The sequence below is a fragment of the Corynebacterium sp. SCR221107 genome, from assembly GCF_027886475.1.
In the GTDB taxonomy this organism is placed as follows: Bacteria; Actinomycetota; Actinomycetes; order Mycobacteriales; family Mycobacteriaceae; genus Corynebacterium.
In genome coordinates, this window is record NZ_CP115670.1 from 2,303,380 (window position 1) to 2,361,050 (window position 57,671).

Below are 57,671 nucleotides of genomic sequence, written 5' to 3' on the forward strand. Positions count from 1 at the left end.
ATCGCAGATGTAGACCCCGCCACCGGCGATGAGTTTTTTCACCTGCTTCTGGCTCTTTCCACAGAAGGAGCATTTCAGCAGATCAGCGCTTTCTTGCATGCGTGCCATAAAGGATGACTCGTCACTTTCTCTTCGTCTTCAGCCAGCGGAAATACAGGTGCTTTCCACTTTAGTCGCATCAGAGCCCGCCTTCTTCAAGCAGGGCGCAAAACAGCAACCATACACCTTCATGTTTAAAACTCTATTAGAATCGCGGCCATGATTATTGCCGCCGCCACATTCAACCAGGTGCCCGAGATCGTCGAGCTGTGGCGCACCTGCGACCTTGTCCGCCCGTGGAACGACCCGGTCATCGACGCCGAAACGGCCATCGACGCACCCATGGCCATGCTCATCGTCGCCGAGGAGGACGCCCAGGTCATCGGCACCACGATGGTCGGCTATGACGGGCACCGCGGCTGGATCTACTACGTGGCGGTCGGCCCTGAGCGCCGCGGCCGCGGCATCGCGCGGGAGATGATCCAGGTGGCCGAGGATTGGCTCGCCGACCGCGGGGCGCCCAAGGTGCAGCTCATGGTTCGCGGCGACAACCTCGATGTCGCGGACTACTACCGGCGCCTCGGCTACGAGGACTCCGACTGCGTCGTGCTCGGCAAGCGCCTGGGCTAGCATCGTTTGCGTGCCGACGCCCACCGCGCCACACCCAAAAAGGCCTCCTTCCCCACCGCGTTATTCGTTGTGGGAAAGGAGGCCGCCCGGCTTTTATCTTTTAGCCGTTGAGCTTGCGGTACTCGAAAACCTGGTCGACGATGCCGTACTCCAGGGCCTCCTGCGCGGTCAAGATCTTATCGCGGTCGGTGTCCTCGCGAACCTGCTGCGGGGTCTTGCCGGTGTGGCGGGCCAGGGTCTCGTCCATGAGGGTGCGCATGCGCTCGATCTCGCGGGCCTGGATCTCCAGGTCGGAAACCTGTCCGCGGGCACCCTCGGTGGCCGGCTGGTGGATGAGCACGCGCGCGTTCGGCAGCATGGCGCGCTTGCCGGGGGCGCCGGCGGCCAGCAGCACGGCGGCGGCGGAGGCTGCCTGGCCGAGGCAGACGGTGCGCACATCGGGGCGCACGTACTGCATCGTGTCGTAGATAGCCATCAGGGAGGTAAACGAGCCGCCGGGCGAGTTGATGTACATGGTGATCTCGCGGTCGGGATCGAGCCCCTCGAGCACGAGCAGCTGCGCCATGATGTCGTTGGCGGTCACGTCGTCGACCTGGTTGGCCAGGAAGATGATGCGCTCCTCGAACAGCTTGTTGTACGGGTCGGTGGTTTTGGTGCCATAGGCGGACTGCTCGACGAACTGTGGCAGCACGTAACGAGCAGAAGGCATAACCATTCCGTTGTCAGTCATTGGTGGGATACTCCTTGTGTTCTAGTTACGTGGCTTAGTTCGCGATGGGACCGTCGGCAAGCGAAATGACGTGGTCGACCAGGCCGTACTCCTTGGCCTGCTGGGCGGTGAACCAGCGGTCACGGTCGGAGTCCTTGGTGATCTGCTCGAAGGTCTGTCCGGTGTGCTCGGCGATCAGCTCGGCCATCTCACGCTTGGTCTGCGCGAACTGCTCGGCCTGGATGGCGATGTCAGCGGCGGTGCCACCGACGCCAGCAGAAGGCTGGTGCATCATGATGCGGGCGTGCGGCAGGGCGTAGCGCTTGCCCTTCGTGCCGCCGGAGAGCAGGAACTGCCCCATGGAGGCGGCCAGGCCCATGCCGTAGGTGGCGATGTCGCACGGCGAGTACTTCATGGTGTCATAAATGGCCATGCCCGCGGTGACGGAACCGCCGGGGGAATTGATGTACAAGGAGATATCGCGCGTGGGATCCTCGGCAGACAGCAGCAAGATCTGGGCGCAGAGCTTATTGGCGATCTCATCGTCTACCTGGGTGCCCAGGAAGATAATGCGTTCGCGCAGCAGACGCTCGTAGACGCTATCGCTAAGATTCATGCCGCTTCCGGCCGCCATGCGGGCGAGATCACTCATGAAAAATCTCCTTCGGTGTTTCTACTAGTAATTGTTGGCGCATACGTTTGTTTACAACGCACCGCAGCGCCTAATGTTCCCCACGATACCGTGCAATCCCGGCGAATCGGGCCGTGTTCGCTATGAGCGTTGCGCAACCGAGAACCAACCGCTGGGCGTCGGCACGCACAATGCAAGAAACCTGGCCACCCCACACACATGTGGGGTGGCCAGGTGACTAATACGAGCAGCTATTTAGGCCTCGGTGGCCTCAGTAGCCTCAGAATTCTCAGCCGACTCGTCCTCTTCCGAGCCGAAGTACTCTGCCGCGTCGACGACGTTGCCGTCGTGGTCCTTGACGGTAGCGCGCACGATGGCCGCTGCCAGGGCCTTGCCACGGCGGACGTCGCTAAACAGCTGTGCGATCTGGCCGGACTGCTGCAGCTGGGCGATGAACTGGTTCGGGTCCATGCCGTAGGAGGAAGCGGTGAACAGGATGTGGTCGGTCAGCTCCTGCTGGGAGACCTCCGGGTCCTCCTGCTCGGCGAGCACGTCGAGGAACAGCTGGGTGCGCACGGCCTCTTCGGCTGCCTCGCGGGTGTTCTTGTCGTACTCCTCGCGGGTGGTGCCCTGAGCCTCGAGCAGGGAGTTCAGAGCCTCCTCGTCGTGGGCGAGCTGGCCCAGAATCTGGTGCTGCTGTGCGTGAACCTGCTCGTCGACAACGCCCTGCGGCAGCTCGAACTCGGTCTGCGCGAGCGCGGCCTTGAGGACCTCGTCGCGGATCTGAGCGGCCTGGTTGTTCTTGGCGGTGGCCTCGACCTGCTCGGCCATGGACTCGCGCAGCTCCTCGACGGTGTCGAACTCGGAAGCCATCTGGACGAACTCCTCGTCCAGCTCCGGCAGCTTGCGCTCCTTGGTCTGGGCGACGGTCACGGTGACGGTGGCCTCTTCGCCGGCGTGATCGCCGTTTTGCAGCTTGGTGGTGAACTCGGCCGACTCGCCGGTCTTCAGGCCGCGCAGCGCGGTGTCCAGGCCGTCGATGAGGTCGCCAGCGCCTACCTTGTAGGACAGACCCTCAGCCTTGGCCTCCTCGATCTCCTTGCCATCAACGGTGGCAGACAGGTCGATGACGGCGAAGTCGCCGGTCTTCAGCTTGCGCTTGGTGTCCTTGAGCTCGCCGAAGCGCTCGCGCAGGCGGTCGATCGCGGCGTCGATGGCCTCGTCGTCGGCCTTGAGGGCGTCAACGGTGACCTCGATGGCGGAGAAGTCCGGAACGGTAATCTCCGGGCGGACGTCTACCTCAGCGGTGAACTCGACGACGTCGCCGTCCTCGAGCTTGGTGATGTCGATGGCGGGCTGGCCGAGCACGGTCAGCTCGTGCTCCTCGACGGCCTGACCGTAGCGGGTCGGCAGCATGTCGTTGACAACCTGCTCCAGAACCGGGCCGCGGCCGATGCGAGCGTCGATGAGCTGACGCGGTGCCTTGCCCTTACGGAAACCAGGAATGGTTACCTGCTGTGCCAAAGCCTTGTAAGCCTGGTCGATCTCACCCTTGAGCTCCTCGAAGGGAACTTCGACAGTGAGCTTAACGCGGGTCGCGCTCAGCTTATCGACGGAAGTCTTCAACTTCAGTCACTCTCCTGATCATTACTTGTTTCAAAAACCGGACTAGATAAAACTAACACCCCCACCCAAAGACTATTGGATGAGGGTGTTAATTCTGGTCGGGACGACAGGATTTGAACCTGCGACCCCCTGCTCCCAAAGCAGGTGCGCTACCAAACTGCGCCACGTCCCGGAAAATTTGTACCCGCAACTGAAACACTCAACCGCGCCACCGCCACACGTGCGGGGTACGCTCAGATACTGTATCCGCCGCGCCACGATTCGACAAATCCACTGCGTATCTTCACTTTTCCCATCACCCTGGGGCGCCTGGGGCGCCTGCGGCGTTGAACCGCAGGTCCATGTGCCATGCTGGAGGTGTTTGATTCCTCACGATCGCGCTTTTACGGAAGGACCCATTCCCGTGGCACAAGCCCCCGCTTGGGATAACACGCCCCGCACTAGGCTCTTCCCGGCCTCCGTGTGGGCGCTGGCGGCTGTATTCGCCCTCGTTTCGGCATGGAGCAGCGCCCGCACCGGCCAACCCGACGACCTCGCCGCCTGGTGGATCGGCGCCCGTCTGGTGGCGGAGGGGCAAGCCAATAGCCTCTATGCGGTTGATCCGGTCGACTTTTCCTCCCATACCGGCCCGCAATGGGCACAGCAGGCGCAGCTGGTCGCGGAACTCGCACCCTTCGCACACCCCTATGTCCACATCCCCCTGCTCGCTTATGTGCTGGCACCGCTGTCCGCGGTGACCACCTTCGAGTCTTTTGCCGCCGCGGTAGCCCTCATCAACGGCGCGTCCATGACACTGCTCGTGGCCGCCGCCATCTCTTTGTGGACCCGCCGCCCAGCGCCCGCTCACCTCGTGGTCATAGGTACCAGCCTGGTATGGGTGAGTACCGCGGGGAAGTCTGCGCTGTTTTTGGGCCAATCCACCCCGATGATCCTCGCGGCCATCGCCATGGCCTTAGCCTTGTCGCGCACGCGGCCGGTGGTCGCTGGCGTCCTTCTGGCCGGGGCCACGCTCATCAAGGTGACCCCGGTGGTGCTTGTGGCGGGGATGCTCCTTTTTGCTTCTCGACGCCGAGCCGGCCTCGTCGCCGCCATCCTCAGCGTCGCGGGCCTCGTGTTGAGCACCCTCTTGGCAGGGGTGTCTGTGACGAAGGAATGGATCGCGACCGTTCGCGCGATGGGATCAAAATCCCTGGTGGGGCCGATGAACTCCAGCCTAGACTCGCTGTTTGGCAAACGCACCGATCCCCTCCTCCCAATCCAAACGATGGACGGCTCCTCGTCCGCGGCGCTGGCGGTCAAGATCGCGATCGTGGTTGTCGTACTTGTCCTACTGTTCGTGCTGTGCGGCACGCGCTCAGATCACATCTTTGAGATCGCCAGCGTCACTGTGTTGCTCACCGCCATGGCATTGTCCGGCGTGGTGTGGGTGCATTACGGGATCGTGGCTACCCTCGCGATCACCGGCGTTCTCCTTCTACACCGCAACTGGTTGGGTGCATTCGCCCTGCTCTTCGCCTTCGCGCCACTCGGCGAAATCTACGACTCCGCAGAGACCACCCCCGCGGCCCTTCCCTGGGCTACGCTCGCGCTCATCCTGGTGCCGATGCTCGCGCTCATCCTCGGCGAGGTCTACGCTCACCGGCCCGCGAGCATCAGGAGCATCTGGGCTGGCGTGCTGCGCGAACTCGCGGGCTAAGTAGCAAAATGTGTGTCTAAATAGGTCTAAAAATCGTTGTCTATCTCGGCAAATACTGGTGTTGTCCCCTTGTGTGGAGGGGTGCGGCCTTAAATGGCCTTGCTTCCACAATCTGCGGACAGTTATGTGCTACGACCAATCCAGCGAAAGCCTTACTTTAGGGAAAGGCTCAGAGATGTCATCGCCATAACCACGGCGTCCATCGTGCACAGCTCTAATGAGAAGACGCCTCCCCAGGTCGTACTATCCAGCGCGGGCACCGATAACCGGCTATGCCACTACATCCAGCCAGTCCTCCTACCTCATCGTCTATGGCGGAAGCAGGAGGCAACGATCGAGCGACGGCTCAACCAAGTCGTGGGAAAATCTCACACCTACAGTTGTGGTGCCGAAACCAAATTTCATCACTTCACTGGAGCGCAAAATGGCCAGGTAGAACAATCAAACCCACCCCCAGACACACAAAATGCTACTTACGGCGACACGCCGCGCAGACACACATTTTGCTACTTAACCCCCTCAGCTTCTCCGGACAGCCCGGGGCGCATATGCAAAAACGCCACCCTGAGCGCTCATTTCAAGCTTTCAAGGTGGCGTTTTACTGGAGGGAACGACGGGAATCGAACCCGCGTTATCAGTTTGGAAGACTGAAGTATTAACCACTATACGACGTTCCCCTTGCGCACTCACACCATAGCGCACGCCCCAACAATCTCACAAATTCCTCTGCTCACACCCCTCCCGGCGTCTAAGATTTCTCTTATGGATCCGCGAATCATCGACGCCGACACAGGACATCAGCTTTGGACCGCCAGCGAATGCGCCGAGTTCTCCGGCACCGCCCGCGGCACGTTTACCAGCTACGCAGGGCGCGGGCGCGCACCGAAGCCGGTGACCAAGCTGCACGGGCTCACCCTGTGGGACTCGCACGAGGTCCGGGAGTGGATCGACGCGCGCACCGCGCGGCAGGGTGCCGATACCGAATAGGCGGGAACTTCCGCCGGGAAAACCACGTTAATGAGGGCAGATGTGCCCGATAAAGAACAGTTGAAGAAAGTGGTTTCTGAGGAAAATGGGATTGATTCTGGTCGCCGTCGTCGTGATCGGCCTTGTGTGGGTTGTATCCAACGCCGGTAAGAAGAACAGCAAGCAATTAGAGCAAAACAAGTTCGACGATGCCGTAGCCGATGCCCGGCGCTGGATTGACCGCCTCGGCAACCAGGTCTTGACTATGGCTGGCACCGATGCTGCCTCCACCCAGGCGATTGCGGACGCCTCCGAGCGTTTTAACGCCGCGTCTTCCCAAATCTCCACCGCGACCACTGTGCGCCAGGCGCAGCTGGCGCGCGAGTCCGCGCTCGAAGGCCTGCACTACATGAACGCCGCCCGAGAGATCATGGGACTGCCCGCAGGCCCGGAGCTGCCCCCGCTGGAAGGCCAGAAGCAGGCAGGTCGGGTCACCGAGACCCGCACGGTGACCCAGGACGGGCAAACGCTCACGGCGTCGCCGGTGGCCACGGACGCCACCCCAAATTATTACCCAGGTGGTATGGTGGCCGGTCGCCCTGTGCCGGCCGGCTGGTATTCGCGCCCGTGGTGGGCTGATGCGATGGTCTCCGGCATCTGGACGGGCCTGTCGGTGGCCATGTTCTCCTCGCTGTTTAGCGGCATGGCCGGTGTCGGCTACTCCGCACAGGCCTGGGAGTCCGGCTATGGAGACGGCTATCAGGATGGCCTGGATGCCGCAGACGCAGACGCCGGCGAGATCGAAGCTGGCGATGCCGGAGGTGAAGATGGCGGCGGTTTCTTCGACAACCTCTTCGGCGGCGGCGACGATAGCGGCGACGGCGGATTCCTCGGCGGTCTGTTCGGCGGCGACGGCGACGGCGGATTCGACCTCGACTTCTAAAACAGCCACCTCACAATATTAAAGGGGGCGAGACCAGCTGGTCTCGCCCCCTTTTTTTGCATTTAGGCCTGCTCGGGGAGCTCCGGCGCGATGCCGGTGCGCTCATACTCGGAGAGGATGTCGATGCGGCGCTGGTGGCGCTCAGCCTTCGACCATTCCTGATCAAGGAAGGCATCGACGATGGCCAGCGCCTCCTCCTCGGAGTGCATGCGCCCGCCGAGGCCGATAAGCTGGGCGTTGTTGTGCTCGCGGGCCAGGCGCGCGGTCTCTACCGACCATGCCAGCGCACAGCGGGCGCCCTCGACCTTGTTGGCGGCAATTTGCTCGCCGTTGCCGGAGCCGCCGAGCACGATTCCGAGCGAGCCCGGATCGTTGACAACTCGGCTGGCAGCCTCGATGCAGTAGGCCGGGTAGTCGTCGTTGGCGTCAAAGGTGTGTGCACCGCAGTCGATGACCTCGTGGCCCTGCTCTTCGAGGTGCTTGGCAATGAGATTCTTCATGTCGAACCCAGCGTGGTCCGCTCCTAGGTAAACGCGCATAGCCACGAGTCTAACCCAAGATTTTTTATTCAACCCCTTTTACACCCGAACACAAAACTAAGCCTTTGCTTATTTGCATGATAATGCAATAATGCACGTATGTTTCGGGCGTTAACCCATCCCACCTACCGCTTGCTCTTCGGCTCCCAGGTAGCCTCCCTGCTCGGCTCGGGGCTGCTCACGGTGGCCTTGTCGCTGCAGGCCTACTCCCTGGACCCGGCGCGCGCATCCTCAGTGCTCGGGCTCATCTTCACCGTCAAGATCATCGCGTATGTGGTGTGCTCCCCCTTCGTCAAGACCGCGGTAGCCCACCTGGCACCCAAGCGGGTGCTGGTAGGTGCCGACCTTCTCCGCGTGGGCATCGCCGCGGGGTTTGCCTTCGTGGACCACCTAAGCATCCTCGTGGCGGCCGTGTTTGTCCTCCAACTCGCCTCCGCCGTCTACACCCCGACCTACCAGTCGCTGCTGCCGAAGGTGCTGCCCGACAAGCAGGACTACACCGGGGCGCTGTCGCTTGCCCGCATCGCCGAGGATCTGGAGGCCATCGCCTCCCCGCTGATCGCCGCCGCATTGTTGGCGGTGATGACCTCCTCCGAGCTCTACTTCGGCACCGCCGCAGGATTCGGCCTTTCTGCCGCGCTGGTGACCGCCTGCCAGCTACCGGCCCGCTCGATGCTGCAGTCAGATCCCAATGATTCCTACCTCGCCCGCAGCCTCGCCGGGGTGCGCCTGTCAGTTTCGCATCCGAGGTTGCGCCCGCTTTTGGGACTGGGGCTGGCGGAGGCGCTGGTGTGGTCCTACGTGCTTGTCCTCACGGTCGTGCTGGTGCGCCGCGATCTCGGGCTGGGCGAGAACATGGTGGCCATCGTGCTGGCCTGCTTCGGCGCCGGCAGCATCCTTTCAGCCTGCCTGGTGCCTGTTGCTTTACGACGATTCCCGCCGCGCACCTACATGCTTGTTGGCATGTTCTTCGCCGTTGCCACCATGGCGGCTGCAGCCGTGGCGGTGGGAAGCACGCGTGTGGGCGTCGGCACGCGAACGGTGATCATTGGGGTCTTGTGGGCGCTGCTGGGCGCAGGGCTTGCGGCCGCCGCCACCCCCATCGGCCGCGTGGTCACCGAGGCGGTCGAGGAACCCCAGCTCGACGATGCCTTCGCCGGGCAGTTCGTCACCTCGCACGCCTGGTGGCTCATCGCCTATCCGCTGGCCGGATACCTCGGCGGCGGCAGTCTGGCCGTGGCCGCCTGGCTGTCAGCGGGAGGGGCAGCGCTGGCTACCGTAGTGGCCGCGCTACTCTGGAACACAGGCACCGAAAGCGACAATGAAATAGGCATCACGGAGGACACTGTGGCTTCAACCCCACCGCTGCAAAACGCGGAGACCGCGGCAGAAACACTCAAACTGCTCGCTGAACCCACACGCTTGTCCATCCTCGCCCTCATCAAAGACAACGAGATGGCCGTCGGCGCCATCGCCGAAGAACTCGGCCGCCCCACCCCCGCCATCTCCCAGCACCTAGCCAAGCTCCGCGCCGCCAAGCTGGTCACCTTCCGCAAGGAAGGCACCACCACCTACTACGTTCAGCGCGACGAGCACGTGGACATGCTTGTCACCAACGCCCTGCATTTCGCCGAGCACCGGTTGTACGCGGTGCCGCCGCATCACGCATAGGTATAAGAACACCAGTTCGTGTGGGGCTTGAGCCATGTCGCAGGCGCTTCCTAAGGTGAGGGCTATCCCTTGAAAAAAGTCCCACGCAAAGGAGTCCCCATGGCTATGGACCTGCCAGTGTCTGCCCCGAAGGATGCACCACGAACTACCCTGCCTTTCGGCTACATGCAGGCAGCCGCCACGGTGCTGCACGGTCTCGCATGGGTGGGCGTGCTCGCCGGTTTTTTCGCCGTGACCCAAGGCGATGAAGTAGGCTGGGCGATCATTGTGGTGTCCTTGTTGGCGGCCGCCGTGTTCGGCATCTAGCTTGTCGTCATCGGTATTGGCCAACACATCATCAGGCGCTGACACCGCCAGGAATTCTTGTAAAAAGGCCTCGTTCCATGCAACAGGATGAAACGAGGCCTTTCCGTGGCGCTTTCTTTAGCCGAACTGCGGGTACTCGGTGCGTGAGCGCTTGATCTCGAAGAAATAAGGGAAGCTGGCCAGTTGCACGGAGGCGTCGAAGAGCTGGCCTGCGTCCTCGCCGCGCGGGATGCGGGTGATCACGGGCCCGAAGAAGGCGGTATCCCCCAGCTTGATGACCGGGGTGCCCACGTCGTTGCCCACGGCATCCATCGCGGTGCGGTGATACTCGCGCAGCTTGTCATCCCATTCCTCGGTGTTCGCGACGGCCGCATACTGCGGCAACCCGATGGCCTCCAGCGCCTGGGCGATGATCTCGTCGTAGCCGCCGAAGCCTTCCTTGCCGCCCTCGCCGCCGGGGTGGATGAGCGTGCCGATAGTGGTGTAATACTCATCGAGCTTGTCGGGGTGCTCGGTGGCGATCGCGGCAGCCACGCGTGCGGGGCCCCAGTTAGCCTTCATCTTCTCCATGTAGCCGGGGTCGAGATCGCGGCCGTCGTTGAGCACGGACAAGGACATGGGCACCCAGGTGACCTCGATGTCGCGGACCTTTTCTACTTCCTTGATCCAGCGGGAGGTCACCCAGCAAAACGGGCAGCTTACGTCGAACCAGAAGGTTACTTGTTCCGTCACGGCGGTTCCTTTCGTTTTATTGCTTGCCGACGCCTCACGGACGGCAGACTCGCTTCCTACAACGCACGTTATACACCGAGGAATTCCCGCGCGGGCGTCTGGCCTAAAGTGGGTGGCACACCAAACCTTATGAGTATTCAAGGAGATACATGTCCTCCATCAACCTCACCCGCATAGAGGCCCAGGCCCGCAAGGCCATGCTCGCCGACGTGCACTACGCGATAGCCCTCGATCTCACCGCCAGCGAAGTGACCTTCCCCTCGACCACCACGGTGACCTTCACCGCCACCGCCGAAGGCGATACGTTTATCGACCTGCGCGCGGAGTCCGTCGCAAAGGTCACCCTCGACGGCGTGGACATCACCCCGGAAAGCTACCGCCCAGACCACGGCATTGAGCTGGCCCACCTTGGCGTCGGAAAGCACGAACTGGTAGTGGAGGCAACCTGCCGCTTCTCGCGCACCGGCCAGGGACTGCACCGCTTCGTCGACCCCGCCGACGGCGAGGTCTACCTCTACACCCAATTCGAAACCGCCGATGCCAAGCGCGTGTTCGCCTGCTTCGACCAGCCCGATCTCAAAGCCACCTATGACCTTGCCATCACCGCGCCCGCCACCTGGAAGGTGATCACCAACTCCCCGCAAGAAGTCGAGGTCACCGGGGATACGGCCGTGTTCCACTCCGCGATCACCGTGCCGCTCTCGACCTACCTGATAGCCATCTGCGCAGGCCACTACCACGAGGTCACCGACACCTGGCGCGGCACACTTACCCACCACCCGCAGACCCCGGCCGGGCAGCCGCACGAACTGGAAATCCCGCTGGCCATCTACTGCCGCGCCTCCCTCGCCGACCACCTCGACGCCCAGCGGCTGTTCCGCGAAACCAAGCAGGGCTTCGACTTCTACCACGCCAACTTCGGCGTCGCCTACCCCTTCGGCAAATACGACCAGCTGTTCGTGCCCGAGTTCAACGCCGGCGCCATGGAAAACGCCGGAGCCATCACCTTCCGCGACGAATACGTGTTCACCGCCAAGGAAACCCGCTACCGCTACGAGCGCCGCTGCGAGACCATCCTGCACGAGATGGCCCACATGTGGTTCGGCGACCTGGTCACCATGGCGTGGTGGGACGACCTGTGGCTCAACGAGTCCTTCGCCACCTGGGGTGCGGCCATCTCCCAGGCCGAGGCCACCGAGTACGACACCTCCTGGGTCACCTTCGCCAACGTGGAAAAGTCCTGGGCCTACCAGCAAGACCAGCTGCCGTCGACCCACCCGATCTCCACCGATGCCTCCGACATCGAGACCGTGGAGCAAAACTTCGACGGCATCACCTACGCCAAGGGGGCCAGCGTCCTCAAGCAGCTGCAGGCCTATGTCGGGCGCGAGGCCTTCTTCGCGGGCGTGCGCACCCACTTCGCCACCCACGCCTTTTCCAACGCCACCTTCGCCGACCTGCTGGGCGCGCTGGAGGCCGCCTCCGGGCGCGACCTTTCCGGCTGGGCAGACCAGTGGCTCAAGACCACCGGCATTAACACGCTGGAGGCCTCCTTCGAGATCATCGACGGCGCCTACACCGCCTTCGCTCTCACCCAGACCGGAGCCCAGCCTGGTGCCGGCGAGCTGCGCACCCACCGGGTTGCCGTGGGCCTGTATTCGCTTATCGACGGCCAGGTGGTGCGCACCAACCGCGTCGAGCTTGACCTTGAGGGCGCGCGGGTAGCGGTGCCTGAGCTAGTGGGACAAGCTGCCGCCGACCTGGTCTTGGTCAACGACGACGATCTGACCTACTGCCTCATTTCGCTGGACCCGGATTCGCTGGCGTTCGTGGTGGACAATATCGACAAGATCGTAGACCCCATGGCACGCACCCTGTGCTGGTCGGCGGCGTGGGAGATGACCCGCGACGGGAAGATGCGCGCCCGCGACTTCCTCGCCCTAGTCGCCCGCGGCGCAGGCTCCGAGACCGAAATCGCCGTGCTCGAGCGCATCCTCATGCAGGCCACCCGTGCGGTGGAAAGCTACGCCGACCCCGCCTGGGCACAGCACACCGGCTACGAGCTCCTTGCCACCACCTTGCTGGAGGGCGCCCGCGACGCCGAGCCGGGCTCCGACTTCCAGCTCGCCTTCGTCCAGGCACTGGCGAAGGTGCGCCTCAACGCCCAGGCAGTGGAGTTCTTCACCGCCATCGTGGGCGGCCACCGCCCCATCGACGGCCTGGTCATCGACGCCGGCCTGCGCTGGTGGGCGCTGACCGCGCTCATCGCCGCCGATGCCATCGCGGAGCCGGACTCCCACATCGAGGCGTTGCTTGCCGAGGATAACACCGCCTCCGGACACGTGGCCGCCACCCGCGCCCGGGCCGCCGTACCCACCCGCGCGGTCAAGCAGGCCGTGTTCGACGAGGTCACCGCGGTGCCCAACACGCTGTCCAACCTGGAGCTGCGCCACAAGCTCGAGGGGCTGACCTTCACCGGCTCGGCCCCGCTGCTCGAGGGCTTCGGCGCGAAGGTGTTCGAGGTGGCCCCGGTGATCTGGAAAGAGCTCAGCCAAGACATGGGGCTTAACATCCTCACCGGCGTCTACCCGCGCTGGGAGATAAGCGACCAGGCCATCGCCGCCGCCGAGGACTTCCTCAAAGACGATTCCCTGGCACCCGGCCTGCGCCGTGTTATCGCCGAGGGCAAGGCCGGGCAGGAGCGCGCCCTACGCAACCAGCGCTTCGACGCGGTCGAATAAGATAGCGCCCGCCGCCGTGGCTGTCAACCATGGTGCGGTGGCGGGCCGGGTTTCTTGTGGATAACTTTTCTGTCGCTGGAGTTATCCACAAAAAAGCCAGGGTCCACGGGCGAGGGTCTTGCGCGGGCAGGATCTTCTTCCTACTTTGTGGGGCATGAACCGAATTGCCGCATTCGCCGACGCTCACCGCGACCCCCTCGCCCTGTTGCGCGAGGTCCACGGGCATGCCCTCGATGCCCTGGTGGCCCTGGGGCTCGGCCACGCCAAGGCCACGCAGCTACAAGCGCTGGCGGAGCTCTATTGCGGCCCGAGCACCTATCCCGACCTGGTAGAAGACACCATCGCCGCCATCACCGCCCGCGGAGTGTCCCTTTTCGAACTAGAAGACATCGAGGCACAGGCCGCCACCGCCGGCAGCAGTCTTCAGGCGTGGCGGACCCGGCGCGCGCTGGCCCGCGGCGAGGCCGCGCCCGACACTGACGCTGATACCGCAGGCGAGCACGGCGAAAAGAAGAAGCGGCGTCGCCGTACCCCGGGTTCCCAGGCCACCGTCTACCGCCGCGGCGAGGATGACTACACCCTCGCCCTGCGCGGCGACGCCGACACCATCGACCGGCTCTACCGCCTGGTCAAGGGCGAGGCCAACCCGGCCGACTACTTGCTGCGCGGCGGGGGTGCCGCCGTCAAGGTCTTCCACGTCCATGTCAAGGTCGACCTTCCCGACGCCACCACCGTCCTCGACGGCACCGACGACGAGACGCTGTTCGAATGCACCGACGGCATCGCCCGCACCAGCCGCCAACTAGCCACCCAGCTCGTCGACCCGGCACTCGGCATCATGCTCTACCACCGCCTGGAAGGCCCCGTCGACCTGCTGCGCACCCAGCGCCTCCCCAACCTCAAGCAGCGGCTGCTGACCAACCTCGAGAACACCACCTGTGCCTGGGACGGCTGCAACATTCCCGCCCTCGATGCCCAGATTCACCACATGGACTCCTGGCAACTGGGCGGGCACACCGACATGATTAACCTCGCAACCGCCTGCCCCCCGGCACAACGGGGTCAACGATGACGACCCCCGGCGCACGCCCGTCTACGGCAGGCTCGAAAGAACCCAAGGAAAGATCCTTAGGGTCTTCTCCTTCAGGCGCGCCCGCAAGCGCAAGCGTAACAACATCACCCGCACTCACATAAGGCGCAGCCACCGGCGGCGAACCCACCTGGTGGCGTAGTCCACCACACCGACAAAAGCCCGCCACCTTCTGTAAAAAGCAGGAGGTGACGGGCTAGAGGTGCGGCCTAGATGGCGGCCAGCGCCTGGTCGACGTCGGCAAGCAAGTCCTCGATGTCCTCGATGCCCACGGAAATGCGCACCAGATCGCGGGGCACCTCCAGGGTGGAGCCGGTGACCGACTGGTGGGTCATGGTCGCCGGGTGCTCCAGGAGGGACTCCACGCCGCCAAGGGACTCCGCTAGGCAGACGAGCTTGGTATTCAGGCAAAAGGCTCGGGCTGCCTCCTCGCTGTGGAAGCGCACCGAGATCATCGCGCCGAAGCGGCGCATTTGGCGGGCCGCGACCTCGTGACCCGGGTGGGTGTCAAGGCCCGGGTAGTACACGGTGGCCACCTTGTCGCTTGCCTGCAGGTGGGCGGCGATCGCCTCGGCGTTATCGCAGTGGCGCTCCATGCGCACGGCCAGGGTCTTAATGCCGCGGGCGGTGAGGTAGGCGTCGAAGACGGACGGGATGGAGCCGGCCCCACCCTGGTAGAACAGCAGGTCCTCGTCGATCTTGGCGTCGTTGGTGACCACCACGCCACCCACGACATCGGAGTGCCCGCCCAGGTACTTGGTGGTCGAGTGCAAGACCACGTCCGCGCCGAGGCTAAGCGGATTTTGCAGGTACGGGGAGGCGAAGGTGTTGTCCACGACGAGCTTGGCGTCGGTGCCGGCATCCTTGAGGGCGGCCGCGACGGCGGCGATGTCGGTGACGGACAGGCCCGGGTTCGACGGGGTCTCCAGCCACACGAGCGCGGTGTTGTCCTTGACGGCCGCTGCGACCTGGGAGGCATCGGTGGTGTCGACGACGGTGTAGTCCACACCCCAGGCGGAAAAGACCTGGTCGATGAGGCGGAAGGTGCCGCCGTAGGCGTCGTGGCCGAAGATGAGATGCGCGCCCGGGCGCAGCAGCACGCGCAGCAGCACGTCCGTTGCGGCCATGCCGGAGCTAAAGGCGCGCCCGAACTCGGCCTTCTCCAGCGCGGCCACGGTCTTTTCCAGCGCCGTGATGGTGGGGTTGCCGCAGCGGGTGTACTCGTAGCCGCCGCGCAGCTCGTTGAGGCCGTTTTGTGCGAAGGTGGTGGAGGCGTAGATCGGCGTATTGATCGAGCCGTACAGGGAATCAGGCTCGTAGCCTGCGTGGATGCTGGCGGTGGAAAAACCGTGGTGTGCGGCGTCGTGGGCGCTCATGTCGATCGTCTTTCTAAACTCGGCGGTCTAAACTCTGCACACATACTAGACCAAGCGGTTCATTCAGTATGCACGCAGCGGTGCCATCAACGCGCTAAGCAGGCTAAACCGCAGACTTAAATGGGTGAATAAAATCCGTGCTGGAGGCGGCGGCTAAATACCGACCCGCATGCTGTTGCAGCTGAATGGGAAGGTCAAACAGGCGGCTGAGGTTACTGCTCGTGAGCACCTCCCCCACCGGGCCTTGTTCCATGACAGCCGCCTGCTTGAGCAGCAGGGCGTGGGTGGTGGAGGCGGCTATTTCTTCCACGTGATGGGTAATCACCACGCTGGCAAGCTCCGGAATATTCGCCCGCATGTCGTCGATCACAGCCAGCAGCCGCTCACGCCCGGGCAGGTCCAACCCGGTGGACGGCTCATCGAGAAGCAACAGCTTCGGGCGGGTGACCAGCGCGCGGGCAAGCAGGGTGCGCGCCTTTTCCCCTTGACTCATCTGCGACCACAGCGCGTCTTTCTTCCCGTCCATGCCCACGAGCTCAAGCAATTGCTGCGTCAGCGCGACCTGCTCGCCGGTGGGCTGCCAGCGAGAAAGATAACCATTGGAGGCGGTGACCCCCGATAACACGGCCTCGAAGCACGGCATGTCCGCAAGGGCCTGCTTGGGGTCGACGTAGCCAATGTGGCGGCGCAGCTCGAAGACGTTGACCCGCCCTAGCCGCATGCCAAAAACCTCCACCTGCCCCTCGGAGGGGAAAAGCAGAGTGCCCATCACCTTCAGCAACGTGGTCTTACCCGCGCCGTTGGGTCCTAGGACCGCCCAATGTTGCCCCGGTTGCACAATAAGCCGCGCGCAGCTGGCGATGCAGGTGCCGGCGCGGACCACGCGGACGTCGTGAAGCGAAATTGCCGATGCATACATGTGTAAAGAATCTACCCCGCCGGCACGGGTTTCCGGCGCGGCGGCGGGGCTGTTAAGAATAGAGGGGTGAACGAAGAAGCACCTGACGCAACCGAAGCCGCCACCGCCGCAGCCCATTGGCTTTCCTCCGACACCGCTCAGACGTGGCTGGTGGAAAAACCGCTGGAGATCGTAGGCACCTTGCTCGTTGCTTTGATCCTCGACCGCGTCCTGCGCAAACTGATCTCCAAGGCCGCAGACATCAACATCAACAAGCGCCCCACGCGCATATCTCTGCCCTTTGCGCGCAGCCGCTCCGGCAACCTCAACACCCAGCGCGCGGCGGAGGCTTTGTCGGAGTCCCACGAACAGCGCAGGCAGGCGCGCGTGCGCACCCTCGCGGCCGTGGGCAAGTCGGCGGCGGCGATTTTCGTGTGGGTATGGGCGGCATTGGCGGTCTTAACCACCATCGGTATTAACGTCACCCCGCTCATCGCCTCCGCCGGCGTGGTCGGCGTGGCCTTGGGCTTTGGCGCCCAGAGCCTGGTCAAGGACTTCCTCTCGGGCATCTTCATGCTCATCGAAGACCAGTACGGCGTAGGCGATACCATCGACGTCGGCGAGGTCACCGGCACCGTGGAGGACGTCTCGCTGCGCTTGACTACCTTGCGCGACGTCAACGGCACCCAGTGGTTTGTGCGCAACGGCGAGATCCTGCGCGTGGGCAACTTCTCCCAGGAGTATGCCGTCGCCCTCATCAATACCCCGGTCGCCTTAAGCGCGAACACCGACGAGGCCATCGCCGCAGTCAGCCGCGCGGTGGAGGCGGTAACACAGCGCCCGGAGATCACCGACGTCTTGCTCGAGGACCCGGTCATCGACGGCGTCAACGCCGTCAACGTCGATCACATGCTCATCCGCACCCGAATCACAACCTTGCCGGGTCAGCAGTGGTTCGTCGAGCGCGAGGTCGGCGCCGCCATCCTAGGCGAGCTGCGTACCGCGGGGATCCCGCTGCCGCGGCTGCGCCAGGTCGGCGACGGCACAGGCGGCGAGGCCACCGAGTAGCGCGGTGGGTGCCGGCCCCCTGGTTGCGACTACTGTTTAGTGTCATGACCACTCACGAACTTGGAACCCCCTCCGGCGGTGGCAGTGGCCAGGCCGCAGCCGCACAGACCGTCTTCGAGGCGCTCGGCCCCGCGGTCTTCGACCGCCTCGTCCACAACTTCTACACGCGCATGCGCAACGACGACCTCATCGGCCCCATGTACCCCCAGCATGATTGGGACGGCGCGGAGTCCAGGCTGCGGATGTTTTTGACCCAGTATTGGGGCGGGCCGAGCGACTATTCCGCCCAGCGTGGCCACCCGCGCCTGCGGATGCGGCACATGCCGTTTTCCATCGGCGAGGCCGAGGCGCACCGCTGGCTGGAGATCATGGACGCCGCGCTAGCGCAGTTCAGCAACGAGGAGATCCCCACCGCCTACCGGGAGGCGATCCGCGGGCACATGCAGCGCGTGGCGTTCATGCTCATCAATCGGGCTGAGTAATGCTTACCGTCCTGCTCGGCGTGGCCGTGGGCTTGCTCATCCCGTGGCAAACGGTTGCCAATACGCGCCTGCGGACGTCGCTGGGTTCGCCGTTTGCGGCCTCGATGGTCTCTTTTGCAGTGGGCACCGTGGGCTTGCTTGCGGCCGCGGCGCCAAGCGGTGCGCTATCGCGCGTGCTTGCCGACGCCCACCAGCTTTCCTGGTGGATGTTCGCCGGCGGCGCGTTGGGGGTCGTCGCGTTGACCGGCAATATCTTTATGTTTCCGCGCCTGGGCGCGGTGGAGACCGTGGTGTTGCCCATCGCGGGCCAGATCCTGGCGGGCCTGGTCATCGATCAGTTCGGGTTTTTTCGCGCCCCGGTCAACCCGCTGACCTGGTTGCGGCTTGGCGGCGCGGCGGTGGTCATGGCCGGGGTGCTGATCACCGTCGGCCGCCCCCAGGCGGCGGGTACCCACGTGTGGGGCTGGCGGGCGGCCGGGGTCGGTTTCGGCGCCTTGCTGGCGGCGCAGTCGGCGATCAACGGCCAGCTCGGGCACGCGGTGGGCTCGCCGCTGGTGGCGGCGCTGGTGTCCTTTGCCGTGGGGATGGTCCTGTTGGTCCTCATTAATGCGGTCTTGGGCTGGCGCCCGCACCTGCATTCGGCTAAGGAGCAGCGAGGGCCATGGTGGATGTGGACCGGCGGGCTGCTCGGCGCGATGTACGTGCTGGTCAACGCCTGGCTCGTGCCGGCGATCGGCACGGGGCTGACCGTCATGGCAGGACTGGCTGGTGTGATGGCCGGTTCCTTGCTGGTCGACCGGGCCTTCGGCAAGCCGGTGCGGCCAACCCAACTGGTGGGGGTGGCAGCCATCGCGGCCGGGGTGGCGCTGATGCGGCTAGCCTAGCTTTCACCTCGCGCGGGGGCAGTTTGTGTTTTAGTCTGTATCCCACCATGAACACCACCCCATCCCCTATTTCTCGTCTGGTAGAGGTCGCCTCAAGTTTCGGTGTCTTAGGCATCAGTTCCTTCGGCGGCCCCACCGCCCACCTCGGGTATTTCCGCGAAGAGTTCGTCAACCGCCGGAAGTGGCTGAGTGCCACAGCCTATGCGGAGCTGGTTGCGCTGTGCCAGCTCCTGCCCGGGCCCGCCTCAAGTCAGGTGGGAATGGCCTTGGGCTTTCGGCGCGCGGGCTATGCGGGGATGGTGGTTGCGTGGCTGATGTTTACGGCACCGTCGGCGATCCTGCTGGCGGCGGTGGCCTTGGGCGCGCAGCAGGCCAGCGCGGGTGGGGTTCTGGCCGGGCTCTTGGCCGCGGCGGTCGGCGTGGTCGCCCACGCGGTGTATTCGATGGCCGCCTCGGTGGGCTTTTCGTGGCGCAGCGTGGCGCTCATGGCCGTTTCCTGCGCGGTGTGTGTGGCCTGGGCGCATCCGGGTGCGCAGATCCTCGTGCTGCTGGGGGCTGGAGTGGCAGGGCTGCTGGGCGCGAGCCCGTCCGGCGCGCCGGCACCGCCCGCCGACATAGGTCCCGTGCCCTCGAAGCTGGCGGCGTCGCTGGCGGCGACGATGCTGGTGCTGGGACTGTCGGCCGCCTGGTTGATCATCACCTTCCACCCCGGGGCGCCGTGGTGGTTGGGCCGCGGGGCGGACTATTTCTACGCCGGATCGCTCGTCTTTGGCGGCGGGCACGTGGTGCTGCCGATGCTCGCGCCGCTGGTGACCGGGCCCGGCGGTATGGACTCCGAGACATTCGTGGCCGGTTATTCGGCCGCCCAGGCGGTGCCGGGGCCACTGTTTACGCTCGTGTCCTATCTGGGTGCGGCCGAACGCGGGATCCCCGGAGCGATATATGCGACGGTGGCGATGTTTGCGCCGGCGGCCTTGCTGGTGATCGTCGGCATGCACTACTGGTCGCGCATCGCCGTCACCTCTGCTTTCCGACGAGCGCTGACCGGCATCAACGCGGCCGTCGTCGGCCTGTTGGCCGCCGCATGGATCACCCCTATTTTTTCCCACGGGGTGCTGGAAGCCGCATCCCCGTGGGCGGCAGCGGCGATTGCCGCGGTGGCGTTCGCGGGCCTTGGTTGGCTCGCCCGCCCGCCGTGGCAGGTGATCGTGGTCTGCGCGTTGCTGGGCTTACTGCTGCTTTAGAACAGCAGGCTCAGCCCCGAGCTGCGGTAGACGGTGCCAAAGGCCGCGTCGATGCGCACCCAGCGCCCGCAGGCAGAGACCCGAAGATAGCGTGGCACCGAGGTCGGCGCGGCAAAGCCCGGGATCAGCCCCAGCGAGGTGCAGGCGAAGATCATCCGCATGGGGATGTGAGCTTCCTGATCGTTGCCGGACACGGTGAGCACGGTCTGATCCAACAGACTGCGCGGCGGCCCGGCCGGGCCGGAAAACTGCCGGGCGAGGTTGTGCCCCTCGGTCGACAGCTGCAAGGCGACGTCCGCCGGGACTTCGTCGATAAGCGAAAACCCCTCGGCAGGCGGCAGCGCGCCCGGCCAGCTTGCCTGCGCGTTGGGACCGGATCCGGTAGCAAGGAAATCGGCGACGACAAGGGCACCGGCGTCGACGCTGGTACGGCCCTGTGCGCGTCGGGAAGCAAGCACGTCAAAGGGCGTGGTCACGAAGGTTTCTACTACCCCGCCGGGCAGCTGGCGGGTGCGCACCAACGCACGCGCGTTAAGGCCTTGGGCGCGCTGGGCCAGCGAGCGCACCCCCTCGGCGCCCTGGCTTAGGCGAACGGTAACCTCCACCGCTACTGCTTTGCCGACTCGGCGGTACGGGTGAGGATCTTTAGCTCCACGTCATTGATCGCACGCGGGCGGGCGGTGGTCAAATCGATGGCCACCTGGACGACCTCGGCGATAGCGCACGTCTTGCCATCGAGGTCCTTAATCTCCTGGCGGATGGTAAAGGAGGTCTTGCCCACCTCCACGACCTGGGACTCCACGATCACGGCGATGGTATCCGGCATGATCGGGCGCAGGTAATCCACCATAATCTTGCGCACAAACACCGGTGGGGTCTCCAACCCGCGCTCCACAAACTCCTCGTGCGCCATGATCTGGCGGGCCTCCTGGGCCAGCTCCACATAGGCGGCGTTGGTGATGTGTCCGAAACGGTCAAAGTCTGACCAACGGCACGGGACCTTGCAGGTGTGTACGTAACGATTATCTTCAGCCACGGCTTCTCCTCCTGGCGGGGCGTAAATAGAAAACTTGCGCGCCTGGCGCAAACTTCAAGACTAGTACTCTACGTTACTGGCCGGTGCTTTGCACGCCTAGAGGGGTGAAAAACAACCCGCACCCTGTTCATGCGTTCAGGATGCGGGATGAAACAACTCCCCCTCTTAGCGGGTCAGCTTGCGGTGGGTCACACGCGAGGGGCGAGCGGCGTCGGGGCCGAGGCGCTCGACCTTGTTCTTCTCATAATCCTCGAAGTTACCCTCGAACCAGAACCACTGGCCTTCGGCGATGTTGCCCTCCCAGGCCAGGATGTGGGTACACGTGCGGTCCAAGAACCAGCGGTCGTGGGAGATGACCACGGCACAGCCCGGGAACTTCTGCAGCGCGTTTTCCAGCGAACCCAGGGTCTCGACGTCGAGGTCGTTGGTCGGCTCGTCGAGCAGGATCAGGTTGCCGCCCTGCTTGAGCGTGAGCGCGAGGTTCAGGCGGTTGCGCTCGCCGCCGGAGAGAACCTTGGACGGCTTTTGCTGGTCCGGCCCCTTGAAGCCGAAGGCGGACAGGTAGGCGCGCGAAGGCATTTCGTTTTGGCCGACCACGATGTAGTCCAGCCCGTCGGACACGACCTCCCAGACGGTCTTTTCCGGGTCGATGTTCTCGCGGTTTTGGTCCACGTAGGACAGCTTGACCGTCTGTCCTACGGTGACTGTGCCGGCATCCGGCTGCTCCAAGCCCACGATGGTCTTAAACAGGGTGGACTTGCCCACGCCGTTGGGGCCGATGACGCCGACGATGCCGTTGCGTGGCAGTGTGAAAGACAGGTCCTTGATGAGCACCCGGCCGTCGAAGCCCTTGGTGAGGTTTTTGACCTCGACGACCTGGTTGCCCAGGCGCGGCGGGGTCGGGATCTGGATCTCTTCGAAGTCGAGCTTCTTGTACTGCTCGGCCTCCGCAGCCATCTCCTCGTAGCGCTGCAGGCGGGCCTTGTTCTTGGCCTGGCGGGCCTTGGCGCCGGAGCGGACCCAGGCGAGCTCTTCCTTCAGGCGCTTTTGCAGCTTCTGGTCCTTCTTGCCGGCCACCTCCAGGCGCTGTGCCTTGGTCTCCAGGTAGGTGGAGTAGTTGCCCTCGTAGGGGTAGAGCTTGCCGCGGTCAACCTCGCAGATCCACTGCGCGACGTGGTCGAGGAAGTAGCGGTCGTGGGTGACGGCCAGGACCGCGCCCTTATAGTCCTGCAGGTGCTTTTCCAGCCACTGCACGGACTCGGCGTCGAGGTGGTTGGTGGGCTCGTCGAGAAGCAGGAGGTCGGGCTCGGACAGCAGCAGCTTGGCCAGCGCCACGCGGCGGCGCTCACCACCGGACAGGTGGGAGACCGGCTCATCCGACGGCGGGCAGCGCAGGGCCTCCATGGCCTGCTCGATCTTGGAATCAACCTCCCAGGCGTCGGCGTGGTCGAGCTCTTCTTGAAGCTTGCCCATCTCCTCCATGAGCTCGTCGGTGTAGTTGGTGGCCATCTCCTCGGCGATCTCCTCGAAGCGTTTCTTCTTCTCGAAGATGTCGCCCAAGCCCTCCTCCACGTTCTCGCGGACGGTCTTGTCCTCGTTCAGCGGCGGCTCCTGCAGCAGGATGCCCACGGTGGCACCCGGATCGAGGAAGGCCTCGCCGTTCGACGGCTGGTCGAGCCCGGCCATGATCTTGAGGATGGAGGACTTTCCGGCACCGTTCGGGCCGACGACGCCGATCTTGGCGCCGGGATAGAAGGCCATGGTGACATTGTCGAGGATGACCTTGTCACCGATGGCCTTGCGCACGTTTTTCATCGTGTAGATGAACTCGCCCACAGTTAGCTCCCTTTGAGGCTAGAAGAATATAAGCAATAGTCAGTCCAAAGGGTACATGAGTTTTGCCCAACGCTCCTAGCCGAGGAACTACACCCCCACGGTCGCCGGGCGGGCCTCGACCTGGCGGGCCTCCGCGCCCGCGTCGTCGGCAAGCGCCGCGTCGTATTCCGCCGGGGCGGCCCCATCATCTTCCCCCGTGTGCTGGGTGCCGCGTGCCGGGTAGTGGTTGGCAATCATATCCTCGTGGGCCCCGCCGGGCGCGGGGATGTCCACGCCCGGGATGCCACGCACGTCCTCCGGGGTGGACTTGCGGCTTCCGGCGACGTAGCGGCTCAGCTCCAAGGCGACGTTGGTCGCGCGCAGGCGGGTGGCCTGGCGCGGGTTGCCCTCCTTGTCCTGCCAGTTGTTGGTGTAGAGGTAGCCCACGGCGATGACCGGGCGCCCCTTCTGGAGGGACTTCTTGGCGTTGACCGCCAGCTGTCCCCAGCACTCGACGTCGATAAACAGCACGTCCTGATCAACCCAGTTGTCTTCCTGTGGGCGGTTGGTGGCGCCGGTGCCTGGCGGGGTTGGAGCCCCTGTTGGCTGGTAGCCGGCGGCCTGGAGGTTGTTGGCTGCCTCCTGGCGAGCCTGTTCCTGGGTGCCGTTAGTGCCCGCGCGGCGTACGCGGCGGGAGGAGGCCACCCGGAGGCGACAGACGTAGGTGTCCTCACCGATGCGGTTGAGCACCGGCTCGTCGGTGAGGTGGCCAATGATGGTAGTGGCTGCGTGCATGATGCACTTCCTTTCTGCGCATAGATGACTTCGATCCAATGCGCTGGTCAGATGGTGTTATGAGGCGGAATTTTGCCTCACACCGGCCACTGTGATCGAAAAGGTCGACGCCGTCAACGGAGGAAAATAAAAAGGCCCGAAATCTGTGGATAACTCCGCTTCGGGAGAAGTTATCCACAGATTTCGGGCCGTTTTTTGCGGTGGCCTAGCGTGGGAAGTCTTTGTTGTGATATTCAGAAATGTTGTCCACCTGCCCCTTCGACATCGCGGCCAACATCTCGTTGTAGGCGTCCATTTCGTCCACGCCGGTTTCTTCCTCGCGCTGTTCCATCTCCTTGATCTCTGCGCGGTCTTCCTTCAGCCACTGCAGGAAAAGCGCACCGAAGACCACGATGAGTGGGAAGGAGCCGGAGGCCCAGGCGATGCCGCCGCCGACGTTTTGGTCATGCATGAGGTCAACCGCATATGGCAGGTCAAGGGTGGAGTAAAAGTCCTCGGCCAGGATCTGCGACAGCTGCATGAGGTAGACGCCGAAGTAGAGGTGGAAGGGCATGGAGAAGATGAGCCACGCCAGTCGCGACATGACAGATTCCTTCTTCGGCTTCGGGTCGCCGCCGATCATGCCCCAGTAGTAGACATAGCCGGACGCCAGGAACACCCAGTTCATGATGAGGTGACCGGCGTGCTCGGAGACCATCAGGTCGTACCAGGGGGTGATGTAGAGCAGGTAGAAGATGGAGACGAACTGCACCGTATTGACCGCCGGATGCATGATAAAGCGCAGCGACTTCGAGGCCAGCAGCGCGTTGATCCACTCGCGCATGCCGGGCATGCCGGGAGTGGATGCGGGCAGGACCTCAAGCGCGAGGGTCAGCGGCGCGCCGATGACCAAAAACACCGGGATGACCATGGACAGCACCATGTGGGTGACCATGTGCATGGAGAATTGGGCGGGCATGTACAAGCCCACACCCGAGCTCATGGACACCGCCAAGCCCACCGAGCCCAGCAGGAACCAGAAGGAGCGCCACCACGGCCAGGTCTTTTTCTGGGCGCGCAGCCTGACAAGCCCCCAGATATACAGGCCGGTGAGCACAATGCCGAAGGTGGTAAACATGAGGTCATAGCGCCAGACCGTCCACACGCCGGTAAACGTCGGCGGCTTGGTGACCTCGTAGCCCATCTCCAGCACCATCTGGGATAGGCGGATGTCGCGCGGCGGTGGTGGCGGGGTGCGCCCCAGAGACACGGCAACGCCCATGGTGGCGGCCATGATGACCGCCTCGACAACGCCCAGGCGCAAAAAGGCGCGCGGCTTGACCCCCAGCTGCGGGATGGTGACCGTGCGGTGGGCCCACCCCAGTAGCCCCAAGACCACCGTGAGTAGGAACTTCGCCAGCACCACCCTGCCGTAGGCCACGGTAAAGAGGTCTTCCACACGCACGCGGATGGCCGCATTAATCAACCCGGTCAGCGCCATCGCGAGGATGGATACCAAAGCGACCGTGGAGTAGCGGCGCACAGCCACCTCGAGGTTGGGTCCTAGGCGCCGGCCGTGCGCTATGAGCGCGATGAGCCCGCCGGTCCACAAGAAGGCGAACAGCAGGTGCAGCAGCAGCGAGTTGGTGCCGTAGTCGTGGTCGCCGCCGGAGGCGGAGTGTCCCTCCAACCCCAGCGGGGCGACCTGGATGATGGCGAACACGAGCCACACCGGCTGCCACATCCACGAGCGCAAGAACAGGGAGGCACAGCCGAAAACCAGCGCGATGATCGCTGCGGCCAACGCCGCCTGCGCGGCGGCAACCTGGCCTAGAGCCACTGACCACGAGGACGGCGATAGGGCCTGGCTCAAAGGCTGCCCCGAAACGTCGGAAAGCACCATCGGAACCATAAGCAGCTCGATCAGGCCGAAAATCAGTGCGGCGACGGAGCCGGTGCGGGCGGCGATCACGCCGTCGACGGTCAGCCTGGCTGAGGGCAGATCATCGCGATCCGGGGCGATGAAGAACGCGCTGGCAAGGAAGCTGCCCACAGAGAGGGCAACCATCACCCAACCCACGGCGCGCAACAGCGGATACCCGGCGGTGGTAAGGATGCCGGGGTCTGGGATTCCCAATGCGGCGAGGGAATCGCCAGTAAACAGCCAGCCTAGAAAGGCCGCGATCGCGCCTGCAACCGCGGCAAAACCCGCATACAGCGGCCATGATGGGCGCACCGTTGAGCGTGGGGACGTTGATTCAGCCATGCGTTAAAGGGTAGCCCACGCCCTGTCTAACACGGCGGACGGGAGCTACCGTTATCCCTCAAAAGTAGTAGAACTTGGCGACGGGCCCGACGCGTGCCACCCCCACGGCGCGATTAGTGCTTGACCGAGGACTCGATTGCGGTCGGTTCGCCCTCGGCCACCACCGTGACGATCTTGTCGGCCTTGCGCTTGCGAGCCCAGCCGATGATCATCGGCATGACCGAGATCACGATGATGAGGATCATGATCTTGTCGATGGAATCCGCGATACCGGGGATGCCGCCGAGCAGCACACCCACCAGCACCATCGACAACACCCAGCCGGCGGCACCGAGCACGTTCCACTTAAGGAAGCTGCGGTAGTGCATGTCGGCGGTGCCGGCGGCAAAGGGCACGTAGGTGCGCACGATCGGCACGAAACGGCCCAACACCAGCGCCAGCCCGCCGTGCTTGGCGAAGAAGGCCTCTGCTTCGTTGAGGTATTCGGTCTTCAGCACGCGCGCATCATCCTTGAACAGCTTGCGGCCGAAGCGACGTCCCAGCCAGAAGCCCACCTGATCGCCCAAAAATGCAGCAGCCATGGCCACCGCGATGAGCACGGGGACGGTAATACCTAGGTCGTGGCGCAAGATGGCGGCGGTCACCAGCAGGGAGTCACCCGGTAGGAAGGGAAACAGCACGCCGGATTCGATAAAGACGACCAACGCGAGGCCGCCGATGACATAGGGGCCGAACTGGTCGAGTAGGGCGCCTGCATCCATTAGGGTGGAAAGGCTCATGGGTGGGGTTTCTCCTCACACGTGTTCGAAGGGGTTGTTGGGGTTGGCAGCTGGCTCACCGTCCTGGCGCGGCTTGTCACCGTCTAGGGCTGTGAACCTTTCTTACTCGAGTTCCTATTAAATAGGCGCCGTTCTAAGAAACCGCCAAGAATCCACAACACAGCCGCGACCTGCGCCCGAAGCGTTCCGAGTAGGCTGTATTTTTGTGAGCACCCCCGATTATGACCGCGATCTTTTTCGGCAGTCCGCCCGCCGCATCTCGGTGCGGATGGGCCTGGTGTCTGCGGGCATGGTGCTCGCGGGCGCGGGCTTGTTCTTCTTCGCCTTGTGGTGGAAAACGTTCTCGGCCGACGGCCCGGAGACCTCGCACTACATCACCGTCTCCTTCGACATCATCGACCTTGTCATCGCCGTGGGCACCGTGGGCGTGGGCACGATTGTGTTGGCCACCGCGGCCGCGTTTTACTACTCCCGGGAGGCCACCGCCCCCTTGGCGGAGGCGATGACCAGGCAGCGCAATTTCATCGCGGATGCCTCCCACGAGTTGCGCACCCCGCTGTCGGTGATGCATCTGCGCGTGCAGCAGCTGCAGATCCTGGCCCGGGGCGATACCCGCATCGCGCCGGTGGCACAGGAATTGCGCGCCGACACCCAGGCGATGGCAGACATCGTCGACGATCTGCTGGCGATCGCTTCCGGCACGGTGGAGGATGCCGCCACCGATCTTGCTAGCGCCCTAGACGCCACCGAGACCCTGCTTGCGCCGAAGGCGGCCGCCGACGGGGTCACCCTTGCTCTTGCCGACGTCGACCGCGCCGCACCCGTGGCCATGTCGGCGGTCTCGCTGCAGCGTTGCCTTCGGGCACTGGTTACCAACGCGATCTCGCATACCCCACGCGGCGGCCAGGTCACCGTCGCCGTGGCCGATCGTGGGGCCGACTTCATCACGGTTACCGTCGCCGACACCGGCACCGGCATCACCGGCATCGACCCGGCGCGCGTCTTCGACCGTTTTGCCTCCGGCTCGGGCGGGCGCGACCAGTCCCACGGCATCGGTTTAGCCCTGGTCAAGGATGCCGTCACCCGCTGCGGCGGCACGGTGGCGGTGCACAAAAGCGATGCGGGCGGCACCACCTTCGCATTACGCCTCCCCCGCACGGAAAAGGAGCACTAGGCCATGCTGCCTCCACTGTTGTACCTGGAAGACGATCAGCGCTTGGGCGCGATCACCCGCGACCTTTTGGCCCTTTCCTGGGACGTGACCTGGGTTGCATCACTTGCCGACGCCAAGGTGGCACTCACCGACGGCGTTTTCTCGGTGTGCGTTTTCGATCGTTTGCTTGCCGACGGCGACGCCACCGAACTCATCACCTGGATGCGCGCCCGGCACGACGCCACCCCGGTGCTCATGCTCACCGCCCTAGGCCAGGTGCGCGATCGCGTCTCGGGACTCGACTCCGGCTCCAACGATTACCTAGTTAAGCCCTTCGATTTTGAAGAACTCGATGCGCGCCTGCGGGCGCTCACCCGCGACTACACCGGCGCCGGGCAGGGAATAGAGATCGGCTCGTGGGTCTTCTACCCCGACCGCGCCACCTTAGAATCGCCCTATACCGGGCGCATCCAGCTCACCGAAAAAGAAGCCCGCCTGCTGGCGGTTTTGGCCAAGGAGCCGCACCGGGTGTTTAGCCGCGAACAGCTACTCGGGGCGGTATTTGATCACGGCGACTCGCTTTCGACGGTGGACACCTACGTTCACTATGTGCGCCGCAAGGGCGACCGGGACCTGATTCAGACGGTGCGGGGCGCGGGTTATCAGCTTGGAACCCCCGCCTAAGGCGATCTGCCACCGCGCGTGCAACCTTGGCCCACAAGGGCGCCAGCATCGCCGACCACACCAGGGAGCAGGCCACGTCCATCGGGTAGTGCACGCCCATGACGAGCACCGTCACGCAGACCACCGGAGCCAGCATTACCGCGAATCCGCGTAGCAAGCGGCTATTTGTAATAAAGGAAAAGGCTCACCACCAGCGTCATCGCGAAGGAGATGACGCCACTGGAAAACAACTAATCCCCCACGGCTCATCCCCGCAGGTGCGGGGCGCTCGGTCGAGGTCTTCACGGTTCTTGATCGCTTCAAGGCTCATCCCCGCAGGTGCGGGGCGCTCTAGCTAAGACTAGGTGTCGTGTCCACCAGATCGGGCTCATCCCCGCAGGTGCGGGGCGCTCCGAAGTGTATGTGACCCCGCTAGGTGATGGACGGGCTCATCCCCGCAGGTGCGGGGCGCTCTTTCCTACCTAGACTGGCTGACAAACGGCAGGGGGCTCATCCCCGCAGGTGCGGGGCGCTCGTGATATGTCTTCCTGATCGTTAGTCGTGTATGGGCTCATCCCCGCAGGTGCGGGGCGCTCCGACGACAATAGTCATTGTGTCGGTTTCTTCGGGGCTCATCCCCGCAGGTGCGGGGCGCTCGCCGTGCAGAATTTCAAGAGGTCACCGGGCGTGGGCTCATCCCCGCAGGTGCGGGGCGCTCTATTTCCATGTCGGCGAAGGTCGCCGGGGTTGAGGCTCATCCCCGCAGGTGCGGGGCGCTCTTGCTGCTCCCAGTAGCGGTTGAGTAGCCCCTCTGGCTCATCCCCGCAGGTGCGGGGCGCTCTTTGTACAGTCCGATAACCCGGACGGTTTAGTGGGCTCATCCCCGCAGGTGCGGGGCGCTCTTCCACAGGTCGTACCGCGTTGTGGTTAGTTCCGGCTCATCCCCGCAGGTGCGGGGCGCTCCCTGACAAATACGCCCTAGTTGGCGGGCACCGCGGCTCATCCCCGCAGGTGCGGGGCGCTCCACTGTCTCGTAAACTTCGCTGGTCATTGGTTGGGCTCATCCCCGCAGGTGCGGGGCGCTCAGCAATTGGATGACGGGGCGGGTATTCGACCGGGGCTCATCCCCGCAGGTGCGGGGCGCTCCTAGCTTTGCGGTCATTTCTGCTCCTTGTGAAGGGCTCATCCCCGCAGGTGCGGGGCGCTCTTTTTCTCATCTAGGCGATTCGATGCCCTTTGCGGCTCATCCCCGCAGGTGCGGGGCGCTCAGTTCCAAAAGCTCGACGAACTTAAGGTGATGCGGCTCATCCCCGCAGGTGCGGGGCGCTCCTTCTTCAGGCTGGTGGCTGCGTTTTGCGCCAGGGCTCATCCCCGCAGGTGCGGGGCGCTCTTCATCCGTGGAAATAATGCCTAACGCGTGTAAGGCTCATCCCCGCAGGTGCGGGGCGCTCGTCATCGGATAGGCCACCGGGTAGATGCTCCAGGGCTCATCCCCGCAGGTGCGGGGCGCTCACCAGGCGATTATCAAGGCCCTGGGCGCTGGTGGGCTCATCCCCGCAGGTGCGGGGCGCTCGTGCGCGCTTACGCACAGCTGCTGGTGGAGATGGGCTCATCCCCGCAGGTGCGGGGCGCTCGAAATACCGGAGGGCGCGCCCGTTGTCCTAGCGGGCTCATCCCCGCAGGTGCGGGGCGCTCGCGCCTTAATATCCTCCCAGCTCACGACACAGAGGCTCATCCCCGCAGGTGCGGGGCGCTCAGCTTCGCAGCCATCGACGGGGTCACCCCGTCCGGCTCATCCCCGCAGGTGCGGGGCGCTCAGCTTCGCAGCCATCGACGGGGTCACCCCGTCCGGCTCATCCCCGCAGGTGCGGGGCGCTCGTGGGGGTCCATACTTTATCAACAACCGCACGCGGCTCATCCCCGCAGGTGCGGGGCGCTCGCATCGACTGTCACCCCGGATAGACTGGGGCGAGGCTCATCCCCGCAGGTGCGGGGCGCTCCTCCTTCGGAGATGAGCAGCCCCCACACCCCACGGCTCATCCCCGCAGGTGCGGGGCGCTCACATCCTGCATCGCAGCAGCCACATCCGCACGGGGCTCATCCCCGCAGGTGCGGGGCGCTCTTATGCGCTGGATGAGGATAATGCCGCGTTGCGGGCTCATCCCCGCAGGTGCGGGGCGCTCTGCGGGGGTCGCATGTGGCTGCGGCGTATGAGCGGCTCATCCCCGCAGGTGCGGGGCGCTCTCCTTTTTCAATGCACATATTTTCGCACACGTGGGCTCATCCCCGCAGGTGCGGGGCGCTCCATCCGTTCGTCGCTGACCATCCACGAGAAAAGGGCTCATCCCCGCAGGTGCGGGGCGCTCGCTTCCAGCTGGCGCTTTGAGTTTGAGTATTGGGGCTCATCCCCGCAGGTGCGGGGCGCTCTCGCGCTGGTGCTGCCCGCCAATCCATTGAGGGGGCTCATCCCCGCAGGTGCGGGGCGCTCTGACTCTATCGACTGGGAGGACGCGCCCGACGGGGCTCATCCCCGCAGGTGCGGGGCGCTCTGGCACACGCCCAGGTCGATGACCTCAAGGCCGGGCTCATCCCCGCAGGTGCGGGGCGCTCTAAATAGCGGTGAAATCTGTTAGTGACTGACAGGGCTCATCCCCGCAGGTGCGGGGCGCTCGCAGCCGCTAACACCCCCAGGCGTGTGATGGTGGGCTCATCCCCGCAGGTGCGGGGCGCTCACATCCGCGTTGAATTTGGGGAATACCGGAACCGGCTCATCCCCGCAGGTGCGGGGCGCTCCCAATAGCTTTCTCAGATTAGAGTAGGTAGCAGGGCTCATCCCCGCAGGTGCGGGGCGCTCTTCCTCCACGCCGATGACCTTGTAAATCCGAAGGGCTCATCCCCGCAGGTGCGGGGCGCTCCCCGGCGTGTACGGAACATCCCGGTGGCGACAGGGCTCATCCCCGCAGGTGCGGGGCGCTCCTAAAACCGAGCCCATGATTTCCCGCACCCATGGGCTCATCCCCGCAGGTGCGGGGCGCTCTGCGCACCCCACACCGAGGCCCGAGCAGACCGGGGCTCATCCCCGCAGGTGCGGGGCGCTCGTCATAGCGGGCGTGGGGTCGATTCTTGCGCAGGGCTCATCCCCGCAGGTGCGGGGCGCTCAAACGACGGCGTTAGTGTGGTAGTCCTTGACTGGGCTCATCCCCGCAGGTGCGGGGCGCTCCTGGAGGCGATGCTTTCGGATATTTTCACGCAGGGCTCATCCCCGCAGGTGCGGGGCGCTCTACACGAGCACCCTCCGCGCTAGTACGCTGGCCGGCTCATCCCCGCAGGTGCGGGGCGCTCTGCTTCACCCCAATCGATGTGGTTGGCGAGCGGGGCTCATCCCCGCAGGTGCGGGGCGCTCGTCTGGTGCTATCAGTCCTGCCTCTGCTAACGCGGCTCATCCCCGCAGGTGCGGGGCGCTCTACGCGCCACCGCACGCCCACGTGTACGACCCCGGCTCATCCCCGCAGGTGCGGGGCGCTCGAACGAGAACCACGACTTCTTTAGTGGTTCGGGGGCTCATCCCCGCAGGTGCGGGGCGCTCCCTGCTGGCCTCGCAGTGGGGGTCATTATCGGAGGCTCATCCCCGCAGGTGCGGGGCGCTCATCTACAAAGTCATCAACCGACAGTCACGCCCGGGCTCATCCCCGCAGGTGCGGGGCGCTCTCCGGCGTGTCCAACCACTGCTCGGGGGAATCAGGCTCATCCCCGCAGGTGCGGGGCGCTCCTTGCCTCGGTGGCGAATGAAAAGGTGGCCACGGGCTCATCCCCGCAGGTGCGGGGCACTCGATACGTCCATGATTACCGGCGTGCATGGGCACGGCTCATCCCCGCAGGTGCGGGGCGCTCTTGTAGATGTTCGAGTTGTAGCTCAAATCTACGGGCTCATCCCCGCAGGTGCGGGGCGCTCCCGGTTGTGTCCCCGCAGGGACTCCGGCAGGTGGGCTCATCCCCGCAGGTGCGGGGCGCTCTTCCGCCTCCCAGTGCTTAATCCTCGCCGTGGCGGCTCATCCCCGCAGGTGCGGGGCGCTCATAATCTCCCCTCAATTGAGGAAGCAGCCGGGGGGCTCATCCCCGCAGGTGCGGGGCGCTCTCTCCACTCTGCGGGCAGCTGGTATCGTCTCACGGCTCATCCCCGCAGGTGCGGGGCGCTCACTGATTTTATTAAGGGGTTTTTCACCCCACAGGGCTCATCCCCGCAGGTGCGGGGCGCTCTCCACCCCATCATCACCCCCACCCTTGAAATCGGGCTCATCCCCGCAGGTGCGGGGCGCTCTTCACTGGGCGCCGAAGGAGGAAGAATGAGCAAGGCTCATCCCCGCAGGTGCGGGGCGCTCCCTTTTTGGCCGAAATTTACGATCACCGGCGTGGGCTCATCCCCGCAGGTGCGGGGCGCTCAGAACCCGGCACCGTCGCCTACCTCCACCCACGGGCTCATCCCCGCAGGTGCGGGGCGCTCTTCACTGGGCGCCGAAGGAGGAAGAATGAGCAAGGCTCATCCCCGCAGGTGCGGGGCGCTCCCTTTTTGGCCGAAATTTACGATCACCGGCGTGGGCTCATCCCCGCAGGTGCGGGGCGCTCAGAACCCGGCACCGTCGCCTACCTCCACCCACGGGCTCATCCCCGCAGGTGCGGGGCGCTCACACCAACAAGCAGGGAGCCAGAGGCGGACACCGGCTCATCCCCGCAGGTGCGGGGCGCTCTATCCGCATCTGCCCCTGAGCCCGCGGGGGCTGGGCTCATCCCCGCAGGTGCGGGGCGCTCTCCGCGAGCGTCGCCTTCGCAGCGCAACAACGGGGCTCATCCCCGCAGGTGCGGGGCGCTCCCCATCTCCTGCTCCAACGAGATACGGCGCTTCGGCTCATCCCCGCAGGTGCGGGGCGCTCATTTCCTTGAGGAAGGGGTCTAGGCCGGTGCGCGGCTCATCCCCGCAGGTGCGGGGCGCTCCCCGGCTTTCTGTGCCAGCAAATCCAACAAGGCGGCTCATCCCCGCAGGTGCGGGGCGCTCCTTTCGGCACTGGCTAAGCAGCATGGTGTGTCGGGCTCATCCCCGCAGGTGCGGGGCGCTCCTTTCGGCACTGGCTAAGCAGCATGGTGTGTCGGGCTCATCCCCGCAGGTGCGGGGCGCTCCTGCTTGTTCTTGTGTGGTGAATTCGCGGGTTGGGCTCATCCCCGCAGGTGCGGGGCGCTCGGCTTAACAAATCCCACGAACTTCTTTTTCATCGGCTCATCCCCGCAGGTGCGGGGCGCTCGTGCAGTTGGATTCTATGCAGTCGTCTATTGGGGGCTCATCCCCGCAGGTGCGGGGCGCTCGTCATCTCAAACTGCTCACAACGAATGTTCTTGGGCTCATCCCCGCAGGTGCGGGGCGCTCGCCAATCTGGATGCTGGGAAGATCACTACGGGGGGCTCATCCCCGCAGGTGCGGGGCGCTCGGTACACGGCGATTGTGCAGCGGAGTGCCCCGGGGCTCATCCCCGCAGGTGCGGGGCGCTCCATAAATGTTCTGATCCTTCGCGCTGAAAAGGCGGCTCATCCCCGCAGGTGCGGGGCGCTCACCGGTCTGCACTGTCCACTTGGTGATCCAGCGGGCTCATCCCCGCAGGTGCGGGGCGCTCGACATGCGCCGCCATCGGCGTGAGCGGGATGAGGGCTCATCCCCGCAGGTGCGGGGCGCTCACCGGTCTGCACTGTCCACTTGGTGATCCAGCGGGCTCATCCCCGCAGGTGCGGGGCGCTCGACATGCGCCGCCATCGGCGTGAGCGGGATGAGGGCTCATCCCCGCAGGTGCGGGGCGCTCCTCAACTCGTGGGAGCCGGGCACTGAAAACGGGGGCTCATCCCCGCAGGTGCGGGGCGCTCGTGGTCCTCGACCCGATCGGTGCCGCCTCCACGGGCTCATCCCCGCAGGTGCGGGGCGCTCGGAATGCAGATCGAGCACTTCCTACTGGTGCACGGCTCATCCCCGCAGGTGCGGGGCGCTCCACGACGCCTACCACAAAGGCGCGCAAGTGATGGGCTCATCCCCGCAGGTGCGGGGCGCTCTGACTTTGCCTGTCACTAGGATTGAGCCTGTTGGGCTCATCCCCGCAGGTGCGGGGCGCTCACCAAACCCAAGCTCATAAACCTGGGGGTAGGCTGGCTCATCCCCGCAGGTGCGGGGCGCTCCTATCGGCGGCCGCGTCGATCATGATCGCCAGAGGCTCATCCCCGCAGGTGCGGGGCGCTCGGTGTGGTGGGGGTGGTCGCATGACCGCCCCACGGCTCATCCCCGCAGGTGCGGGGCGCTCTATCGGGTTGGCTACATACGGTGTTTCTGGTGGGGCTCATCCCCGCAGGTGCGGGGCGCTCGGCCTGTGCAACACCACCTGGTCGAGGCGGTCGGGCTCATCCCCGCAGGTGCGGGGCGCTCCTGTCTTATGAAGCCGAAAGACTCACCCGCATCGGCTCATCCCCGCAGGTGCGGGGCGCTCTTTCCTCCCATTCGGTGATGAAACGACGGTGCGGGCTCATCCCCGCAGGTGCGGGGCGCTCTCGTGTCACCACGGCCACGCAGGTTGCAGTCACGGCTCATCCCCGCAGGTGCGGGGCGCTCTTCTCCTCACCCTCCTTAACCTGCAATTCGGGGGGCTCATCCCCGCAGGTGCGGGGCGCTCGAAATCGCCGCTCAGACAATTACCGCCACGCACGGCTCATCCCCGCAGGTGCGGGGCGCTCCCAGAGTTGCGGTGGCAACTGCTGTATCTGCTGGGCTCATCCCCGCAGGTGCGGGGCGCTCGAGGAGGAGGGGAGCTAGTGACTTGGTTTAAGGGGCTCATCCCCGCAGGTGCGGGGCGCTCCGCGACAGATCAGTCTCGTCGTACTGGCCGACCGGCTCATCCCCGCAGGTGCGGGGCGCTCTCATCGCTGATACCGGTGCGGCACAGGCGCAGGGGCTCATCCCCGCAGGTGCGGGGCGCTCTGCGAGCGACCCGGCGCGCATTAGCGACGTGCGGGCTCATCCCCGCAGGTGCGGGGCGCTCCGATGATTGCCCGGTACGTCACTAAGGGGATGGGGCTCATCCCCGCAGGTGCGGGGCGCTCGGGGTCGTGGGTGCGTTTGGTAAGGTCGCGTACGGCTCATCCCCGCAGGTGCGGGGCGCTCCACTGATAAATAGCATTCCTCACCGTTGGGTTGGGCTCATCCCCGCAGGTGCGGGGCGCTCCTCCCACCACTGTGCGTCCGTTTCCCGAATGACGGCTCATCCCCGCAGGTGCGGGGCGCTCTGCTACGACGTCTGACATGCGCAGTCCCAACAGGGCTCATCCCCGCAGGTGCGGGGCGCTCCTCTTGGTGGTTACCTGTCGGCTCCGGCTTCGGGGCTCATCCCCGCAGGTGCGGGGCGCTCTCTCCTCGGCACTGAAAGTCTTCGACGGGTTAAGGCTCATCCCCGCAGGTGCGGGGCGCTCTGACCGCGAACTCCAGCTCGCCCTAGACCGCTAGGCTCATCCCCGCAGGTGCGGGGCGCTCGCTAATCCCCAGATTAAACGCCGCCTCTGCAGGGGCTCATCCCCGCAGGTGCGGGGCGCTCTATAGGCGGCGATCAGCAGCACACCCAGACAGAGGCTCATCCCCGCAGGTGCGGGGCGCTCTGATCACAGGCGGCTTCAAGGTCGCGGGCTTGCGGCTCATCCCCGCAGGTGCGGGGCGCTCTTGAGTAGGGAGGAATTGACACGCTCGCCAGTCGGCTCATCCCCGCAGGTGCGGGGCGCTCCGACCAGGGCGGCGTGGGCCTCACCCTCGCCAGGGCTCATCCCCGCAGGTGCGGGGCGCTCGAGCCCGCGAGCTCCCAGAAGTCCACGGCGGACGGCTCATCCCCGCAGGTGCGGGGCGCTCCTCTAATTTGAGAAAGCTATTGGCTAGGTGCAGGGCTCATCCCCGCAGGTGCGGGGCGCTCGCCGACTTATGCCCAAGCTGCGTCTGCACCACCGGCTCATCCCCGCAGGTGCGGGGCGCTCTTTTTCTGGTCTTGCACCTAGGGCAGCTAGTGCGGCTCATCCCCGCAGGTGCGGGGCGCTCCCCACGCCCTTATCAACCATCCATTTGCTTCCGGGCTCATCCCCGCAGGTGCGGGGCGCTCTCCACCAAGCGGTTGAAGTCCGTCGCCCCGATGGGCTCATCCCCGCAGGTGCGGGGCGCTCGGCAAGGGGTTTCCTGTGGAGCATCCGGCATTGGGCTCATCCCCGCAGGTGCGGGGCGCTCGTTGCTTGTGTTTGTGAGTTGGCCAGCCTTTTCGGCTCATCCCCGCAGGTGCGGGGCGCTCTGTAGCGCAAGGACCGGGTTGATGTCCCATGCGGGCTCATCCCCGCAGGTGCGGGGCGCTCCCTTAGTGACCAGCGCGTTTAGTGCCTCATTTACGCTAGCACATGCAACTTTCCAGCCGCTTGGTGCCTCAACGCTCTTGGTTGAATCACCAATAGCGCCGAGCTTTGCTCCAACCGGTGCGACGAGTTGTGCTCTTCTTATTCGGTCGCACCATGAGTTTCACGCCATCGAAGTCGGTCGGTTCCCAGTCGTGCCGATGAACCTTGAAGTCAAGACCTTGCTCATTTGCCGCGTTGTGGACCAGAATCGCCCGACCATCCTTTACGAGGTCGCAGGTTCGTTGCCAGATTGCTTCCCTTACCCGCGCGGTTGGTCGACCTACGAACACACCCGGTGAAATTTCGAGTAGCCACTTGGTCAGATCTCCGCGCAGACCGGCGGGACAAGCCGTGACGACGAGTACCATCATGGACTATTGATCCTCCCAATTCACTCCGCTCGGCACCACCGCAAGGTCGCTCCACAGACGTAGTTCTGCGTCAATTCTGTCTGCTTCGGAACGGACTTCCATCAGAAAAAGCAAGTCCTTAACCATCCTCTCCACTAGCCGCTTTTCGACGACCTTGTCACGGACGTGGTGACGAACAATTCGGTCGGCGTTCATTTGTGCGCTCGCGACAGCGTCAAAAGCTGCGGGAATGGTTATTTCTGCTTTGTAAAGATCTGCGAGATCGTAGACGAGGGATCGATCGGTGCCTTGATGGACGATGCCTAGAGCTGGGTTGAATCCAAGACTGACGATGACGGCATGGGCGATCCCATAAAGAGCTGCATTTGCAGCAGTCAGGGCCCGATTGATGGGGTCACCAGAGTCAAAGTCATTGGGATCATAGCTTCGGCGGTTCCAAAACACGCCGGTGCGTTCACTTTCCGCAGCGTAGATGCGCTTCATACGGGCGCCTTCGCGTCCACGAAGCTGTGCCATGGTGAGCCGCGAAACGTCCTCACCGGGGAACCTCATGGCATACATCTGTCGCGCGCAATAAAGGCGGCGTCGTTGATGAGTCACAATTTCCGCTTGGGCGATTGCATTTCGAGCAGTCTTGGCAACTGGCCGCCCGTGTGCATAGTAGCGGATGCCCTTTTCCCCCACCCATGCCACGCTGACGCCCGAATCACCGAGCAACGCCATCGCAGCGAAGGTCACTTTTGTGCCGGGGCCAAGCAGCAGCACCGCAATGTCCGTCGCGGGGACATGGGCGATCCCGCGATGGTCATGGATAGTCAATGCATTGTTGTCGCGGTTGACTGCCGCTCTTTCCACATAAAGGAAGGAGATCCGCTCCTCCACTTTGGAAAGCGATAGCCGGTCAAGTGGTTCGCTGCTTGGTTTCCCAGTCACAATAGTTCCTAACGTTGCGCCAGTGTCAAGAGTCCGCAACCATATGCTCGCCCGCGGCCGATTCCACCGAAAAGTGCCGCTCTAAGTAGCTCGGGGGAAGTCACTTCCAGCACACCGCGGTAACGAACCGTCCCAAGCGTGACCTTTCGGCGATTATCTTCCGCCGACTTCGCAAAACGAAGATGGTTGCGCTCGACTATGACGCACTCTTTCGCAACGAATCCGTGCCTTTGGGCGCGATCGAGAAGCCACGCGGACTGCCCTTCATCACCGACGAGTGGGACCACCTTCCCCCTCTTACCGCCCTTCACTGGGACGGACTTGGTTGGATTCGCGACCAATTCGAAATTCCAGTGTTGCCCTCTTAGTAAAGCATCTGCAAAGGGGGCATAATTGGCGATTTCAGCAGGGCGTGTTGCCCATCCTGCCTGCTCAACGATGTGGCTGGCATCGCTGGCTTCAGGGCCGACGATGTACAACACATGCTCGTGTTCTCGCTTGTCCAAGCGCCAAAGCACCCGGGCGGATTCATTAAGGTCGGGTGGAAACGCCGCACGAACTGCGGCGTGCATGACCTGAGGATTGGTAATCAGTCGACGGGCTTGACGCCGCTCGGGGTTAAGCAGCACTCGAGTCAGCGTGGTCATACCGACATCACCGCTTCCATAAAGGGATCTTCATGCTTGCCATCCTCATTCACAAAGACTGCACCTGTAGGGTCTTGTATAACCTCGCGCCACCCGTACTTGCGATGCTCTTGTGAGAAGGAGATAGGAACATCCTGACGAGGTACACCTATCTCACCTGGATCAGCATCGCGGAAAATTGGCAAAGCCACCTTCTTAGCGCGCTTAGACTTGTGAGATTTCGAGGCTTGCCATTCCAATTCTTTCAGCGCCTCGACAGCCGAACCTGGCCTTACACCAATTAGCAGATCCGGCGACACCGGGCACGACCGACGACCAAGGAACAGAGGAAAGCGCGGGTTTAGGATGGCCCCACGAAGAGCCTCAATCATCTCATCATCGTCGCTTTCGATCGCAGCAACGAAGACGGCATCCTCAAGGAAATACCTAGTCACCAGTGAATTTCCTCCGCCAACTTGCCATTTCTCCGCCGTCTGGAAGTCCTTGAGCAACGTTCCGGGCTGATCCACTCGTACAGCGAAACGCAATCCTGCAAGATCCTCAATCGGATCCGCTCGGCGTCGACCTTGTGCTGCTGCCAATAGGCCAACAACTCCCGACTTCGTGGGCATGTGGCCTGTGGCGCGAATACCGTACCGGCTCTCATCTCCCCATGATTGCATGGGGCCTTTCAGCCGCAAAAGCAGAGTTGAGGTCACTGCGCTTGCTCCTCCAGGAAGACATTCAGCGCAGAAATCAGACCGTCAAGGGTAGTCTTTTCGGCGAGACCCTCAAAGGCATCTGCAAGGTCTCCCAACCCCATCACCAACGCCTTAACTGGCACGAATCCATAGGTCTGTTCGATCTCGCGTTCCTCATCGGCTAACTTCTTTGCGCCTTGTGCACGGCGACCTGCGGTCTCATCCGCGACAACGGGTTCCTCGAATGCATTGACGAGCGATACGGACCGGCTATCGCGGACGGCCACATAAACTAGTTCTGGCAGCGTGTTATTGGCGAAGGTGTTCTGTTTACCAGTTGGCATGCTGGTGACAAAACTCTTCACAAAGGCAGCAACCGCCTCACGAGCCACGTTCGCATCACCGAGGTTCTCCGTGAGTGAATCTACGTCGACGGTGGCGAAGCGGTAGAGGGTGGAAGACATCATTTGCACGGTGCCGATCATGCCAGCACCAGCTTCGTCTTTGTCTTCTACATAGTCGTCTACGGCGGTGAAGTAGTCGAACTCCGGCTCGGACTCGTGAATTCCCAAGGCGTGAGCGACCTGTACCGATGCGTCAACGTTGTAGTTTGGGTCATCTGCAAGCATACGACCGAACATCGCAATGTCCACGCTGTGAGCGGTATCCAGCGCTTCTTTGGCCAACTTCTTATCGGGCTTTCCCTCCGATTCAATAGCGAGTGCCGCCGCCTTCTGGATCTGGTCTGCGCTCAGGAACACAAGGTAGCCAGCCTCAGGATTTCCAGCCGCTGCTTCGTCGCCCTTCTTTGTCTTCTTTTCGGTGACCTTAATCCCAGCAGCCTTGAACACGGACTCAGCGAGCTTGGCAGCTTCTTTTTCGTCGAAGTTTTCGCTTTGCTTGCGAATTTCTTCGGCAACGATGTCCACAACCTTGCGAGTACGGAATCCAACTGACCCTGCAGGTAGGGTGGCTTCGAAATCCTTGCGGATAGCCCGCTTCCACGATTGCGATGACACTCGCTGGCGAGGGACCCCACCGAACACAGCCGTCTTAGGAGCGCCGGTATCGTCGCGGTTGATCAGGCTCGGTGGCAGGGTCTGTAGTGCGTGAATGTCGATGAACAAAGTCATGAGTTTTCCTCTCTCTTGGCTTTCTAGTGATGAGTTTCTGACGAAGTTTCTTCAGGACTCAACCCGGAAGGGTGTCCGATTGCGAAGTCGCGCCCCCAACGAAGGAGGACGCTATTTCGCCGTTCGCGGTTGTCGAGATTTCTTAGGTCTTGAGCAAATTGGCCATAGTCGAATCCCAAACGATTCGAGCGCAGCAGCGTGATCAGTGATCGCGCATGAATAAGCCTCGAGCGCGACCCCTGTGCCAGGATCATGGCGTCGAAACGCGGCTTGATAGACTCTGATTCGCTGATCTGATTCAGCCTGCCGCAGGCAGATGCGAAGGAAGCATTTTTCACGTGAGTCGCAGAAGTCGCTCCTTGCATATGAACTGCGAAGAGTGTCAGAGCGTGAAACGCTGCCCGCTCTGATGCTGAAGCCGAATCGCCTTTGCCAAGCTCCAATTCACTCAATTGCGGCTGCATGACACTGAGCACCAAATTCACCGCAAGCGGATCGCGATCCACCGGCTGACCAGCGAGCTTTCGCAGTCGTGCCAGCTGGGCACGAGCCGTTGCCTGCGCAGAGTGGGTAGAGCCTCCCAGATACGCATTTTGCAGGTATTCAGCAGTGGTAGCGACAGCAAAACGTAGATTTGGCTTGCCGACGTCCACAGGCTCCTTCGCCTCGGTCAAGTCACTCATCGACTATTCCTTTCATTTTCATTCTCTTCTCGCTGAAGTTCCGTCAGAGGAAGCACCTCTTTGAGTTTTTTCCGCAGCCACATCAAGGCGGTCCCCGCAGACTGGATGCGGGTTTTATCCCCCGAGTCGACGGGTCGGCCCACGAGCGCCTTTGGGCCAGCTCCTCGGACCAATACCTCAGCCTGCAGCAGGACACTCTGCTTGAGATGGTGCTGCCACTCCACCGCACGTGCATCAGCGTTTTCCTCGGTCACCCCGGACAACCAAGCGACAAATTGCGGCTCCAACACGGCTAAGAGCGCATCGGTCGGATATGCCTGAAACTCATACTCGCCGCCGGCAGCCACCTTAAGTTGACCTGAGAAACTACCCAGAGCGATTGCTGCTTCGTTGGAAGCCTGCGCGGCGTCGAGCACGATGCGCCGAAGTCCGACTGATTCCTGTTTAAGCACGGCGATCGGCAGCTCCAAGCCGAAGTGGATCTCCGTTCCGACGGATGAGGCTTGGGCCCCATATTCCACCGAAAACAGTTCTACTTTTAATACTGGAGGGATTAGGTCAGGGTCTTGTGCCCGCAGAGTCGCCAAATTCGACAAAGTCTCCGGACGCTTGGGAGGAAGGTTCTTCGGACCGAAGCCAGCATCGTTGGCCATGCTAATCAGCGGAGGCAACCCTCTCCACATGGTCCGCTCCGAGCCAAATGGTCGAGGGTAGTAAACGGGTTTATCCTTCTTGGACTTTGCAGAGCTGTAGCGATAGGCAGTCATTGGGTCGCCGAAGATATTGGCCCCAGCATTCGGGATTCGGTCGCCGTTGGATACCAACACGCCCACCACGCGTTCCGGGTTATTTGGATCTAGATAGAGTTTGATCCGGCGGGACTGCCAAGTCGCTAGGTCGGCCGGCCCTTCAGGGAACACGAAGTCCGCTGTCGGATTTTCCCGCTGCGCGGCGGTATCTGGAGATCGCTCCCACACGGGCTTGTCACGTTCCTCGGACGCGCCCCAGACAGTGTTGAGTATCAGCGTCTCACGCAAACAATCTCCCACGACGAGAGTACCGCCGGTCATCCCCGTCCAGCCGGTACCAATTGGGTACCCTCTGCCGCCCTTTACGCGCGGGTCACCTTCAGCCCCTGATTTGATGCCGGAGAAATCAAAAGCCTGCACGTACACGACCCATCGTGCAGCCTCGGCCAGATCGATGGATTCGCGAGATGCCCCGGCGCGCATCGTAAAGAAGTGGCTGTCAGCCTCCGGAACAATTCTGTGAATGGGAGAGAACCGCCCGGTCTTCGTAGTTAGACCGGCTACCTGCATAAAAGGGGTGCTCTCATGTAACAGGTCAAACCGCTCGTGGAAACGATCGAGGTAGTCAAGTACTACCGTATCCGATTCTTGGCTGCTGACGAGCTCAAACTGCTCTTCCACCCAATCTAATGGATCGCCTTCGTCTTCCTCCCCTGGTGCGTGGGCGCGCCAGAAGATAGCGAGCACTAATCGATAGAGCGCGTACGTTTGGGCGGGGGAATCTGCCCGGATTTCAGTGACTGTGCATTTGCCGGAGAACAGATCCCTAAGCCCCAGAAGCGGTCTGCTTCCGTCTTCGAGCACGCAGGGTATCCACGGCTCGTCAAGGAGTGAAAATGTCATCTCTTTTCTTCTCCCGCTTTCATTTGATTTTTCTAACAGGTCGTTTTCTTCATTGTTTATCATTTGGGCTCGGCCCGCTGAACTTCGAAGAGCCCAACTTCCGAGCTATATTCGAGTATCGATTTCCCAATTTCAATGCGGTTTTTTTCATCAAGCCGTAATGCCACTTCCCCCTTGAGGAGGGGGTCTTTCGCCCACCCCTCAGGGGTGTCGCGCTCCAACTGGGCGATGGTAAGGTCGAAAACCTCCTTAGTTCTTGTCAAGCGTGACGGCAGCCTCAGCGAAGACGAGGCTAGGTCAAATGCTGTCGGAAAGTCGAGAACCTCGCCGTCCATGTGCATCGCATCTCCTTTTGCATTGAGCGGGCGATATCCATATTCATTCGAAATGATCGGAATGACCTCGATGCTAGGATCTGCGTCACGGACTTGAGCGCGTCCCATAGACTCTTCGGCTTCTGCTCCTCTAGCGGAAAGATACCGAGTGAACAACTTGTCAAAGTCTGTAGCTCGTTTGAGGTGAGGCACTTGGAAATCCTCAGCGCGATGTTGAGCCGCCGCTCGACGCTGATCGCTTTCTAACCTCGCATTCTCCCAAGTCGACAGCCAAGGCGCCGGAAGCTTTGCTTCTACCTGGCTTCGGTCGTAGGTGAACTGGACTCCGATGGGGACATCCGCAGGTCTCTTCAGCGGAGTGCCTCGGAAGCGCGTCGCAAGGAGCAAGTAGGTGGCCAAAATGATGCTGGGATCATAAATCGCAGCCGTACCCGCTTCGAATACCGGAATCGGCTCGTGGCGTAGAATTCCCCGGACGAACATCTTCGGAGACCTTAGCTTTTCGGGACGATCAACTCCCGGTCGGTCATGGCGGTGAATTCTGCCTACGCGTTGAGCTATCAGGTCGAAGGGAGCAATGTCTGTAATCAAAATGTCTGCGTCTATGTCCAGACTCTGCTCAAGAACCTGTGTCCCGCACACGATGAGTCGGTCAGGACGCGCTCCTCCCCTATGAGAGTTTTTCCCTAGCTTCTCCAACAGCGCGTCTTCCTTTTTGGCGCGGTCGATCGCCGCAAACGCTGAGTGGTGGAGCTCCACCTCACCAGGGAAAACCGCGCTGAGGGCACGGTAGGATTCCTGGGCGCGGCGGATGGTATTAGAGATAACCAAAATGCATCCACCGTCTGAGGCCTGCTCGGCCACTAACTCCTGAAGCGCCGCGACGCCATCCTCGATCATCTGTACCGAGATTTCCACGTCGTTTGCGCTCGCCCTTACCGGTAGCTCCTTGATGCCTTCCTTTGTCAAGGTAGTGATCAGGGGATATTCGCTGGACTCAGCATATTGTTTTCCGGCGTTGAGTCCGCGACCGTAGGCGTCGATAAACGCTTGCTTAGCAGCTAGCGGGAGAGTGGCACTGAGCATAATCACCGACACGCCATAGCGGGCCAGCCATTCGAGTGTCAATTGAAGATAAGAGCTGGTGTATGCGTCATAGGCGTGGCATTCATCAATGATCACGACTTTGCCTGCCAGCCCTAGGTGCCTCAGCATCGAATGACGCATCTGCAGGCTCATCATCAAGACTTGGTCTACTGTGCCGATGACAAAGTTAGATAGCAGCCCCTTCTTTCGACCCGACAACCACGAGCCTGCCACGACTGCACCATCGCTTGCGTCATCGTCACCGATCCCGCGTAACCGAAGCTTGTTATAACTACGATTGAGTTTGTTTTTCGAATGGGCGAGATATAAGGATGAAACAGAATCCGCTGGAGTGACTTGTTCCGCCCACGCTCTGAACCTTTCGAACAGTCCGTTCGCCGTGGCCATAGTGGGCGCTGCCATCACCACCCCTTGAGCTCCACTTTTTTGGGCAAGGATTTCCGAAACTTTAAGCGCTACCTCAGTCTTGCCTTCCCCAGTAGGTGCCTCCACGATCCACAGCAGCGGCACGCTCGCTTCCAACGCTGCCTCCAGCCCAGCAACCTGAACCGGACGCGGCTGAGCGTCAGCGGGCCACCCAAAGGAAGCAATGTACTCCCGTGCCGGATCATCGAGGTGATCCTCGCCACCACGAAACATATGAGGGTGGGTTAGCTGCACATACTGCATTCCTTTCTTTACTCGTCGGGAAAAGGAGCCAGAAGCCACCGTGGGGAAAGCCGAAGTGTTAGAGGCAATCCAGTCACACATGATGGTCAACCCAGTCAAGACTTGAATTGCGTTCATAGGGAGCTTTTGCAGTCGCGGAAATAATTGTGAAAAGCCTGTCGTGCGATCGAGAGCGTCAAGCAACTCGCGATGAACCGCTTTCCACGGGGTTGGATAGGCGGCATAGATTTCGAAAGCCTTCTCCCGCAGGTCGGGATTTGGCATGCCATGATGTGCTTCTGCAATGGCTGCTATTGATGCGGCCACGCGATGCTTCACGCCTTTGGATTTCATCCACTCGAGCAGGATCGCCGCAGAAAACTGTGCATGGTAGGGACGATGCTGATACTCGAGAACCCCCATGGCTACTGGCAGCCCAGCCTCCAACACCGAATCAATCATCGACCGTTTGGTCTCTGGGTGGACAAGCTTTTCTTGAAAGCTCATGGTGGCCTTACCCAGATCGTGGGCTGCGACGATGAATACCGTGAAGGAACGCGTTAGATCCCAACCCAACCCAGTCACACCCACGAGAAATTGCTTCGTCTGATCTGGGAGGTACCCGTCCCACACCGCCTCCGCAACTGCACCTGAATCAACCATGTGCTGCGCGAGGGACATCGGCCCTTGGTCATCACCACTCTTCCCCAGTATTGATAACGCCTGGGTCGAAAGACCTTCTTGAAAAGCTTCCCAGTCCATCGCGATTCCTAAATCAAATAACTAATTCCAATTTCCGACAATTTAGAGCATACCGACATGAAACGTACAATGCAGCCGGACGGGAAGATTGCCTTGCATACGCAGGGATGAGCCGTAGTTATTTGAGTTAACAGGCATCTTTTCCGCCTTGCCCCGCACGAGCGGGGGTACCTAGCCTGCAACATTCACGCCTCTCGATCAACCCTTTTCGTCAGGTTAACCTGCATGAGCGACATCCGCCCTCACAAAACCATGTGAGTTTCGAACCTATATTCGAAATTCTTTGCGTACTCGCGTACCAACTTGCAAATCACAAAGCACACGAAAGTTTCGGAGTACGGGCGTTTGTGGCAATAGACCATACTCAACCACATCTTCAACTGGCGCTTTGGAGTTCGCAGAAGACTGATTACTCTACTTGCGACACCACGCCCCGAAGCGACCAATAAATGTCTCGAGGCACCTTCTGCGATTAGATTCGTTTCGCAAAAAGTGCCTCTGATCTGAGCGCCCCCAGCAGGATTCGAACCCGCGACCAATCGGGTAGAAGCCGACTGCTCTAATCCACTGAGCTATGGAGGCATGCTGGACGTTTCCAACCGTTACAGGTTAGCGCATTTCCCCGCCCGCTAAAAAACCTCGAGTTGACCTAAGATAATAGGGGTTTAGGGTGCGAATTTGTAAAGCGGAGAGGATCCCCCACCTATGAACAAAAAGTCGTCGCTGATCGCGATCTTGCTGGTGATCTTATTGGCGGCTGTGGTGGGGATCGCCGTAATGAAAAGTGGCGGTGGTACGCAAGCGGACATGCAAGCGTCGGTAAGCACGTCTTCGCCCGCGACCACGACCACTTCAAGCGTTGCGACGTCCACCGCGCCGACCACCACGGAGGTACCAGTCAACAGCGGGCCCGCACCGGCCGGGGTGGGAACCTTTACCTTGACCGGCGCGGCAAACGTCACCGCAACTTATGACTCGATGCCCTATGTTTTGCCGCTCAACCCCGCCGGGCCGCAGGATACGATGGTGCGGTGGGTCGACGGCTGGGGTCAGTCGCCAGCCACAGCCGAACTAGGCACCACCTACGTGCTTGGTCATGCCTGGGGCCAGCAAAAGTTGGTTTTCAACCCGATTTCTGAGACCGTGACTGCAACGGCGGACATGGCCACACCCGTTGTCGTGCAAGGCGACGAGGGCACGACGGTACGCCGCTACGTTTCTACCGCGCTGAATGGTTCCACCATTGCGATGAGCGATGCCGCAGGTTCGCGTGAATGGGTCGTGGACACCGCCTACCTGGTGGATAAAAACGATGCCGCCTACGATACCGGGCTGATCAACGAATCCATTCCCGGGCGCATCGTACTGATCGCCTGCTCAGTCGACGGAAACGTCGATCTCAACTACAACGTGATCGTGGAAGGCCACCTCGTATAGGCGCCCCGGTGGGCGTCGGCAAGCAAGCGGCGCGAAGCCGAAAGGTAGACTAGACGGCATGACTTTGCCCTCCCCCACCATGAATGCCCGCGCCGTAATCACCGGCGCCAGCCAAGGAATCGGCATGGCGATGGCCCGTGACCTCGCCGCGATGGGCTACAACCTCATCCTCGTCGCCCGCCGCGAAGAGATTCTCTCCCAGCTTGCCCGCGAACTAGAAAACAAGCACTCCATCGTCGCCGAGGTACGCGCCTGCGACCTCGCCGATGAGCAAGCCCGCGCCGAACTCATCGCTGAGATTCAAAGCCGCGACATCAACATCCTGGTCAACTCCGCCGGCATCGCCTCCTTCGGCCCCTTCCTCAACCAGGACTGGGGATATGAGACCAAGCAGTTTTCGCTCAACGCGACCGCCGTCTTTGAACTGACCCACGCCGTTTTGCCCGGCATGGTCGAACGCGGCACCGGGGCGATCTGCAACGTGGGCTCGGCTGCGGGCAACATGCCGATTCCCAACAACGCCACCTACGTCTTTACCAAGGCTGGCGTGAATGCCTTCACCGAGGCGCTGCACTATGAGCTCACAGGCACCGGTGTCAGCTGCACCTTGCTCGCCCCAGGGCCCGTGCGCGAGGCCGTCATCCCCGATGAAGAAAAGACCATCGTGGACCGAGTCGTCCCCGACTTCTTATGGACTACCTACGAATCCTGCTCACGCGAAACGCTCGAGGCCATGGCCGAGAACAAACGCCGCGTCGTCCCAGGACCGCTGTCAAAGGCCATGAACGCCGTCTCCCAGATCGCGCCGACCGGCCTGCTGTCCCCGATGATGGGACGCTTCTATAAAAAGATGGGCGAATAGTCGCGCACCGTTCGTTTTGCCCCGCCCTCGATCACATCGTTTGGAAAATCTTGCTATGACCTCCCCCGAAACCATCGCCGCCAAGAATGACCGCCTCGTCTGGATCGACCTCGAGATGACCGGCCTAGATATTCACCGCCACACCATCGTCGAGATTGCAGCGCTTGTCACCGACGCGGATCTCAACATCGTCGGCGAGGGTGTGGACCTCGTGGTGCACGCAACCGACGAAGAATTGGCCCAGATGGATGACTTCGTCACCAACATGCACACCTCCTCCGGGCTCATTGATGAGGTCAAGGCCTCCACCATCAGCCTCAAAGAGGCCGAGGATCAAGTCCTAGCGCTGATCGCCGAGCACTGCGACCCGGAGCACCCGGCGCCGCTGGCGGGCAATTCGATCGCCACCGATCGCTCCTTCATCCGAGAGCAGATGCCGCGCCTGGACGCGGCCTTGCATTACCGCATGGTGGATGTCTCTTCCCTCAAGGAGCTGGCGCGCCGCTGGCAGCCGCGCGTGTATTTCAATCAGCCGGACAAGGGCATGGCACACCGGGCTCTGGCCGATATCGTGGAGTCTATTCGCGAGCTCGCCTACTACCGCGAGGCAATGTTCTACCCGGAGCCAACCACCGAGCAAGCCGAGGAGGCGAAAGCCCACGCAACCGCCCGCTACCAGCAGTTTTTGTAATTTGGTTACTTTAGGTTAATATCTTTCTTGCTGCTTAGCGCAGCGATGGTGGCTGTAGTTCAGTTGGTAGAGCACTAGGTTGTGATCCTAGGTGTCGCGGGTTCGAGCCCCGTCAGCCACCCCCAATAAGTACCCTTACCTGCGCAAACAGGTAAGGGTACTTTTTGGCTCTTACGCCCGTTCAGCTTTGAACTACGCTTAAGCATGGGGATTCACCTAGCGCAGCAGAGCTGCGCCGACATCATGTATGACTAACCAGCCCTTCCGGGTCCGGAGTGCATAGCTGGGGTTTGCCGGTGATGCGGTGAGGCACAAGATTTAGGGGTCCTTGGGCGTGTGAAGATGCAAGTTCCTACACCAGCACTTCGCATCCCCAGGACCCGCTTTGAACGCTACCGCCAGCCTGCTTGCCGACACCATCTGCCGCACCGTCGAGCTCGGGGTGACCACCACCGACGCCGCCGTGGCCGACGAGCTCACGCACTTGTTCTGCGCCCCGGTCACGCTGGACCCGGACTGCGCTGAGTGCGGGATGGCCGGCCGCCTTCGTGATCATGTCGAACGGAAGGTCACGGACCTGCCAATCGGGCCCTTCCGGATTTAGAGTGCGTTGATCCGGTCCTGGAGCTGTCCGGAGTGAATGAGCGACCGCAAGATGTAGTGCTTGAGGTTGCGGAAACCTAGGGCGATTCCGCGGAGCTGCTCGAGGCGTCCGTTGATGGCTTCGACGGGGCCGTTGGAGGCGCCCACGTCGAAGTAGGCAAGGATCTCGCGGTGCCGCTTCCACAATGAGCGGCCGAGCTGCGCGAGCTCCGGGAGTTCGGTGGGCACCCCGGCCCGGATGGAACGCAGAAGCTTGTACATCGCGATCTTGTCCTCCCGTTTGCCCGAGGCCTTGTAGGCGGCGATGAGCCGCTGGTAGACGCTGTAGGTGACCTCCACCGCCGCGTGCGCATCGTCGGCGGTGAACGCCTTGAACAGGCGGACCTTCTGCTTGTCGGTCGGCAGCTCAGCGCGGGTGCGCAGGGTGCGGCGGATGCCGTACAGCGGATCTCCCGTGCGGCCCCGGTGCCCGGTGGTGGCCTGCTGGATGCGTTGGCGGCACACGGTGAGCTTGCCGGCGGCCAGGTGCACGACGTGGAAGGGGTCCATCACGGTGCGTGCTTCGGGGACGGCTTTGGCGGCGGCGGTGTGGTAGCCGGCGAATCCGCCCATCGTCACTACCTTGACTCGGTCTCGAAACACCTGGTCACGGGCGTCGAGCCACTCGGTGAGCACCTTCACCGAGCGGCCCGGGACCATGTCCAGCAGCCGCGACGGACCGGTGCCGTCCACAACCGGGGTCAAGTCGACCAGGACGGTGACGAACGAGCTGCTGCCGTCACCGCGCACGTGCTTCCACTTGTGCTCATCGACCCCGAGGACCCGGACACCGTCGAGGTGCCCAGGCTCGTCGTACACCAGCGTGCGGATCTTGGAGATCGCCAGGTCATTGACCAGGTCCCACCCCAGGCCAAGGGCCTTGGCCACCGCCGCCACGCTGGTCCGATCCTGAGCCAGACGCTGCAGGATCCAACGGGTGCACCGCCGGGTGGTCTTGGCACGAGGCTCGGCCAGCATCGGTGTGCGCTGCTGGAAGATCCTCACCTCGCAGGCGGTGTTCTCACAGATGAAGCGCGGGACCCGCACATGCAGCCGGGTGGGATGGCCCACGATCGGAAGATCGGTAACCCGACGCTCGACGTGATCGCGAAGCCGTCCCGCGACTCCGCACTCGGCACACACAGGGTCAACGGTGACCGGGGCGCAGAACAGATGGGTCAACTCGGCCTCGACCGCGGCGTCAGTGATTGACACCCCCAGCTCGACGGTGCGGCAGATGGTGTCGGCGAGCAGGTAAGCGGTAGCGTTCAAGGCGGGTCCTGGGGGTGGATGCGACAGGTGTAGGAACCGTCATCATCACACGCCCAGGACCCCCTACTTCCCTTGGCTCACGCGCCCCGGAGACCCGCTACTACGCACTCCGGATCCGGAAGGGCCCTTAAAGCGAGCCCCTACCGCCCCTACCCACCCCCGCTTTTACAAGAAATTGTCTCTGCACAGGTACATTCAATAGTAACTGCGTCCCCCGACTGCGTATCACCGATCGAGCATGAGCACGCTTTCGAGAATCAACAAGAAGCTCTAAAGCACAGTAGAAGCTATACCCCTACCCCCCCCCAGAAAACTCAGACCGATCCAACCCACACCATGTCCGCACTAGATAGAAACAGGGAGAATAGAGTTGAGAAAATCAACCCTCTTGGCACTTTTGACGACATTTGCGCTGATTCTGAGTGCATGCGGCAGCGCAATGGTATCGCCAACTAACCAAAACGAAATAGCGCAAAATACCCAATCCGAGACTGGGGAATTGACGGAACGTTCAGAGCCAATCAAGCAGTCCACCGATAAAAATTTGTCTTACATCAAAAATTATACAGGAAAGAACCTGGCGACGATCGGCTATGTTTCACTAGGGGGCGACTTCCGTGACAAGTACGGAGCGACCACAGTGGAGTTGATCCCGGTTACGGCAGATGGCTCTTATATAGACTTCGAATCCGAAGACGTACTAAAGCAGTACAAGGTAGCGAACCAGAGCGTAAAGCCAAACACTGAACTTCGTATGGATTTCAAAAAAGATGACCAGGGGGCAGAAACCGGGACCGTTTCATACCAGAATATCGAAGAAATTCTACTGCATGTCACCGAAACCTCGGGCAAGTACGAGAAGATTGAATTTACGCCAATCACCATTTCTCCCGACAAATATACGTGGTACATCTCCGACTATACAGGCAGGAATCTGGCCTCTTCCGGTTATAACTCCCTCGGAGGAGACTTCAGGTCAAAGTATGGCGACGGCTCGCTCAAAATCGTTATCATCACGGACGACGGTAGTTTCGTTGATACTGAAAATGAAGACGAATTGCGCAATTACATAGTGACAGGCCAGAACATTGCACCCAACACTGAGCTCAAATACACATTCGCGACAGGGCCAGATGGCGAAGAAAGAACTTTTCCCGACACGCAAACTGTGAATGAAATCGAGCTGACTGTGCGAAGTCTAGACAAGAACTAACGGTCGCTCCAAGGAAAGCCCACTGCCCCAAATTACACAAGACCTGCCATGGGGTTTAGTTCTTTGACAGTCTTTGAACTGGTTTATGCCCTAGGCTAGGCGCGCTTGGGGCCTGCCCAGTCGTGTCGTGTCCGCCCCGCCCCCAGGTACGCTGGCCCCACTCGGCCAAGGCTCTAGAAAAGAAGCCGGCCGGACGGTCCCGCTGGGAAGTCTCTGCCCGGTCCAACTCCACCCGTGAGGCGCCCTCGGTTTGATGGCCCTTCCGGATCCGGAGTGCATAGCTGGGGTTCGCCGGTGATGCGGTGAGGCACAAGATTTAGGGGTCCTGGGGCGTGTGAAGATGCAAGTTCCTACACCAGCACTTCGCATCCCCAGGACCCGCTTTGAACGCTACCGCCAGCCTGCTTGCCGACACCATCTGCCGCACCGTCGAGCTCGGGGTGACCACCACCGACGCCGCCGTGGCCGACGAGCTCACGCACTTGTTCTGCGCCCCGGTCACGCTGGACCCGGACTGCGCTGAGTGCGGGATGGCCGGCCGTGTCGGGTGTCGTCAACGAACCGGAAGCGGCTCACCAGTTCGTCTCTTCCGCAAAATATTTAGCGGCCTTGCGCAGGATATCGCGTTCTTCCCGTAGCCGGCTGACTTCCCGTTCCAACTGGCGGATCCGCTCGGCCTCTGTCACCGAGTCCGGCGATGGGCCTGACGTGGTGGTGGTGGTGTTGGTGCGGGCTCCGGTGCCGTATTTCTTGAGCCAGTTCTGGAGAGTGTTGCGGTTGACTCCCAGTTCTGTGGCGATGGTCTGGATCGACGTGCCCGGGGACTTCTCGTAGAGCCCGACAGCGTCGCGCTTAAACTCCTCGGAGTAGGTCTTGCTTGGCATGGCGGCAGATTACCTTTCCCAGCATCATGCTGGTTTCAGGGTGTCCACCAAACAGGGGTCAGGTCCATCTTTGGTCATCCGTGCGCTGCGACAGACACTGGCGCTACGCCAGCGCCAGGACCCGTACTTTGAATCAGCCGGGGTGATCCATGACTCGGATGCGGGCTCACAGGGCGGATTCAACTGCTGGCCGCCCACCAGATGGACGGGTCTATCGGCACCGTCGACGACACCTACGACAACGGTCTGATGGAGTCAACGATCGGGCTGTACAAGTCTGAGCTCATTGATTTCGAGGCAGGGACGTGGACGGACTAGGGTAGGTGAAACGCGCCACAGCCGGATGGATCCACTGGTATAACCACGAGCGGTCGCATTCCTCGCTCGGGCATATCCCGCCGATCGAGCACTACACCAACTACTAACGAGAAAACTACGCAGGCCTTCACGCCGCGTAACACGCCACTCTCAAAAATTCAGGCCGATTCACAGCATGAAATGAGGCTCCACCATGTCCACACCGACTACCCCGCCCGGGCGAGTGGCCGGGTCGCGATGGTTGTTCCTTGCAGCCGCCGGCTGCGCGGCCGTGATTGCCATCGTCGTGTTCGTTGTCATTGGTGATGGCAACGAGGCCGAAGGACAGTCTGCACCCGCAGGTAGCGAGCAGGTAGAGGTCGACTACGACAATCTCTCGGTCCCGACCATCCCTTATACGGAGGTCATGGCCTGGTCCACCGAGCGGGTGAAGATGGAGGGTGAGCTGCCGGAGGGCACGATCTATCGCAGCATTGACACCAACCCCCGCTGGGTGAAGGTTAACCGCTTCACCGGTGAGGTCACGTACGAGCCGAAGGCGAAGGGGATCCAGTTCCGCCCCTATGACATCACCATCGGGGCACAGCTGCCCGATGGTGAGACGCTGAACATCGAGGCCACAGTGGAGGTCATTCCGTACGAGAGTGAGGACAGCAAACCCGATCTCCTAGACCCGCCGATCCTGCCGCGCACGATCGTGAGCCCGGGCGACTCGGTGACCGTGCCGCTGGAGGGGCCACAGCTACCGGAGGGTACGACCTACATCGACAATGTCGGACCACTGTGGATGCGTGTCGATGAGTCCACCGGTGAGGTGAGTTTCATCCTGGACGAAACTTTCTCCGAATATCCAGAGGGTACCAGGAATATTCTGATCACCGCATGGACACCGGACGGGCAGGTTGCGTCCATCAGGTCTGAGGTGGAGGTGGTTGCGGGCCGGTAACCCGACGACGACCTTCCAATTATGCAGTGGTGGTCGAAAGAAACACCCTGGGGCAACAGTTGTTGTTGCCCCAGGGTGTTTCTTCTGCCTGACAGCACCTGCCAGACAGGCAACGTGCCTCTAGGTGTTGACCGAGGGGGTGTCAGACGAAACCGCGCCTGCCTCTGTCCACAGACCGAAACCGCGGTCACGAGCATACCCCTCAGCACGGCGAAACTGTGTTTGGTGACGGTAGGTGGAGGTGTCGGTGTAAACAACCGTGGCCAGTCCGACCTCGATCTCTGCGAGATTGAGCATCTCATCCCACTCTCCGGTTTCCGGATGCGATGTCCACACGTACGCCTGCAGCGCAGGACCGTGTGATTCCTCGGCTTCAGACTCAGGGGCGGTCGGTGTGCCATCAAGTCGTCCCAGAGAGCCGTCAAACTGGCCCTACCGGACCCGGAGTGCATAGCCGGGGTTCGCCGGTGATGCGGTGAGGCACAAGATTTAGGGGTCCTGGGGCGTGTGAAGATGCAAGTTCCTACACCAGCACTTCGCATCCCCAGGACCCGTGTCAGCGATGGTCGGGTGTCCGTTAGCGTGGTGTATCTGTAGCTGCCGGTGACGACCTCATGAATGCACGAGGCGACCACCGCAGTACCTTTCGAATCAACTCCTACATCTCCTCGAAAGGGACACCACGATGGCCGCTGGCCCCCATTCTATCGACCCGACCACCTATCTCGACGAACTACTGGCCCAAGCCTCCCCGGACCTGATGCGCGAGATGCTCCAAGGGTTCATCAACCAGATCCTCTCGACCCAGGCCGACCAAGTCTGCGGCGCCGACTACGCCACCGTCAGTGACAACCGCACCAACGTCCGAAACGGCTACCGCCACCGCGACCTCGACACCCGGGTCGGCACCGTCGACGTCGCCGTGCCCAAACTCAGAACCGGCTCGTTCTTCCCGGACTGGCTGCTGGAACGACGCACCCGGGCAGAACGGGCCCTGACCACCGTGATCGCCACCTGCTACCTCAAGGGTGTCTCCACCCGCAGGATGAACGACCTCGTCGCCACCCTGGGGATCAACAACCTCTCAAAATCGCAGGTCTCCGAGATGGCCAAAGATCTCGATCAGATGGTGGAAGATTTCCGCACCCGACCCCTGGATACCGGCCCCTACCTCTATGTTTCCTGCGACGCGTTGGCCATGAAGGTGCGTGAAGGCGGACGGGTCGTGAAAACCTCCGTGCTGCTGGCCACCGGCGTGAACGCGGAAGGCTACCGCGAACTACTCGGCATGCAGGTCGCCACATCCGAGTCCGTGGCCTCCTGGACGGGTTTCTTTCGCGACCTCAAGGCCCGGGGCCTAAACGACGTCTACCTGGTCACCAGCGACGCACACTTGGGCATCCAGCACGCCATCGGCGAGGTCCTGCCCAACGCCTCCTGGCAACGGTGCCGCACGCACTTCGCTAAGAACCTCTCCGGACTGGTGCCCAAAAGCCAATGGCCGACCTTGTCGGCGATGTTCCACACGATCTTCCAGCAACCGGACGCCGCATCGGTGTGGAACCAGGCCCGGGAAGTAGTGACTTTCTGTGAGCAGAAGTTCCCGCACGTAGCCGACTACCTGGAAGAAGCCCTGGATGAGCTACTCGCGTTCACCCACGCCCCGAAAGCAGTGTGGACGAAGGTCTGGTCGAACAACCCCACCGAGCGGTTGAACCGGGAGATCCGCCGGCGCACCGACGTCGTGGGGATCTTCCCGAACCGAGATGCCGTCGTGCGCCTGGTCGGGGCGGTGCTGGCTGAGCAGCACGATGACTGGATCCAGCAGAAGCGCTACATGTCGCTGACGGCCCTGGACCAGACGAAGACCATGATGAAAGCCAACGTCATCGACGCCGGCGAAGCCACTCAGGAGGTCGCATGAGCCAGTCGCAACACCGGGCTCGTGCCAGTCCCTGAGATCGTCATGCTGCCTGTTTTATCGAAAGGGCAGATACACCACTCGCGTGGCCGCAAGGGCAGGGAAAAGGGCAGGCACATCCCCATACTGCGCGAGGACGTGGCCAACTACCTCCGCACCCACCGGGAGAATGATGACCACTATGTGATCGGGTCCCCCTCCACCACTACGAAACCGTGGAGCCCAACGAACGCCGACGATGCCGTGCCAGAGCTTTACCGCCAGGTCGCGGAGGCCACCAGCGTGGCACTACTAGCGGACCTACGCAGCCACTCGTGGCGCGCCACACTGCACGGCGTGTACGCCGACAAGATCGACCCCGCCACCCGGGCCACGATCTTCGGCCACACGGAACAGGTTGCCGACGAGTACTACACCGACCGGGAGAACATCGAAGCTGTCCTACGCTCAGTTACGCTTTAAACTACGCGTAAGATACGCGTAACCAGTCGTAATGCATCGTAGTTCAGCGTAAGTCACAGGCAGGAAAGTAGCACTTGAACTGCAGTAATGACGCAGATGCCCCGCTACTGCCAATATCGAGAATTTCGAACCCGCGATCCTGGGTGTCGCGGGTTCGAGCCCCGTCAGCCACCCCAAGGTTAACCCGTTACCTCATTTAAGGTAACGGGTTCTTTTGTGTCTTCGGCCCGCGGCGCCCCGCCCGTGAGTCTTAACGAGCGAAGCGGGCGATGGCGTCGGATACTTCCTTGAACTTGATCTCGGCTTCTTCCCCACCTTCGATGGCGGCGTTTTTCACGCAGTGGCGCATATGGTCATCGAGCAGGCTCAGTGCCACGTTGCGCAGCGCCGACTGCGCGGCGGAGACCTGGGTGAGGATGTCGATGCAGTACTGGTCCTCGTCGATCATGCGTTGCAGGCCACGGATCTGGCCTTCCACGCGCTTGAGACGTGCGAGGTAGCGCTGCTTTTCGGAGATGTATCCGTGATGCGCTTCCCCGTCGTGGTGGGCGATCACGACGGTGGTCGGCGTGGCGGGATATACAATATCCATCTTCTGTGTGTGCTTGTGGGTGAGTTCTTCGCTCATGGCTGGGCCGTCCTTTCTCGGCTTTCTAATTTACCCGCCGCCAGTTTGGCACGGCCCCGGTGGCACAGGTTTTGCTTAACGACGTTCCCCGCCGGCCGCGGCGATGGGCGTGAACGAGCGCAGCCGCAGCGAGTTGGAGACGACAAACACGGACGAAAACGCCATGGCGATACCGGCCAGCATCGGGTTGAGCAGCCCCAGGGCGGCGACTGGGACGAGCAACACGTTGTAGATGAATGCCC

At 62.4% G+C, this 57,671-nt stretch carries 48 protein-coding genes, 4 tRNA genes, 3 pseudogenes and 1 CRISPR repeat array (2 of these 56 only partly in view); of the genes and pseudogenes, 25 read left to right on the plus strand and 30 right to left on the minus strand.

The window, feature by feature from the left end; genetic code table 11:
* Positions 1–108 carry the beginning of an ATP-dependent Clp protease ATP-binding subunit ClpX gene (clpX, locus tag PAB09_RS09935; RefSeq protein WP_271033514.1) on the minus strand. Its footprint begins 1,176 nt before the window's first position, so the window shows 108 of its 1,284 coding nt (coding positions 1–108); the start codon lies at positions 106–108; its stop codon lies beyond the left edge, outside the window.
* 150 nt (positions 109–258) lie between these two features.
* Between clpX and PAB09_RS09940 the strand changes: the two genes are divergently transcribed.
* Positions 259–669 (plus strand): GNAT family acetyltransferase, encoded by a 411-nt coding sequence (locus tag PAB09_RS09940; RefSeq protein ID WP_271033515.1) that lies wholly within the window; start codon positions 259–261, stop codon positions 667–669.
* A gap of 100 nt (positions 670–769) precedes the next feature.
* On the opposite strand, the gene PAB09_RS09945 is transcribed toward PAB09_RS09940, so the two are convergent.
* From PAB09_RS09945 to PAB09_RS09960, 4 genes are all read right to left on the minus strand, one after another.
* A complete protein-coding gene (locus PAB09_RS09945; protein ID WP_271033516.1) occupies positions 770–1,399 on the minus strand; it encodes an ATP-dependent Clp protease proteolytic subunit in 630 nt (209 codons plus the stop codon).
* Positions 1,400–1,433: 34 nt separating this feature from the next.
* The gene (locus PAB09_RS09950) at positions 1,434–2,030 is read right to left on the minus strand and encodes an ATP-dependent Clp protease proteolytic subunit (RefSeq protein WP_271033517.1); all 597 of its coding nucleotides are present in this window, start codon (positions 2,028–2,030) and stop codon (positions 1,434–1,436) included.
* A 234-nt stretch (positions 2,031–2,264) separates the two neighbouring features.
* Complete coding sequence (tig, locus tag PAB09_RS09955) at positions 2,265–3,635, minus strand: trigger factor (RefSeq protein WP_271033518.1); 1,371 nt, start codon at positions 3,633–3,635, stop codon at positions 2,265–2,267.
* A gap of 95 nt (positions 3,636–3,730) precedes the next feature.
* Positions 3,731–3,807 (minus strand) — tRNA-Pro (locus PAB09_RS09960).
* Between the two features lie 231 nt (positions 3,808–4,038).
* Between PAB09_RS09960 and PAB09_RS09965 the strand changes: the two genes are divergently transcribed.
* Entirely contained in the window at positions 4,039–5,331 is a 1,293-nt protein-coding gene (locus PAB09_RS09965) for a glycosyltransferase family 87 protein (RefSeq protein WP_271033519.1), read from the plus strand.
* A gap of 602 nt (positions 5,332–5,933) precedes the next feature.
* On the opposite strand, the gene PAB09_RS09970 is transcribed toward PAB09_RS09965, so the two are convergent.
* Positions 5,934–6,008 (minus strand) — tRNA-Gly (locus PAB09_RS09970).
* An 85-nt stretch (positions 6,009–6,093) separates the two neighbouring features.
* Here PAB09_RS09970 and PAB09_RS09975 point away from each other — a divergent pair.
* Positions 6,094–6,318, plus strand: coding sequence for a helix-turn-helix transcriptional regulator (locus PAB09_RS09975; protein ID WP_271033520.1), 225 nt, complete (start codon positions 6,094–6,096; stop codon positions 6,316–6,318).
* Between the two features lie 85 nt (positions 6,319–6,403).
* Positions 6,404–7,240: a DUF1542 domain-containing protein gene (locus tag PAB09_RS09980; RefSeq protein WP_271033521.1), complete on the plus strand. Its 837-nt coding sequence runs from the start codon at positions 6,404–6,406 to the stop codon at positions 7,238–7,240.
* Positions 7,241–7,302: 62 nt separating this feature from the next.
* Here PAB09_RS09980 and PAB09_RS09985 read toward each other — a convergent pair whose 3' ends face one another.
* Entirely contained in the window at positions 7,303–7,779 is a 477-nt protein-coding gene (locus PAB09_RS09985; protein WP_271033522.1) for a ribose-5-phosphate isomerase, read from the minus strand.
* Positions 7,780–7,878: 99 nt separating this feature from the next.
* On the opposite strand from PAB09_RS09985, the gene PAB09_RS09990 reads away from it, so the two are divergent.
* Both PAB09_RS09990 and PAB09_RS09995 read left to right on the plus strand, forming a co-directional pair.
* The gene (locus PAB09_RS09990) at positions 7,879–9,450 is read left to right on the plus strand and encodes a metalloregulator ArsR/SmtB family transcription factor (RefSeq protein ID WP_271033523.1); all 1,572 of its coding nucleotides are present in this window, start codon (positions 7,879–7,881) and stop codon (positions 9,448–9,450) included.
* 99 nt (positions 9,451–9,549) lie between these two features.
* Positions 9,550–9,756 carry a hypothetical protein gene (locus PAB09_RS09995; RefSeq protein ID WP_271033524.1) on the plus strand — a complete coding sequence of 69 codons (207 nt, stop codon included), beginning with the start codon at positions 9,550–9,552 and terminating at the stop codon, positions 9,754–9,756.
* A gap of 117 nt (positions 9,757–9,873) precedes the next feature.
* Here PAB09_RS09995 and PAB09_RS10000 read toward each other — a convergent pair whose 3' ends face one another.
* Positions 9,874–10,488, minus strand: coding sequence for a DsbA family protein (locus tag PAB09_RS10000; RefSeq protein ID WP_271033525.1), 615 nt, complete (start codon positions 10,486–10,488; stop codon positions 9,874–9,876).
* Between the two features lie 149 nt (positions 10,489–10,637).
* Between PAB09_RS10000 and pepN the strand changes: the two genes are divergently transcribed.
* Together pepN and PAB09_RS10010 are read left to right on the plus strand one after the other, a co-directional pair.
* Complete coding sequence (pepN, locus tag PAB09_RS10005; RefSeq protein WP_271033526.1) at positions 10,638–13,229, plus strand: aminopeptidase N; 2,592 nt, start codon at positions 10,638–10,640, stop codon at positions 13,227–13,229.
* 154 nt (positions 13,230–13,383) lie between these two features.
* A complete protein-coding gene (locus PAB09_RS10010) occupies positions 13,384–14,301 on the plus strand; it encodes an HNH endonuclease signature motif containing protein (protein WP_271033527.1) in 918 nt (305 codons plus the stop codon).
* Between the two features lie 227 nt (positions 14,302–14,528).
* Here PAB09_RS10010 and PAB09_RS10015 read toward each other — a convergent pair whose 3' ends face one another.
* Both PAB09_RS10015 and PAB09_RS10020 read right to left on the minus strand, forming a co-directional pair.
* Positions 14,529–15,695 (minus strand): cystathionine gamma-synthase, encoded by a 1,167-nt coding sequence (locus PAB09_RS10015; protein ID WP_271033528.1) that lies wholly within the window; start codon positions 15,693–15,695, stop codon positions 14,529–14,531.
* Positions 15,696–15,798: 103 nt separating this feature from the next.
* Positions 15,799–16,614 (minus strand): ABC transporter ATP-binding protein, encoded by an 816-nt coding sequence (locus PAB09_RS10020; protein ID WP_271033529.1) that lies wholly within the window; start codon positions 16,612–16,614, stop codon positions 15,799–15,801.
* A 66-nt stretch (positions 16,615–16,680) separates the two neighbouring features.
* Here PAB09_RS10020 and PAB09_RS10025 point away from each other — a divergent pair, with 66 nt between their 5' ends.
* From PAB09_RS10025 to chrA, 4 genes are read left to right on the plus strand one after another with little or no spacing between them, the layout of a single operon-like run.
* Complete coding sequence (locus PAB09_RS10025) at positions 16,681–17,661, plus strand: mechanosensitive ion channel family protein (RefSeq protein ID WP_271033530.1); 981 nt, start codon at positions 16,681–16,683, stop codon at positions 17,659–17,661.
* 44 nt (positions 17,662–17,705) lie between these two features.
* Positions 17,706–18,143: a globin domain-containing protein gene (locus PAB09_RS10030; RefSeq protein ID WP_271033531.1), complete on the plus strand. Its 438-nt coding sequence runs from the start codon at positions 17,706–17,708 to the stop codon at positions 18,141–18,143.
* Positions 18,143–19,027, plus strand: coding sequence for a DMT family transporter (locus PAB09_RS10035; RefSeq protein ID WP_271033532.1), 885 nt, complete (start codon positions 18,143–18,145; stop codon positions 19,025–19,027). The genes PAB09_RS10030 and PAB09_RS10035 overlap by 1 nt, the downstream gene beginning before the upstream one ends.
* 47 nt (positions 19,028–19,074) lie before the next feature.
* Positions 19,075–20,271, plus strand: a complete 1,197-nt coding sequence (gene chrA, locus PAB09_RS10040) for a chromate efflux transporter (protein ID WP_271033533.1) — start codon at positions 19,075–19,077, stop codon at positions 20,269–20,271.
* On the opposite strand, the gene PAB09_RS10045 is transcribed toward chrA, so the two are convergent.
* The 6 genes from PAB09_RS10045 to PAB09_RS10070 form a co-directional block, all read right to left on the minus strand.
* Positions 20,268–20,876, minus strand: coding sequence for a hypothetical protein (locus tag PAB09_RS10045; RefSeq protein WP_271033534.1), 609 nt, complete (start codon positions 20,874–20,876; stop codon positions 20,268–20,270). The two genes, chrA and PAB09_RS10045, sit on opposite strands and share 4 nt — an antisense overlap.
* 2 nt (positions 20,877–20,878) lie before the next feature.
* Positions 20,879–21,307 carry an acyl-CoA thioesterase gene (locus tag PAB09_RS10050; RefSeq protein ID WP_271033535.1) on the minus strand — a complete coding sequence of 143 codons (429 nt, stop codon included), beginning with the start codon at positions 21,305–21,307 and terminating at the stop codon, positions 20,879–20,881.
* 165 nt (positions 21,308–21,472) lie between these two features.
* Positions 21,473–23,143 (minus strand): energy-dependent translational throttle protein EttA, encoded by a 1,671-nt coding sequence (gene ettA, locus PAB09_RS10055; protein WP_271033536.1) that lies wholly within the window; start codon positions 23,141–23,143, stop codon positions 21,473–21,475.
* 87 nt (positions 23,144–23,230) lie between these two features.
* A complete protein-coding gene (locus PAB09_RS10060; protein ID WP_271033537.1) occupies positions 23,231–23,917 on the minus strand; it encodes a single-stranded DNA-binding protein in 687 nt (228 codons plus the stop codon).
* A gap of 205 nt (positions 23,918–24,122) precedes the next feature.
* Complete coding sequence (locus tag PAB09_RS10065; RefSeq protein ID WP_271033538.1) at positions 24,123–26,162, minus strand: cytochrome c oxidase assembly protein; 2,040 nt, start codon at positions 26,160–26,162, stop codon at positions 24,123–24,125.
* Between the two features lie 113 nt (positions 26,163–26,275).
* Positions 26,276–26,941 carry a DedA family protein gene (locus PAB09_RS10070; protein WP_271033539.1) on the minus strand — a complete coding sequence of 222 codons (666 nt, stop codon included), beginning with the start codon at positions 26,939–26,941 and terminating at the stop codon, positions 26,276–26,278.
* A 205-nt stretch (positions 26,942–27,146) separates the two neighbouring features.
* On the opposite strand from PAB09_RS10070, the gene PAB09_RS10075 reads away from it, so the two are divergent.
* Positions 27,147–28,115 carry a sensor histidine kinase gene (locus PAB09_RS10075; RefSeq protein WP_271033540.1) on the plus strand — a complete coding sequence of 323 codons (969 nt, stop codon included), beginning with the start codon at positions 27,147–27,149 and terminating at the stop codon, positions 28,113–28,115.
* Positions 28,116–28,118: 3 nt separating this feature from the next.
* Positions 28,119–28,778 (plus strand): response regulator transcription factor, encoded by a 660-nt coding sequence (locus PAB09_RS10080; protein ID WP_271033541.1) that lies wholly within the window; start codon positions 28,119–28,121, stop codon positions 28,776–28,778.
* Positions 28,779–29,020: 242 nt separating this feature from the next.
* Positions 29,021–37,163: a CRISPR direct-repeat array (repeat unit 28 nt; unit sequence GGCTCATCCCCGCAGGTGCGGGGCGCTC).
* Positions 37,164–37,249: 86 nt separating this feature from the next.
* Here the strand turns inward: PAB09_RS10080 and cas2e are convergent.
* The 9 genes from cas2e to PAB09_RS10125 all read right to left on the minus strand — a co-directional run bounded on the left by cas2e (position 37,250) and on the right by PAB09_RS10125 (position 46,735).
* Positions 37,250–37,573, minus strand: coding sequence for a type I-E CRISPR-associated endoribonuclease Cas2e (cas2e, locus tag PAB09_RS10085; protein WP_271033542.1), 324 nt, complete (start codon positions 37,571–37,573; stop codon positions 37,250–37,252).
* Positions 37,574–37,576: 3 nt separating this feature from the next.
* A complete protein-coding gene (gene cas1e / locus PAB09_RS10090; RefSeq protein WP_271033543.1) occupies positions 37,577–38,506 on the minus strand; it encodes a type I-E CRISPR-associated endonuclease Cas1e in 930 nt (309 codons plus the stop codon).
* An 8-nt stretch (positions 38,507–38,514) separates the two neighbouring features.
* Entirely contained in the window at positions 38,515–39,153 is a 639-nt protein-coding gene (gene cas6e, locus PAB09_RS10095; protein WP_271033544.1) for a type I-E CRISPR-associated protein Cas6/Cse3/CasE, read from the minus strand.
* The gene (gene cas5e / locus PAB09_RS10100; RefSeq protein ID WP_271033545.1) at positions 39,150–39,851 is read right to left on the minus strand and encodes a type I-E CRISPR-associated protein Cas5/CasD; all 702 of its coding nucleotides are present in this window, start codon (positions 39,849–39,851) and stop codon (positions 39,150–39,152) included. Before cas5e ends, cas6e begins: the two co-directional genes overlap by 4 nt.
* Positions 39,848–40,966, minus strand: coding sequence for a type I-E CRISPR-associated protein Cas7/Cse4/CasC (gene cas7e, locus PAB09_RS10105; protein WP_271033546.1), 1,119 nt, complete (start codon positions 40,964–40,966; stop codon positions 39,848–39,850). The genes cas5e and cas7e overlap by 4 nt, the downstream gene beginning before the upstream one ends.
* Before the next feature lie 23 nt (positions 40,967–40,989).
* Entirely contained in the window at positions 40,990–41,649 is a 660-nt protein-coding gene (gene casB, locus PAB09_RS10110; RefSeq protein ID WP_271033547.1) for a type I-E CRISPR-associated protein Cse2/CasB, read from the minus strand.
* Positions 41,646–43,364, minus strand: a complete 1,719-nt coding sequence (gene casA, locus PAB09_RS10115) for a type I-E CRISPR-associated protein Cse1/CasA (RefSeq protein WP_333780171.1) — start codon at positions 43,362–43,364, stop codon at positions 41,646–41,648. Before casA ends, casB begins: the two co-directional genes overlap by 4 nt.
* Positions 43,361–46,153, minus strand: coding sequence for a CRISPR-associated helicase Cas3' (gene cas3, locus PAB09_RS10120; RefSeq protein WP_271033548.1), 2,793 nt, complete (start codon positions 46,151–46,153; stop codon positions 43,361–43,363). The genes casA and cas3 overlap by 4 nt, the downstream gene beginning before the upstream one ends.
* 508 nt (positions 46,154–46,661) lie before the next feature.
* Positions 46,662–46,735 (minus strand) — tRNA-Arg (locus tag PAB09_RS10125).
* A 123-nt stretch (positions 46,736–46,858) separates the two neighbouring features.
* Here PAB09_RS10125 and PAB09_RS10130 point away from each other — a divergent pair.
* The 5 genes and pseudogenes from PAB09_RS10130 to PAB09_RS10150 all read left to right on the plus strand — a co-directional run.
* Positions 46,859–47,590, plus strand: a complete 732-nt coding sequence (locus PAB09_RS10130; RefSeq protein WP_271033549.1) for a sortase — start codon at positions 46,859–46,861, stop codon at positions 47,588–47,590.
* Positions 47,591–47,648: 58 nt separating this feature from the next.
* Positions 47,649–48,452, plus strand: coding sequence for a mycolate reductase (gene cmrA / locus PAB09_RS10135; protein ID WP_271033550.1), 804 nt, complete (start codon positions 47,649–47,651; stop codon positions 48,450–48,452).
* Between the two features lie 55 nt (positions 48,453–48,507).
* Positions 48,508–49,143 (plus strand): oligoribonuclease, encoded by a 636-nt coding sequence (gene orn, locus PAB09_RS10140; protein ID WP_271033551.1) that lies wholly within the window; start codon positions 48,508–48,510, stop codon positions 49,141–49,143.
* Positions 49,144–49,191: 48 nt separating this feature from the next.
* A tRNA-His gene (locus PAB09_RS10145) sits at positions 49,192–49,264 on the plus strand.
* A 264-nt stretch (positions 49,265–49,528) separates the two neighbouring features.
* Positions 49,529–49,729: pseudogene (locus PAB09_RS10150) on the plus strand (ISL3 family transposase); the annotation flags it as partial.
* Positions 49,730–49,743: 14 nt separating this feature from the next.
* Here the strand turns inward: PAB09_RS10150 and PAB09_RS10155 are convergent.
* A complete protein-coding gene (locus PAB09_RS10155; protein ID WP_271033552.1) occupies positions 49,744–51,057 on the minus strand; it encodes an ISL3 family transposase in 1,314 nt (437 codons plus the stop codon).
* Positions 51,058–51,445: 388 nt separating this feature from the next.
* Between PAB09_RS10155 and PAB09_RS10160 the strand changes: the two genes are divergently transcribed.
* Together PAB09_RS10160 and PAB09_RS13365 are read left to right on the plus strand one after the other, a co-directional pair.
* Positions 51,446–52,270: a hypothetical protein gene (locus tag PAB09_RS10160; RefSeq protein WP_271033553.1), complete on the plus strand. Its 825-nt coding sequence runs from the start codon at positions 51,446–51,448 to the stop codon at positions 52,268–52,270.
* Between the two features lie 383 nt (positions 52,271–52,653).
* Positions 52,654–52,815, plus strand: a pseudogene (locus tag PAB09_RS13365) (ISL3 family transposase); the annotation flags it as partial.
* A 4-nt stretch (positions 52,816–52,819) separates the two neighbouring features.
* Here the strand turns inward: PAB09_RS13365 and PAB09_RS10165 are convergent.
* A pseudogene (locus tag PAB09_RS10165) lies at positions 52,820–53,154 on the minus strand (transposase); the annotation flags it as partial.
* Between the two features lie 323 nt (positions 53,155–53,477).
* Between PAB09_RS10165 and PAB09_RS10170 the strand changes: the two are divergent.
* Positions 53,478–53,579 (plus strand): integrase core domain-containing protein, encoded by a 102-nt coding sequence (locus PAB09_RS10170; protein ID WP_271033554.1) that lies wholly within the window; start codon positions 53,478–53,480, stop codon positions 53,577–53,579.
* An 86-nt stretch (positions 53,580–53,665) separates the two neighbouring features.
* Entirely contained in the window at positions 53,666–54,418 is a 753-nt protein-coding gene (locus tag PAB09_RS10175) for a Rib/alpha-like domain-containing protein (RefSeq protein WP_271033555.1), read from the plus strand.
* A 120-nt stretch (positions 54,419–54,538) separates the two neighbouring features.
* On the opposite strand, the gene PAB09_RS10180 is transcribed toward PAB09_RS10175, so the two are convergent.
* Positions 54,539–54,715 (minus strand): thermonuclease family protein, encoded by a 177-nt coding sequence (locus PAB09_RS10180; protein ID WP_271033556.1) that lies wholly within the window; start codon positions 54,713–54,715, stop codon positions 54,539–54,541.
* A gap of 388 nt (positions 54,716–55,103) precedes the next feature.
* Between PAB09_RS10180 and PAB09_RS10185 the strand changes: the two genes are divergently transcribed.
* Positions 55,104–56,342 carry an IS256 family transposase gene (locus PAB09_RS10185; protein ID WP_271033557.1) on the plus strand — a complete coding sequence of 413 codons (1,239 nt, stop codon included), beginning with the start codon at positions 55,104–55,106 and terminating at the stop codon, positions 56,340–56,342.
* 21 nt (positions 56,343–56,363) lie between these two features.
* Complete coding sequence (locus PAB09_RS10190) at positions 56,364–56,801, plus strand: hypothetical protein (protein WP_271033558.1); 438 nt, start codon at positions 56,364–56,366, stop codon at positions 56,799–56,801.
* Between the two features lie 250 nt (positions 56,802–57,051).
* On the opposite strand, the gene PAB09_RS10195 is transcribed toward PAB09_RS10190, so the two are convergent.
* On the minus strand, positions 57,052–57,393 hold the full coding sequence (locus PAB09_RS10195; RefSeq protein WP_333780197.1) for a metal-sensitive transcriptional regulator: 342 nt from the start codon (positions 57,391–57,393) through the stop codon (positions 57,052–57,054).
* A 111-nt stretch (positions 57,394–57,504) separates the two neighbouring features.
* Positions 57,505–57,671: the 3' portion of a heavy metal translocating P-type ATPase gene (locus tag PAB09_RS10200; RefSeq protein ID WP_271033560.1), read on the minus strand. The gene runs 2,143 nt beyond the window's last position; the window shows 167 of its 2,310 coding nt (coding positions 2,144–2,310); its start codon lies beyond the right edge, outside the window; the stop codon is at positions 57,505–57,507.

Coding starts and splice junctions, on each gene's coding strand:
- PAB09_RS09940 (WP_271033515.1), top strand. CDS start 259: ATGATTATTGCCGCCGCCACATTCAACCAGGTGCCCGAGATCGTCGAG.
- PAB09_RS09945 (WP_271033516.1), bottom strand. CDS start 1,399: ATGACTGACAACGGAATGGTTATGCCTTCTGCTCGTTACGTGCTGCCA.
- PAB09_RS09950 (WP_271033517.1), bottom strand. CDS start 2,030: ATGAGTGATCTCGCCCGCATGGCGGCCGGAAGCGGCATGAATCTTAGC.
- PAB09_RS09975 (WP_271033520.1), top strand. CDS start 6,094: ATGGATCCGCGAATCATCGACGCCGACACAGGACATCAGCTTTGGACC.
- PAB09_RS09980 (WP_271033521.1), top strand. CDS start 6,404: ATGGGATTGATTCTGGTCGCCGTCGTCGTGATCGGCCTTGTGTGGGTT.
- PAB09_RS09985 (WP_271033522.1), bottom strand. CDS start 7,779: ATGCGCGTTTACCTAGGAGCGGACCACGCTGGGTTCGACATGAAGAAT.
- PAB09_RS09990 (WP_271033523.1), top strand. CDS start 7,879: ATGTTTCGGGCGTTAACCCATCCCACCTACCGCTTGCTCTTCGGCTCC.
- PAB09_RS09995 (WP_271033524.1), top strand. CDS start 9,550: ATGGCTATGGACCTGCCAGTGTCTGCCCCGAAGGATGCACCACGAACT.
- pepN (WP_271033526.1), top strand. CDS start 10,638: ATGTCCTCCATCAACCTCACCCGCATAGAGGCCCAGGCCCGCAAGGCC.
- PAB09_RS10010 (WP_271033527.1), top strand. CDS start 13,384: ATGAACCGAATTGCCGCATTCGCCGACGCTCACCGCGACCCCCTCGCC.
- PAB09_RS10015 (WP_271033528.1), bottom strand. CDS start 15,695: ATGAGCGCCCACGACGCCGCACACCACGGTTTTTCCACCGCCAGCATC.
- PAB09_RS10020 (WP_271033529.1), bottom strand. CDS start 16,614: ATGTATGCATCGGCAATTTCGCTTCACGACGTCCGCGTGGTCCGCGCC.
- PAB09_RS10030 (WP_271033531.1), top strand. CDS start 17,706: ATGACCACTCACGAACTTGGAACCCCCTCCGGCGGTGGCAGTGGCCAG.
- PAB09_RS10035 (WP_271033532.1), top strand. CDS start 18,143: ATGCTTACCGTCCTGCTCGGCGTGGCCGTGGGCTTGCTCATCCCGTGG.
- chrA (WP_271033533.1), top strand. CDS start 19,075: ATGAACACCACCCCATCCCCTATTTCTCGTCTGGTAGAGGTCGCCTCA.
- PAB09_RS10060 (WP_271033537.1), bottom strand. CDS start 23,917: ATGCACGCAGCCACTACCATCATTGGCCACCTCACCGACGAGCCGGTG.
- PAB09_RS10065 (WP_271033538.1), bottom strand. CDS start 26,162: ATGGCTGAATCAACGTCCCCACGCTCAACGGTGCGCCCATCATGGCCG.
- PAB09_RS10070 (WP_271033539.1), bottom strand. CDS start 26,941: ATGAGCCTTTCCACCCTAATGGATGCAGGCGCCCTACTCGACCAGTTC.
- PAB09_RS10080 (WP_271033541.1), top strand. CDS start 28,119: ATGCTGCCTCCACTGTTGTACCTGGAAGACGATCAGCGCTTGGGCGCG.
- cas2e (WP_271033542.1), bottom strand. CDS start 37,573: ATGATGGTACTCGTCGTCACGGCTTGTCCCGCCGGTCTGCGCGGAGAT.
- cas6e (WP_271033544.1), bottom strand. CDS start 39,153: ATGACCACGCTGACTCGAGTGCTGCTTAACCCCGAGCGGCGTCAAGCC.
- cas7e (WP_271033546.1), bottom strand. CDS start 40,966: ATGACTTTGTTCATCGACATTCACGCACTACAGACCCTGCCACCGAGC.
- casB (WP_271033547.1), bottom strand. CDS start 41,649: ATGAGTGACTTGACCGAGGCGAAGGAGCCTGTGGACGTCGGCAAGCCA.
- casA (WP_333780171.1), bottom strand. CDS start 43,364: ATGATAAACAATGAAGAAAACGACCTGTTAGAAAAATCAAATGAAAGC.
- cas3 (WP_271033548.1), bottom strand. CDS start 46,153: ATGGACTGGGAAGCTTTTCAAGAAGGTCTTTCGACCCAGGCGTTATCA.
- PAB09_RS10130 (WP_271033549.1), top strand. CDS start 46,859: ATGAACAAAAAGTCGTCGCTGATCGCGATCTTGCTGGTGATCTTATTG.
- cmrA (WP_271033550.1), top strand. CDS start 47,649: ATGACTTTGCCCTCCCCCACCATGAATGCCCGCGCCGTAATCACCGGC.
- orn (WP_271033551.1), top strand. CDS start 48,508: ATGACCTCCCCCGAAACCATCGCCGCCAAGAATGACCGCCTCGTCTGG.
- PAB09_RS10175 (WP_271033555.1), top strand. CDS start 53,666: ATGTCCACACCGACTACCCCGCCCGGGCGAGTGGCCGGGTCGCGATGG.
- PAB09_RS10180 (WP_271033556.1), bottom strand. CDS start 54,715: ATGCTCAATCTCGCAGAGATCGAGGTCGGACTGGCCACGGTTGTTTAC.
- PAB09_RS10185 (WP_271033557.1), top strand. CDS start 55,104: ATGGCCGCTGGCCCCCATTCTATCGACCCGACCACCTATCTCGACGAA.
- PAB09_RS10195 (WP_333780197.1), bottom strand. CDS start 57,393: ATGGATATTGTATATCCCGCCACGCCGACCACCGTCGTGATCGCCCAC.